The following is a 57671-nucleotide window of genomic DNA, read 5'->3' on the forward strand; positions in this document are numbered from 1 at the left end:
CAGCTTCAATTGAAAGGATATCAAGTTCTGAAAGTGTGCTAGGCAGCTATAAATTAGGTGATATCAAGAGATCCGAAATGGCTCTCGGGCATCCTATTGTAGTTGAGACTTTACGCTGAGATACTCGATCTTGGCCTCAGAACCCAAAGTGAGAGTATTTTCGTAAGAAAAAGAGCCAAATCTTGCGATTTGACTCTGGATTTAAATAGTAAACAGTACAAGTTTATGGTGATATCACAAATGTGACTGACCATTAAACTTCAATACTCTGTCCTTTTGCCTGAGAGATTAGCAAAGCATTTTGCGTTGCCCCTTCGGCGCCCATTAATGGATCTCTCCAGAGTCCTGTCAATTTACGGTCCTGCTTAAATGTAAGCTCCTGAAAGTACAACCTCTTCGGCAGGCAAATTTGCCTATCTCCCGTAAATATCATCCAGTAATTATTTAGTTAAGTTTTTAACGAGCTAACTTATATTATAATTTCAATTTCAAAATTATTCAAGGATTTAATAAAATAACCAATAATAATTTTGTATTTATTTAGTGAGTGAATCTGCTTTAACTATATTGCATCTCATATAAAGGGCAGATTCACTTGAACTGTAAATCTTCAAACCTTCCATGTTTCTCAAATTGATGCACTCGCAAGTTTTATGCTCCGACATTTTTAGTTAGCACTGTAGAGCTTTTTCAATTCTTGTTTTTACCTCTTGAGAGAGATCCTCTACTCGTACCAGGTAGGTTTCTCCAGATTTTCGTTCTTTGAGTTCAACTTGACCATTGGCCAAGGTTTTACTTCCCAAAGTTACCCTTATTGGATAACCCACTAAATCTGCATCCTTAAATTTCACGCCAGCACGTTCATCTCGATCATCCAGAATGACTTCGACTCTTAAATGTTTTAACTCTTGATAAAGTTTCTCAGCAGTTTCAACAACCAATGAATCTTTATTACTAGTCGGTACGATTATACAATGGTAGGGAGCAATTGGCATTGGCCAAATAATCCCATTATCATCGTGGTTTTGTTCAATGGCAGCGGCAATTGTTCTGCTTACCCCAACGCCGTAACAACCCATTACACAGCTTTTTTCGACTCCGTTCTCATCTAAAAAGTTCGCACCAAGTGCTTTGCTGTATTTAGTACCAAGTTTGAATACTTGACCGACTTCAATTCCTCTGGCCTCTTTAAGTGGAGCCCCACATTTAAGACAGGCTTCGCCCGGCTCGACCATTCTTAAATCAAGAACCTTGTCTATACGGATATCTTTACCGGGAACAACATCTACATAATGATGATCCGGTTTATTCGCTCCACAAGCAGCCCTCTTCATCAAGGGAACCTCTTGATCAGCTACTACCAAAAGTCCATCAGGTGCTCCAACTGGACCTACATACCCAGGTTCACACCCTAAAGTCTGCAGAACTAACTCAGATGAGGCAAGTTGAAGGGACACAAATCCGCCTAAAGTGTTATTCAGCTTTATTTCATTGAGTGTGCGATCCCCTCGTATTAAAACCAAAAAGATTTTATCATCTCCTTGATAGAGCAGCGACTTAATGGTAGCGCTCTTCGGAACTGCCAAAAACTCACTCAGGTTTTCAATGGTCTTTACTCCCGGTGTAGACACTAACTTACTCTTTCCTTCCGGAGATGAATCGTCAATCACCTGAGGGCGACACTCAGATTTTTCCATATTAGCTGCATAATCACACCCAGAACAATGAACGACGGCATTCTCTCCGGAATCAGCTAGAACCATAAATTCATGGGTTCCCCCTGTACCTCCAATGGCACCAGCATCTGCTTCAACAGGACGAAAGGTTAAACCACAGCGGGAAAAAATTCTACAATAAGCATCATACATTTTTTGATAGCTTTCATGGAGTCCAGCCTCGTCACGGTCAAAGGAATAGAGGTCTTTCATAACAAATTCACGGCCACGCATTAATCCGAAGCGAGGACGCCGCTCGTCCCGATATTTATTTTGTATTTGATAAAGAAGCATCGGGAGCTGTTTATAAGACCGAATTTCACCCCGAACTAGGTCTGTGATAATTTCTTCGTGAGTCGGACCTAGACAGAACTCACGGTTATGACGATCTTTTAGCCGAAATAACTCTGCACCATAAACATCCCAGCGACCACTTTCTTTCCATAATTCAGCCGGTTGCATAATTGGCATAAGAACTTCCTGTCCACCTTTGGCATCCATTTCCTCTCGAACAATAGCTTCGATCTTTTTTAAGACTTTTAAGCCTAAAGGCAAATAAGTGTAAAATCCGGAGGCCGACTTGCGAATTAAGCCTGCCCGGAGCATTAACTGATGGCTGATAACTTCTGCTTCAGCAGGTACTTCGCGAAGTGTAGGATTTAATAATTGGCTGACGAGCATTGTATCCATTCCCTTCTATAATCATCAATTTATTGTTTAAGTTAGCATTAATAGCTAATTCATTGTGTCTATTGTTTCTGGTGTTCCGTAACATACTCTTCAATTTCGTGAAGCAAGGCTGCCAGTAACTCATGTTCCGGAAGGCGAGCTACTATCTCCCCCTTGCGAAATAAGAGCCCCATGCCTTTTCCGCCGGCAATCCCGAAATCCGCTTCACGAGCCTCACCAGGCCCATTGACTGCGCACCCCATAACTGCTACCTTTAACGGCTTGTCCAGGGGGGGGAGTTGAGCTAGCCGTTCCTCGACTTGCTCTGCCAATCCGGCCAGATCAACTTGAGTTCGGCCACAGGTTGGGCAACTGATTAACTCGACACTACGTTGCCGTAAGCCCAAAACATGTAAGATTTCTAAAGCCACCGGGATTTCTCGTACGGGATCGCCGGTTAATGATACCCGAATGGTATCCCCTATCCCTTCGGCTAGAAGAGTACCAATTCCTATTGCCGATTTCACTACGCCGGAACTTACCGTCCCGGCTTCTGTGACACCTAAATGCAAAGGATACTCGGTAACTTCATGGATTTTTCGATAGGCTTCAAGCATTAAAGGAACAGAGGATGCTTTTAGAGAGACCTTAATTTTGTCATATCCCTCGTCTTCCAGAAGACGAATATGTCCCAAGGCACTTTCGACCATTCCCTCGGCAGTAGGCCCCCCGTACTTTTCCAGGAGTTCCTTTTCTAAGGAGCCGGCGTTAACTCCGATCCGAATAGGGATTTGCCGTTCTTTAACTGCCCTAACAACCTCTTGCACCTTCCAGCGGGCTCCAATATTCCCCGGATTCAACCTTAGGCCATGAACCCCTTGCTCAACTGCTTGAATAGCCAAACGGTAATCGAAATGTATGTCAGCAATTACAGGAAGTGGGCTATCAACTGCAATTATCTTTAAGGCCTCGCCCGCATCCTGATCTAGAACTGCCAGTCGCACAATCTCACACCCAGCTTTCGCTAAAGAATGAATCTGGGCAAGTGTGCTAACAGTGTCTCTGGTATCCGTATTAGTCATAGATTGTATAACGATCGGAGCCCCTCCGCCTACTTTTACAGATCCAACCTGCACAGCTTTGGTGCTTTTTCTGTGAATCATTAATTCCGTTCCCCCTGTAAATCAATCAAGCCAAGATCTAACCTGCTTTAACAAACAATCTCAAGACATCTTTATAAGTTACAGCCAGCATCAAACCCATAAGCAAGACAAAACCCACCAAATGAATCATATTTTCCTTTTCTGGATTAAGGGGTTTGCCTCTTAATCCTTCAATCAAAAGAAAAACCAGTCTGCTTCCATCAAGTGCCGGAATTGGGAAAAGGTTAATGAGACCAAGTTGAATACTCAAAACACCTGTTAAGCCTAATAAATTAGAGAAACCTTCTTTAGCACCTTCTCCAATAACCTGGGCTATCATGACCGGGCCACCCACGTCTGCAGGAATTTTTCCAGTGATCATTTGTACTAGGGTTACAACGATCAGCTTAGTGAAATCAACAGATCGTTCAATTCCGACTCTTGTTGCCTCCATAATAGAGGCGTGAACATAACTAACTTCAGGTGCGATCCCTATCATTCCGTACCCAGTCTGAGCATCCTTTTCGGTCTTTACGGAAACAGTATGCCGTTGCTGATCGGCACCTCTCTCAATAGTAAGGTTTATCACTTGATCTGGTTTAGAATGAATTACTTCAGTTAAACGTGTCCAGTCTGGAGTTGGGGCTTGATCGACAGCAATAATTCTATCCCCAGCAAGGAGCCCAGATGCTGCAGCCGGCTTATCTTTTAGTAATGAGCCAATCGAGTTAGTATTGCTCTGAGCCGGAATCCCCATGTAGGCAAAAACACTGACAAACATAATAATTGCCAATACAAAATTCATAATAGGACCGGCAGCTATTACCGCCATACGTTGCCATATGGGCTTGTTCATGAAACTTCTGGCATCTTTGTTTGAGGCAATTACAGCTTGACCATTATCATTGATTTCCGGATCCATACCATGCAGTTTGACAAACCCCCCAAGAGGAACAATCCGTAGAGAATAAAGTGTTTCTTTCCCCTGATAACCCACGATTTTCGGACCAAAACCAAAGCTAAACTCAATCACCTTAACTCCAATCCACTTTGCGACAATATAGTGTCCAAATTCGTGAATCATGACCATGCTTCCAAAGACAAAAACAATGGCTAGTGTCGTTAACACTTTAACCCCCCCCTTTATCGATATTCGCGGCTCCAGATCGGAACCTGGTTCGTAGTTCGTGGATTGAAAGGTTATGATCTTACTTCCACTGAATGATATTTATGTGCCAATCTTTAATTTAGAAATTGTGTTGTTAATCTTTTAGAATCTAGAAATTAATTCTTCGGCCCGTTGACGAGCCCAATTATCAGCATCGAGTATACTACCCAAATCCAGATTATCTAAAACACAATGTTCCGAGCAAACTTTTTTAACAATATCGATAATTGCCGAATATGAAACCTTCTTTTGGAGAAATGCCGAAACTACAACTTCATTAGCTGCATTCATTACAGCCGGAAGAGTTCCCCCTCGTCGTCCGACTTGATAGGCTAAAGCCAAGGCCGGAAACGCTTCAAAATCCGGCTCATGGAATGTCAAGGTTTTCCCCCGAAGATTGAGTCGCTCAAAGGGATTCTTCCATCGTGTTGGGTAACTTAAGGCATATTGTATTGGCAATCGCATATCCGGCCTGCCTAACTGAGCCAGTACGGAACCATCTTGATATTCTACCATAGAGTGGATTACACTCTGGGGATGAATGAGCACCTCAATTTCATCATACTCCATATTAAACAAATGATGGGCCTCAATAACTTCCAATCCTTTATTCATCATTGTTGAAGAATCTATTGTGATTTTTGCACCCATCTCCCAATTGGGATGGCAAAGAGCCTTCTCCAAAGTGACAGTTTCTAAGCTTTCTCTTGTCCAACCAAAGAAAGGCCCTCCTGAAGCTGTCAAAATAATCTTTTCAATAGTTTCAGTACTTTCTTCTAAACACTGAAATATAGCGGAATGTTCACTGTCCACAGGTAGAATTCTGCAGCCTTTTTTTTCAGCAGCTGACATTACTAAATCTCCGCCTGCCACAAGTGTCTCTTTATTGGCAAGTGCAATAGTTTTCCCTGCTGCAATTGCAGCTAGCGTAGGCTCCAAGCCTACTCTGCCTGATAGTGCAGTAACAACTATATCGACTTTCTCTGCAACAACAGAGTTAATTATCCCTTCCATTCCTTGAGCCACTTTGATCGGTAAATCTCTCAACCGACTACGCAGATCACTGGCAGCAGATTCATCCATCATTACTACAACTTCAGGTCGAAACAACCGAGCCTGTTCTTCCATAAGCCGTACATTTTTCTCTGCAGCCAAGGCGTAAATTTTAAGGCGTCCTTCCGCATGGTTGACAACATCTAATGTTTGGCGCCCTATCGACCCTGTTGATCCTAAGATTGTAAGTGTTTTCAAGACGAATCATCTCTTCCTGCTCATAAGCTTATTCTATTAATACCCGGTATCACGATAATTAATAGTCTTTCGGAGGTCCAAATACACCAACTCTCCGCACGGCTTCGTAACATATTACCAGAGCCGGCCCAATAATCAGACCAAACCCCCCTATCAATTGAAGCCCCACGTACATTGAAATAAGAGTTGGCAGAGGATGAATCCCAATTCCTTTAGACAATACTTTCGGCTCAAGTAACTGTCGTATAGTCATTATAACTATCCACATAACTAAAAGCTTTAGGCCCTCTCCAAAAGAACCCATGATAATTAGTCCTACAGCCCAAGGCACGAATAACATTCCTGTCCCAACTATTGGCACAATATCCAGAAGGCCAGCAATAACGCCAAGGGTGACTGCATAACGATTGCCCATAAGCAATAATCCAGCTATGGTTGCCAGTGAAGTTACCGATACCAAAATTGCCTGAGACCTTAAGTAACCCACAACAGCTGCTCCCAGATCTGAGCTGATTGCCTGGGCACTTACATGCCATCGTCGTGGAAACAAGTTGGATATAAATCGCTTTACTTCAGGATAGCTTGAACTTATCAGTAACGTGGCAACAACTGACACCACTAATACTATAAATACTCTAGGCAAAGCAGTTAAAAACGACAATAACAATGTACTGGCAGATTTTGCCCAAGCTTGTAGGGTTGAAGCCAGTGATTGAGTCGCGGTAAACAAAGTATCTTGTATCTGGGGATTTACTTCTACAAACCTTTCTGCCGTCTCCACTTGCTTGGATACCAAATCCACCAGGTAGCCATAATTAGGTAGACTGATGGCTAACTCAGATAACTCAGTATAGAGGCGGGCAACAATTAGAAAAACAAAAAGGCTTAAGCCAGCGATTGCCATAAGTAGCGAAAGCACCGCTGCATAGGGCCTTCCAATCCTTACGGCTTTCATTAACCTGACAAGAAGTGGTTCAAGTAAAAAAGCAATGATTAGAGCAATAATAAAGGGTAGAAAAGCACTAAACAACTCGCTAACAACTCCAACGAAAATCGGTAAGAAATCATGGAAAAAGTATGTAAAAAGTTTCAGGAGGATAAGCAGACTTGTTACTATTGCCAGCCTATTGATATTTGCCCATAGAGGGTGTTTTTGAATACTCATTACTTTCACCTCATGACAGCAATATTATTCCATAGTATACCAATGGTAAGGCAAATATAAGACTATCAAAACGATCTAAAATTCCCCCATGCCCTGGTATAAGGTTCCCAGAATCTTTAACTCCTGCACTGCGTTTCAAGGCTGATTCAAATAGATCTCCAATTTGAGCGCTAATTCCAATTATTACGCCTATGACTATATAGATATGCCAAGGTGCTCCTCCGATTATGTTCCAGCTGACAAGGGCTACAATGACACTGAAGGCCAAGCCTCCAATTGAACCTTCTATAGTTTTTTTTGGGCTTACATTAGGAGCTAAAAGATGTTTCCCAAATTGTCTCCCTATAAGATATGCACCAGTATCTGTAGCCCATACCAAAAAGATTGTAAGCATTGTCCACTCGATTCCTCGCGGAAGTTGCCGAAGCAAGTAGAGGTGAGACAGCATGACTACTGCATAAAGAACCGCTAATAAATTAAAATTTGCTTCAGTGAGCTGAGTCTTAGGATATGTTAAGGCAAGGCGTCCCAGGCAAATAAGAAACCAAAATATAAGGGCCGCCATTATCCATTCTTCCCTACCAATGAATAAACTAGTCAGCCATACAGCTGTGGCTGTAGAAGTTTGTATATACCAAGGGGCTACTCCCATCTGAACACCAATTTGTAAAAATTCTCGCAAGGCCAGAAATGTCAACACAGCTATCAGAAATGCTGTATAAGATCCCCCCAAATATATTAAACCCAGTAATATTGGCGCACCGATAATTGCACTCATGGTTCGTTTAAACATGTACTATCCTCAATCTGTATGTATTCCACCAAAGCGGCGATCCCGTTGTTGGTACGCTTTAATTGCATCAAGTAATGACTTTTCCCCGAAATCGGGCCAAAGCTCCTCGGTAACTACAATTTCAGTATACGCTAACTGCCAGAGCAAGAAATTGCTTAGCCTCATCTCTCCTGAAGTCCGAATCATTAAATCAGGATCAGGCAAGCCCTTTGTAAAAAGTGCATCACTCATGGATTTTTCGTTAATGTCTTCAATTTTCTGTTTCTGATTTAAGACTTCGTTACTTATTTTTTTAACAGCATCTATAATTTCTGATCGTCCACCATAGTTTAAGGCAATATTAAGTATAAGGCCCGAATTATTTTGAGTACGTTTAATTGAGTTTTCTAACTCCTTCTGCGCTTCCGAAGGCAGAGCTGAAATACCCCCTATAGCCCGAATAACTACATTATTATGATGAAGTTCTTGCAGTTCTTTTCTTAAGTATTCTGTAAGAAGAGTCATAAGAATACCGACTTCATCCTTTGGCCTACTCCAGTTTTCCGTAGAAAATGCATAGACTGTCAAAACCTTAATTCCTAAGTTGGAACAGGTCTTCACAATCTTCCGTAAAGCCTCGACTCCCGCCCGATGTCCCATTGACCGGGGAAGCCCACGCTTTTTAGCCCACCGCCCATTCCCATCCATGATTATGGCAACATGGCGAGGAAGACGTTCGAGGGCAATCTGGTCAATGGAATTCTCTTTGTTTTGTTTCCAAGCCTTGAGCCACATCATTTACACCCCTAACTCGTCGTTCGATATTCGTTGTTCGTGGTTTCATATTTTGAAGCAATACTCTTATACTACGTCCTAAACAAAAAGTTTTGTACCGCTTCTTAAGGCAGATTACTCCATTCAAGGTCTTTCGATCCACGAACTACGAACCTCAAATTACGACATTGACCCCCTTAAACTTAGGGGGTCAATGTCTGTCTGATCGAGAAATTCTCATGTGCTAATACGAAATCCAGATGGTCACAAAACTCTCTGATCCGAACAACTCGGTAGTTTCCCCACGATTCTATATTACCATGAGGACGTGTGATTTGGAAAGCGTAAGGTTTCGATAACCTCTCAATTTCGGGTTTGACCTCATTCCAATCTCGACCGAGCCAAGTCTGACTCATACTTCTACGATTTCACTTTCTTTTGTTTCCATGACACGGTCTATCTCTTTAATAATCTTATCGGTTATCTTCTGTACCTCATCTTGAGCACGTTTAACTTCATCTTCAGAAGCTTCATGATCCTTCTCTAACTTTTTCAACTGATCATTAACATCCCGACGCACATTCCGTACAGCAACCCGGGCTTCTTCTGCCTTCTTCTTAACGGTCTTTACCAATTCCGTTCTTCTCTCGGCAGTCAGTTGAGGTATCATAAGGCGTATAACATTTCCATCACTGGAGGGATTAAGGCCCAGGTCAGATTTCATAATTCCTTTTTCAATTGCCGGTAAAACTGTTCTGTCCCAAGGCTGAATCAGCAGCATTCTTGCTTCGGGAGTAGAAATATTAGCAAGTTGATTAATCGGCGTAGGAGCACCATAATATTCGACCATTACCTTATCCAAGACACTCGGGTTGGCCCGGCCTGCTCGTATTGTTGTGTATTCCCTGCGCAATGCATCAACCCCCTTGTGCATTCGCTCGTTAGCGTCTTTAATAACCTCAGAAATCATTGACTATCCCTCCCAACATATGTTCCAATCGATTCACCCATAAGAACTCGACGAATATTACCTTGTTTGGTAAGGTCAAAAACAATTACTGGTATATTATTATCCATGCATAGTGATGTAGCCGTGGAATCCATTACCCCAAGACCTCTACTGAGTACATCTAAATAGCTCAATTTCTCAAATCTTTGAGCATTTGGATTTGTCATCGGATCAGAATCATAAACTCCATCAACGCGTTTAGCCATTAGGATCACTTCAGCTTCAATCTCCGCCGCTCTTAAGGCTGCCGTAGTATCCGTTGAGAAGTAAGGGTTACCAGTCCCGGCTGCAAAAATCACAATCCGCCCTTTTTCCAGATGTCGGATGGCTCGCCGGCGAATATATGGTTCAGCGACTTGTCGCATTTCAATAGCAGATAGAACCCGGGTATCTGATCCTGCTTTTTCCAGAGCATCCTGTAAAGCCAAGGCATTCATCACTGTTGCCAGCATACCCATGTAATCAGCTTGAGAGCGATCCATTCCTTGTGCGCTACCCGTAATACCACGCCATAAGTTGCCTCCACCAACAACCAGGCTGACTTCAACCCCCATGTCTCGGATTTCAGCGACTTGCTCTGCTACGGAAACCAGCATATCATGTTGAAGGCCAAATCCTTGATTCCCTGCCAGCGCTTCCCCGCTTATCTTAAGGACAACTCGTTTATACCGTGGTTTTTCCATGGATTAACCTCCATTATTCTATTTAAGTTCTTTTATTTTCATTTTGGAATATTTCAAAAAGAGAACACCTGGGTGTTCTCTAGATTGCTGATTATGTCAATTATCGATTTAATTCTTTCATTACCTCAGCTGCGAAGTCATCTTGTCGCTTTTCGATACCTGCACCCAACTCGTAACGAGTGAAGCGACGAATGACAATACGTTCACCAATCTTAGCTGTCTTATCTAGAACCAGATCCTTAATGCTCTTATCTGGATCTTTGACAAAAGCTTGTTCTAATAAACATACTTCTTTATAGAACTTTTCAATTCGACCTTCTACCATTTTTTCAATGATTTTTTCCGGTTTACCTTCATTAAGAGCTTGAGCCTTCAAAATATCTCTTTCATGTTGGAGTACGTCAGCCGGAACTTCTTCCTTGTTTAGATATTGTGGGTTTGCAGCTGCAATATGCATGCCTATATCACGAACCAATGTCTTAAATTCGTCCCCACGAGCCACAAAATCCGTCTCACAGTTCACTTCTAACAGTACACCGATCCGTCCGCCACCATGAATATAGGCTTCAATTAATCCTTCTGCCGCAACACGTGCACCCTTCTTCGCTGCTGCAGCAAGTCCTTTTTCACGGAGATAATCACAAGCCTTCTCCAATTGACAACCACATTCTATCAGTGCCTTTTTACAATCCATCATGCCTGCACCGGTACGTTCTCTGAGTTCTTTAACTAGAGCTGCAGTTACTTCTGCCATTGTTTTAACCTCCTATTTTCGAAGCGCAAAACGCGAGATGCGAGGGACGATCATCGATTTTATCTCGACACTCGATGTTCAACGCCAACTATATTATATGTGTTTTCTACAAAGCCAAACGTTTTAAGTAGATGTTATATCAAATAAGTTGTAAGTAATATCAAACATGCGAGGTTCGAACTTCGAACTTCGAACCTCGCATTTCAATAATACTTGACTTACGCCTCAGCAGCTTCCCCAGCTTCTTCAGCTTCTTCTTCATTACCTTGTTGTCCTTCAATAATAGCATCAGCCATTTTAGCTGTTAACAGCTTGACTGCACGAATTGCATCATCATTTGCTGGAATAACAACATCAATCTCATCCGGGTCACAGTTGGTATCAACTATTGCTACAATAGGAATATTCAAACGGCGTGCTTCTGCGACAGCAATACGCTCTTTACGAGGATCTACAATAAACAGAGCATCCGGGAGTTTTTTCATGTTTTTGATACCACCCAAGAAGCGCTCCAATTTTTCCATCTCGTGACGCAGTGCTGAGACTTCCTTTTTCGTAAGCACTTCAAAAACGCCTTCTGCCTCCATACGCTCTAAAACACGCAAACGATCTACACGTTTTTGAATAGTTTGGAAGTTAGTCAACATTCCACCGAGCCACCGCTCATTAACAAAGTACATGCCACAACGAGCAGCTTCTTCTTTAACTGACTCTTGTGCTTGTTTCTTGGTACCTACAAACAACATGGTACCGCCTTCAGTGGCAAGATTCCGTACAAAGTTATAAGCCTCATCTACTTTTTTAACGGTCTTTTGCAAGTCAATAATGTAGATTCCATTGCGCTCAGTAAAAATATAACGTGCCATCTTCGGATTCCAGCGACGAGTTTGGTGTCCAAAGTGAACACCCGCTTCCAGTAATTGTTTCATTGAAATTACAGCCATTTTAAATACCTACTCTCTTTTTGTTTTGTCCACCGCAGGTTCATCTCAAAGTACCCCTTGCCTCCCGACAAGGAACTGATACTTTCATCCCACTGCGTGTGTCATTAAATCACACTGCTACTAGCTTAACATATTCCCTTTTTCATTGCAACGAAATATATTAATGTTTTGGTGTTGTCTAAGTTAGCAGGCAGCATGTCTGGAAAGATTTGACCGGATATCATATTTCTGAATAAAGATCTCCAAATCACTCATAAGTTCAGGAAAGGGGAAATAGAATTCGCTCACATAATATAAGTCCTGGCCTGTCCGTATCTGAGCGATTTCTTGACCTTTATCATCAAAATAAAAGGCAACTCGTCTAATATCTTGTGGCTCCAAAACACGTTCTCCAAGTAAGGATTGAAAGATAATTTGCCCCTTATCGATAATAACATGTTTACTCTTTCCAAATACGCACAAGGTTATAATACCGAGTACTGCAACAGCATAGATTCCAATCAGCACTCGAAGCTCTAAAGGAGGCAACTTACTAAAAGTGTGTATACCCCCAATAATCAAGGGATACAGAATAAGAAACACAAGGCCCTGTACAATAAGGGGCTTCAGTTGGTAAACATAATCATGTTGTTCCTCATCATGTTCTTCCATCGTAACACCTCCTAAAGAATACTGGCTGGTGTAGATTGCTGTGGAACTTTACTTCATGTGCTTAGTGTGTTTTTCCAATTCATCAAGTAAGTAATCGTTAAGAACGCGAATATAAGTTCCTTTCATCCCTAAAGATTTTGACTCGATGACCCCGGCAGACTCAAATTTTCTCAGAGCGTTAACAATTACGGAACGAGTGATTCCTACACGATCAGCAATTTTGCTGGCGACCAAAAGACCTTCTCCGCCTCCTAATTCGGCAAAGATATGCTCAACAGCTTCTAGTTCAGAATACGACAAGGTTCCTACTGCGATTTGGACAGCAGCTTTTTTACGCGCCTCTTCTTCAGCACGTTCTGCCTTCACTCGTAAAATCTCCATACCGACGACAGTTGCTCCATATTCAGCAAGCACTAAATCATCTTCATTAAACTCCACATCATACTTAGCAAGTACTAGAGTCCCAACTCGCTCTCCTCCACCTAAAATAGGTACAGTGGTGGTCAATTTGTTGGTGAAACCGCAGGATTCGGTGCTATTAAAAATACAGCCATTAGCAACTTGAGTAGTATTTGTCGTTGTTCCGGTAACCTTCATCAAACCTTCATTGTAGCTTTCCGGAAATCGCTCGCTATGAACAACAATGTCTTCCATAATTCCACAAGCAAAACCATCCATAAAGCTGTAACCTAGAATCTTTCCACGTCGTCCCACAATGTAACAGTTCGCTGTAACAGCCTGCCTTAATACTTTGGCCATCTCTTCAAAATCTACAGGATTACCGGCTGCCCTCTGAATTAATTTATTTATAGTTCTTGTTTTTTCTAATAATGTTGTTTCCATGTTTAATATCCCCCTTTAAACTTTAAGTCTTAGTTCAATCATTATTACAAAATATACCGCGCTAGATCTTGGTTTTTAATGACATCGCCTAAGCGATGTTCCACATACTCCTTGTTGATAGTTACCGTATAATCTTCAGGGAGTTCAGAAGCCTCAAAAGATAATTCTTCCAGAACTTTTTCGACAATCGTATGGAGTCGTCGAGCCCCAATATTTTCTGTGGTTGAATTAACTTTGTAGGCAACTTCTGCTAATTCATCAATAGCATTCTCTGTAAAATCAACGTTTATCCCTTCAGTTCTCAATAAAGCACTGTATTGCTTAATAAGTGATGATTGAGGCTCTGTAAGAATTCGTTTGAAATCTGCTACACTTAAGGATTCAAGTTCAACCCGGATCGGAAATCTCCCTTGCAGCTCAGGAATTAAATCTGAAGGCTTACTTACATGAAAGGCCCCTGCAGCAATAAACAAGATGTGGTCTGTCTTAACCGGACCATATTTTGAGACAACTGTCGATCCTTCAACGATTGGGAGAATGTCACGTTGAACTCCACCTCTAGAAACATCTGCTCCACTTGTACCTTCACGTCCGGCAATTTTATCGATCTCATCTAAGAACACAATTCCTTCTTGTTCAGTTCTACGAATTGCTTCCTGCACAGCTTCATCTTGATCAATTAAATTTTGGGCTTCTTCCTGAATCAAAATCTTTCGCGCTTCGCGAACGTTAACTTTTCTTTTCTTATGACGCTTGGGGAGCATCCCGGACATCATATCCTGGATATTGAGCCCCATCTCCATCATGTTATTGTTACCTAACATATCCGATAGAGGCGTACTTTCCTCAACCGTAATATCAATAACTTTCTCTTCAAGCTCTCCACGCAGTAAATGTTCTTTAACAAGCTTCCGTTCTTTTTCAATTTCAGGAGTCACTTGAGGTTCCTTTTCCTGGTTCGATGCCTGACCAAATAACATTTGAAAGGGGTTGCTCGATGTACTCTCGGAGCGTTTTTCCGGAACAAGTAATTCGAGCAAGCGTTTTTCGGCATTGACCGCTGCCTGAGCCAGTACTTGTTCCATTCGCTCGGCCTTGACCATGCGTAAGGATATTTCAACTAAATCTCTGATGATTGATTCAACATCCCGGCCCACATAGCCAACTTCGGTAAATTTTGTTGCCTCAATTTTTATAAAGGGGGCTCTGACGAGCTTAGCTAACCGTCTGGCTATCTCTGTTTTACCAACGCCTGTTGGGCCAATCATCAAAATGTTTTTGGGTATAACTTCTTCTTGCAAATCTTCCGGCAAACAAGAGCGTCGGTAACGATTCCGCAAAGCAACTGCAACAGCTCGTTTTGCTGCATTCTGTCCGATTATATACTGATCCAATTCTAAGACAATTTGACGCGGAGTCAAGTGTTCCATAGTCACACCCCCTATAACTCTTCGACGATTATTTGATCATTGGTATAAACACATATTGACGCAGCTACTAGCATTGCTTCTTTTACAATAACGGATGTTGGTAGATCCGAATGTTTAGCTAAGGCACGCGCCGCTGCCAGCGCATAGTTTCCACCTGACCCAATAGCTGCGATTCCATCATCTGGTTCAATCACTTCACCTGAACCGGATACAATTAAAAGATTTTGTGAATCGGCAACAAGTAATAAGGCTTCAAGATTCCTCAGCATTTTATCCATTCGCCATTCCTTCGCTAACTCTACAGCTGATCGCTGAAGGTTTCCATGATACTCTTCGAGTTTTTGTTCAAACTTATCAAAAAGAGTAAACGCATCCGCAACGGATCCGGCAAACCCTGCAATGACTTTCCCATGAAATAAGCGACGAACTTTGCGGGCCGTATGTTTCATAATGGTCGCTTGCCCCATAGTTACTTGACCGTCACCCGCTATAGCTACTTGTTCCCCTTTCTTCACAGCGACAATAGTTGTTGCATGAAACATAATCAACCCCCCCTTAAATCAAGTTTACTAGGGCAATTTCAGCATGTCAAGTTGAATTGTAGGTAATTTACATTTTTTTGAGAAAACTTATCATTTCTCGTTGTTTATAGAGAGTTTTGCTCGAGGATGAGCTTGACTAAAAACCTCTTTAAGCCGTTCCCGAGTTAGATGAGTATATATTTGAGTGGAAGAAAGCTTCTTATGCCCTAATAGCTCCTGTACACTTCTTAAATCCGCTCCTCCATCCAACAAGTGAGTAGCAAAAGAATGACGCAACATATGAGGGTGAACATGTTGTTCAAGGCTAATTTTAGCAACCAGTTTATCTAAGATCCTACGAACCGATCTCTCCGAGAGCCGAGTTCCTTTATAATTCAGCAACAGTGCTTTATTATTATTTGCTCGCATCTCCAGATAGGTTTTTATAGCTTGAATAGCGTAGTTTGTAACCGGTACCACCCGCTCCTTATTCCCCTTGCCAAGCACTCGTATCAGGCCGCTGTCTAAATCCAAACTGTCTAGATCAAGGCTAATCAACTCACTCACCCTAAGCCCCGAACCGTAAAGGAGCTCAAGAATCACTTTATCTCGACAGCCTAAAAGATCCGACTCATCCGGAGCCCCAAGCAGCCCTCCAATCTGATCTGTATATAGGAAATGCGGGAGTTTTCGTCCGAGCTTCGGACTTGCCACCCGCCGTACCGGATTATCTTCTAGGATGCCCTTGTAGCACAAAAATTTAAAGAATGAACGCAGAGCTGCCAGTTTTCGAGCCATGCTCTTTCTTGCTAAACCATGTTCTGACAGGATACCAAGAAAACTACGAACAGTATAGATATCGATCTGATCCACGGTGAGTGCTTCAGGTTCTTGTCCCAGGTCAGATGCCGCAAAATTGAAGAACTGGTTTAAATCGGTTTGATAAGCAACAATAGTATGCTCTGAACGATTTTGAGAGTTTTGGTAGCCTATAAACAAACTTAACGCTTGATCGATAAGCATCTCTACCTCCCTATATCCACTTTAACGCAAAATTCCTCTATGGCAGCCAAGGCCCTTTCGGCAATCTTGGTATTCTTTTCCCGCTTATCTCTTATCCTCTGAGGCAAAGGCGGGAGTAAGCCGAAATTTATGTTCATCGGTTGAAAACTTTGACTCGGGGATCCTTCTAAATGTCGAGCTAATCCCCCTATAGCCGTTTCAGGCGGGAAAACTAAGGTCTCCAACCCATTTAGCCTCCTCCACACATTAAGTCCTGCCAGTAGCCCACTGGCTGCAGATTCGACATATCCTTCGACTCCTGTCATTTGACCGGCAAAGAAGAGCTCTGGGTTAAGACGTAAGGTAAAGTCAGCCTTTAGAACTTTCGGAGCATTCAAGAATGTATTACGGTGCATTACTCCATAACGTACAAACTCGGCCTTTTCTAAGCCTGGAATTAAAGCAAATACTCGCTTTTGTTCTCCCCATTTTAGATGAGTTTGAAACCCTACCAAATTAAATAAAGTTCCCGCCTGATTTTCTTTACGAAGTTGCACTACAGCATATGATCTTTTTCCGGTTCTCTTATCGACTAAACCCACTGGCTTTAAGGGGCCAAATGTAAGTGTCTGTGGTCCACGCTTGGCCATCACTTCAATAGGCAGACAACCTTCAAAAACTTTGCCTTGTTCAAAACCCTTAACTTCCGACATCTCTGCCTCAACTAAGGCCTGATAAAAGGACTCATACTCCTCCTTACTCATTGGACAATTCAAGTAATCTGCTTCTCCTTTATCATACCGGGAAGCCCAAAAAGCTTTCTCTAGATCAATAGATTCCAAGGTAACTATTGGAGCAGCCGCATCATAGAACGATAATGCATCCTCACCGGTTGTCCTTAATATATCCTCTGCTAAATCATCTGAGGTTAATGGACCGCTAGCAACTATTGTAATTCCTGTTAACGGTAGTTTATGCACTTCTCTACGATGAATACTCACATTGGGATGTTGTTCTAATCTTTTTGTAACTTCACTTGAAAACAGTTCCCGATCGACAGCTAAGGCGCCGCCAGCGGGAACCGCATTATGATCTGCCGCACTCATGATCAAGGATCCTAAACGGCGCATTTCTTCTTTCAATAAACCAACGGCATTCTCAATAGCAGCTCCTCTTAGTGAATTGCTGCAAACAAGCTCAGCAAATCCATCTGTTTGATGAGCAGGTGGCATTTTAGTCGGACGCATTTCAAACAACTCGACCTGAACACCGCGCTCGGCAAGCTGCCAAGCAGCCTCTGAACCTGCTAGACCTGCTCCAATAACAGTTATTGACTTTTGCATTTAATTTATTCGCTCCTAAAGTTTAATTAGATTCACTTTCCTCAATTACTTTTGTGTGTCGACATTCCGGATTTGTACAAACGTGCTTCTTTTGTCGTTTTGTTGATTTGATAACCATCAGTTGCTGACACTCTGGACAAGGGTCAGGAGCCGGCATTTCCCAAGAAACAAAGTCACATTCCGGATAACCGAGGCACCCGTAAAACTTACGTCCCTTCTTGGAACGGCGAACCACGAGAGGTTTGGAACAAGAGGGACAATTGGCTCCGACCTCTTCAAACAGAGGTTTAGTATTTCGGCAGTCAGGAAAGCCTGGGCAAGCTAAGAATTTACCATAACGCCCCATTTTTATGACCATATTGCGGCCACAGCTTTCACAGATTTCTTCTGAGACCTGATCCTCTATCTTTACCTTGCCAATTTTCTCATCAGCTTCGGCCAAGGTTATCGAAAAGGGAACATAATAATCTTGAACTACAGCCTTCCAAGGGGCTTTGCCTTCTTCAATAAGATCAAGTCGCTCTTCTAAGTTCGCTGTAAACTCCAGATTTAGGATATCTGGAAAATGCTCTTTGAGTAAAGTTATGACGATATCACCTAGTTCTGTAAGCAACAGCTGTTTTTCCTCTTTAAGAACATAACCCCTTGTTTGAATGGTCTCAATGGTTGGGGCATAGGTACTTGGTCTTCCGATCCCCTCTTCCTCCATCTTTCGAACAAGAGATGCCTCCGTGTATCGTGGAGGTGGTTCGGTAAAATGCTGTTTCTCTTGGAGTTTAATGACCTGCAACTTTTCTCCTGGCGTAACTGAAAGGGTCAAAGCGCTTTGTTCGTCCTCAGTCGATTCAGCATCATCATTGCCTTCTTCATAGATCGCTAAAAAACCCGGGAATCGAACACTGGAGGCATTTGCTCTAAATAAATAATTATCCACTTGGGATTCCACAGTCAAGGTATCAATAATGGCCACACTCATCTGACTGGCGATAAAGCGCTCCCAGATTAAACGATACAATCTCAATTGATCACGGGACAAAATACCCTTTAAGAAATCAGGAGTTCGCAAAGGGAGGGTCGGTCTGATTGCCTCATGGGCTTCTTGAGACCTCCCTTTATTAGCAAACTGACGTGGTTCCGGCGGATAATACTCAGTACCGTAGTTAGCCAGAACCCATTCCTTAGCCTCCTCCTGAGCAACTTCTGCAATCTTAACTGAGTCTGTACGCATGTATGTAATTAAACCGACGGTACCTTCTTTGCCGAGATCAAGCCCCTCATACAACTGTTGAGCCAACATCATGGTGCGCTTTGGTGAAAACCCTAATTTCCGATGAGCTTCCTGCTGCAAACTACTTGTAGTAAAGGGTGGCGCAGGAAGTCTCTTTTTCTCTTTAGTACGCACATCAGAAACTTCAAACACTTTTCCAGCTAAATCTGCTAACACAGTATCCATTTCTGTTCTGCTGGAAATAGTTATTTTCTTGCCGGATTTCTTCATAAGTTTAGCGAAGAATTTTCCTCCGGCAGATTGAAGGTTCGCATTTAAACTCCAATACTCTTCCGATACAAATGCTTGTATTTCTTCTTCTCGGTCATCAATTAAACGGACTGCGACAGATTGAACCCGTCCGGCACTCAGTCCTTTCTTAATCTTCCGCCAGAGTAATGGACTTAGTTGATATCCCACCAAACGGTCTAATACCCTTCTCGCTTGTTGAGCATCCACTCGATCCTGGTCAATTTGACGGGAATGTTTGATCGCAGATTGAATAGCTTGTTTAGTAATTTCGTGGAATTCAATCCGATTTTTATCCTCTTTGTTAAGTCCCAACAAATGGGATAAATGCCAGGCTATTGCTTCTCCTTCTCGATCCGGGTCAGAGGCTAAAAAAACCTTGTCCGCTCCTTTAGCAGCGGCACGTAATTCCTTAATCAGATCTCCTCGTCCGCGGATGGCAATGTATTTTGGTTCAAAATCATTTTCTAAATCCACACCTAATTGACTTTTTGGCAAGTCTCGTAAATGTCCCATTGAAGCTTTAACTGTATACCTGCTTCCTAGAAATTTGCTGATGGACTTTGCCTTAGCGGGAGACTCCACTATTACAAGCGTTTTTGACATTATTTCACCTCTATAACATAAAGAAAACTCTTTGGAGTTTCGAATCCCGATACACCGAGAATCGAACTTGAATGTTTTCTTTCAGAAAACAGTAATAACCTAATTGCTTTCTTATATACACTTATATCCAGAATAGTTTATTCTCAGTACTTAAGAATAAAAATCATAAAACTAAGCCCTATCTTAACGCCTTTTTCGTAGTATGTCTAGCGTTCTCGAGCTAATACATAATGTTGTCCCGGTAATTGAGTCACTTTTCCCCCTAATTGAAGTTCTAATAAAGCCAAAGAGATTGCCGATACCGTGAGGCTAGAATTCATTGTAAGTTGGTCAATATGTATTGGCACATCACTTAATTGACTTAAGAGAGACTCATGGTCTAATTCCTCTTTTGCAAGACCAGAGCCCTCTTTTCTTGTGCCTGAAGGCTCTCTAAGCAACGAACTATATCCTACATGGTTTGACCATGCAGGCAGTTCGTTGCAAATGTCATCAATACCTTCAACAATTTTTGCTCCTTGGCGAAGCAAATGATGAGACCCCCGACTTACCTCGCTAAAAATCGGTCCCGGAACCGCAAATACTTCTCGCCCTTGTTCTAGGGCAAAATCAACTGTTATTAAGGCACCGCTTCTTTCCGCTGCCTCTACAACCACAACTCCTCGGGAAGAACCGCTAATTAAGCGATTACGGGCGGGGAAATGTACAGCATTAGGTGGTGAGCCCGGTACAAATTCACTGATTAATGCACCATTTTTCAGTATTTCTTCAGCAAGCCCTTTATTTTCTTGAGGATATATTTTGTCAAGGCCACAACCGAGGAAGGCCCAGGTTACTCCATCTGCTTGCAGGCTCCCTTGGTGGGCAGCGGTATCAATCCCTCGTGCCAGGCCGCTGATAACAATGATTCCTTTGGTAGCAGCATCCCGAGCAAGCATCTTGGCAACTGCTTTTCCATAAGGAGTCGCCTTTCGAGAGCCTACAATGGCCAGTCCATCCCCATCCCCTTTTAATTGCCCACGATAATACAATAAAGGAGGCGCATCCGATAACTCAGCTAACAAAGGAGGGTATTCTTTCTCATCTGGCGTTATTATCTTAATTCCCTGTCTTATCAGCGCATCCCCTACCTTTTGAGGATCAATTGATTGTCTGGCTTTTAGTAATTCCTTAATCCACTTTTCCTGATTAGATATATGAAGATATTCCTGCGTGGAAGCTTCCCAAGCTTTGACTGCACTGCCAAAGCAGGCAATAAGCTGACGTAAGTGCTGGCTTCCCAGACCCTTAACTGTTCGAAATGACGCCCTAACTATTTTTTCTCGTTCCATCCCCATACCCGCGCCTCCTCCCTTAGCCTCCTCTTCGGGACAATAGGCTACTTCTCCTGCGCAGAATATTGTTGCATTTTCAGCTTTTATGCAAAATAGCGTAAGATCTAGGGGAAATCATTGGTTTTAGCCATAATTAAACTTTATCCTCAATTTTTTTCAACGTTTTTGCAAGTGATCTACCGTTAGGGGTTGAAACGAACCCTATTAATTAAACCATTCCCTATGCTTCCTTTGCTCGCCGGGAAGTTCTTTTTCGAGGCGTCAATGTGGATTTTGGTTTGTTTATAATTTTATCTTGTGAATTGTCTGCATCTCTTTCCTCAAGGCCATCACCATCGTTAACTGGATTAATTAAATTTATTGTTTCATTGGGTTTTATTGGCTGTGATTGGCTTTTTTCGTTTTCGGTTAAAGCAATGCTAGCTTTGAGAGCTTCCATTAAATCGACAACTTTTCCACCTTTGCTAGGGGTTTCTACTTGATAAGTTTCTCCAGTGACCTTGCTTTCTATTAAGCTAACCATTTGCTCATGTAATTCGTCATGATATTTGTCGGGGTCAAAGGGGCGAGCCAGATTCTCTATCAATTGCCTAGCCATAGTTAGTTCTGCTTCAGTTGGAACCACACGATCCCAAACTACATCCATGTGACGAATTTCTTGCGGGTAATACATGGTTTCCATCACCAGGCCGTTTTCAAATACACGCAAACAAGCTAGATGTTGTTTAGAGCGCATTGTTACTCTCGCTAAGGCGACTTTTCCACTCTCCTCCATGGATTGACACAGCAACCGATAAGCTTTCAAAGCAGTTTCTTCGGGGGAAAGATAATATGATTTTTGATAATATATAGGATCAATCTCCGGAAGATTAATAAAATCAAGAATATCAATGGATCTGCTCATAGGTTGTTCTAAAGAAGTAAGCTCCTCCTCGTCTAACACAACATATCGATCTTTTTCATATTCAAATCCCTTAACTAAATCGTCTGACCCAACCTCTAAATCACAAACGGGACATTTTTTGATTTGACGAATGCGGTTTTTACACTCTTTATGCAGATAATTAAACTTAAAATCTCGTGCTTCCGTGGCAGCATGCATTTTCACTGGGACATTAACTAAGCCAAAACTAATGGAGCCTTTCCATAATGTATGCATTTGACATTCCTCCCTGTTTTATTGTGATCTGCAAAGGAGTTAATAATGCATGTGTTTGATTGACCTGGCAGGTGATTAACTGGTAATATTAAGATTAATTTAAAGTTCTAGGAGGACTATGCATATGTTTACTTCTCTAGCAACATTTATTCTCAGCTGGGAAAAGGAATCGGAATCTACCCAAAAACTATTAGACAGTTTAACTGACAAATCCCTTGGACAATCTATAACAGTTAATGATCGCACTTTAGGTCGCATTGCTTGGCATATTGTGACAACAATTCCTGAGATGCTCGCAAAGACCGGTCTGGAATTTGAGGGTATTCAAGAAGATGCCCCCGTGCCAAAGGATGCAAAAACAATTGCTCAAACGTACACTGACGTTAATAAGACAATGCTTGCTGAAATAAAAAGACATTGGAATGATCAAACTCTTTCAGAAAAACGAGATATGTATGGAGAATCCTGGACGATCGGTACCACATTAAGTGTCCTTATTAATCACCAAATCCATCATCGTGGGCAGATGACTGTCCTTATGCGTCAGGCAGGAATTAAAGTTCCCGGGATTATGGGGCCGTCCCGTGAAGAGTGGTCTCAATTCGGTATGGAGCCTCCTTCGGTATAAATAGCCGAAAAATCTTTGCTCTTATTATTAAGGCCCAAGCAAATTGAAGTTTGCCTGGGCCTTAAAATACAAGCTCTTTATACACTAAATTATCCTTTATAACCTTGCCTTGATCCGCTTAAAGCCAAAAACAACCGTACTGGCCAAGACTGCAAAATCCTCAGTTGGCAAAACAGTTGGTGCAGACGCATCAAAAAGGATGTTTCCTGAGGCAGGAAATTCCTCATCTGCTCTCCAAAGGATCAACGCTATCGGAACGCGGGGAAATACCTTATATGTAATTCCTACGTCTCCCAATCCATTGGCTTGTCCTCCTAAGTGCTTCGCTACTGCAAGGAGGCTCTCCGGGGCAGACCCAAAAATTCTTACCAGTGGGTCTATAGCCCTTCCGGTAAATGGTTTAATATAAATAGCTCCTCCGGGTAATTCCTTGTAAGAAATAAATGAACCTACTTCGAAGGGTTCGCTAAGATTAGAAACGTAGTGCAGAATTAATATTTGAGTTGCTATCGGAAGTTCTCCGTCTGAAACCTGTATTGGCTTAAAAGTACCCCTCGGATAGTCTAATTCAAAATGCTGGCCTAAAAAATCTATCAGTAAAGAGTTGTCTTTTATTGGATAGCCTGAACAGCGGGACATTTCTTCCAGAGAACAAGACTGAAACTTATCTAGGGCTACCTCATGAGCTGCAGAGTAATTCATTCAATCTCCTCCTACTCGTTCTTCTTCAAACCAAGATATCTTTTTCTTTTCTTTTGATTGTAGTGACTAATCAGCGAAAGCTGAACATCTCTCTATAGATACTAAGGCGTCCTGTCAAATACATTTTTCTGATTTCTATTGTGCCGTGTATACCTTTTGTAATAAGAGTGCATCATCCTCCAAATTGGGGCTTTCGCAGATCGCCAACCCATCCACACCAAAGCTATGACAGGCTTTAATAAGTTCCTCATACCGGCAATCAGATTCCCTTAGGGGAAGGTGGCGTTTTTCACCCTTTAATCCATATTCAATCCCGGAAATGTGAAAATGAACATTCTTCACCCACCGATCCCCTAGACTCTCGGCGGTTACATCCAAGATCTCACAAAATTCGTCATAGGAATTGTACCGGCCATTTGTCCGGGCATGAAGATGTCCAAAGTCAATACAAGGTAAAACTCCAGGTACTTCTTGAGCGATCAAAATAGTTTCTTGCAGATCCCCAAATTGTGTCCCTTTTCCAGTAGTTTCTGGACGAAGGATGACCTCATTACCCTCTGCATCAAGGATTTCTCGCACGAGAGATAGTTCACGAACTACTCGCACTAAGACTATCTCAGATGAATTATCGTGATTGAAAGCTGGATGGAATACTACACTACGCACACCTAAAATTTTTGCGATTCTTGCAGTTTGTAAAATACGATCCCGACTTGCCGAAATTTTCTGAGGTTCGCGAGAGTTCAGATTAATATAGTAAGGAGCATGACAACTTAAAGCAATATTGTTTTCTTTGGCAATCATACCAACTTTTCTTGCTTTCTCTTCCCCCATTCGTACTCCCTGGACAAACTCTAATTCTAAGGCGTCGAGATTTAACTCTCGTATGCGACGCACCCCTCCTTCACTGGAACGATCTTTAGAAGAGAGCGGGACACCTGCTGTTCCAAATAATAATGGCAAAAAGGTTCACTCCATTGCTGTTTTTTCTAAACATTATATCCTTTTTCTTCTAAAAAGCCAATGAACCTTAAGAAGAGTACCTAGTGTTCAAACCCAATATTTTTAAATTTTAAGCCCTAATTATTGCTCAATTTCCAATAATAGTTGATAGGTTACCTACATAGTGTTTTGAAATATTGTTATACTAATAGTACTTTCATCATAAATGTTGAAAGAAACTGACCCCACTTTGAAAGGAGGATTCCCTTATGTCAAGACATCGTAGCAGTATTATGTCTAATGCCTTAAAAGAACAGATTTCTCAAGAGTTAGGTTTTGCGGGAACCCTTCACCAAGAAGGATTTGGCGGTGTTTCTTCAAGGGATTGTGGCAATATGGTGAAGATGGCTATTGAAATGGCAGAACGTAATCTGCCCGGAAAAAATATGACGTAATATTTTAGAGCCGAGCAATTAATATGCTCGGCTCTAACTCTGAATCTGGACTAATGAAAATCTACTTCTATGTTACGTGCTGCCGGGTGAGCATCTTTTAAAAAACTCAGTTTTAATACTCCGTTTTTATAACTGGCATGAGCACCATCAGTTTTAACCATAGCGGGAAGTGTTAACAACCTTGAAAATTTCCCAAAATGCCTTTCCGAATGTCGAGAAATACTTTCTTTATCGCCATCAAAAGTCGATTTTCTAACCTCTCCTTGAATTGTTAATCGATTTTCATCTAACGTAATATTAAGATCCTCCGGTTTTTCGATTCCAGGAATTTCTGCAACTACAATTACTTTATGTTGGGTTTCTTCAACATCTATACGATACAAACCTTCTGTAAATAGTTCCTTTCCTTGCTTCAAAAATCGATCCATCTCATTCCAAAAAGGATCCGACAAACGGAATGGTTCGTTGGGAATCAACGATGACATATTACTCACCTCTTGTTTTTAGCTTAGGATACACTTTTTTAACCCTGTTTATTCTTGCCAGGTATAGAGAGATTTATGATAAACGAACTAATTGTTAATTATTAAAAGGGCGAAGCAATCGACTTAAAAAAGCAGTTTGCAACACCCCCTTCTATTAGCTTTAACCGATGACTTTCCCGGAAATATTAGCTGGTCCAATAATTGTTATTGTCCCTTGAGAAGTTTGAAGGTTACGAGCAAATAATTGATAGACATGATGCCCTGCAGCAACATCTGTTAGGACAGCTTGAAATGTGCTTAAATTCTCCAGAGGTGTATCGGATCCATCTTCTATTGATTCCTGATTGATTGAGGCAACGACTAAGCCATCTTGAAGAATGGTAAGAGCAATAATCGGTTGATCTGGTTCCAGGGGGGTGACATTAGTGACAGTCCAACCAATCGTTGTCAGCAGTTCGATAAAATTTGTTGATTGAGGAACAAATAGTCCAAACTGTAAAATTAGTTGCTCAAAATCATTGAGTACGATAGCAGAAGTATAAGCTTCATTGGTTAGAATACTTCTGTTGTAATTTAAGAGGGCCATTTCTATAATCCTCCCTAAATATATTTATAGAGAAATTTTTTGTTGCCTTTTCCTCTACCTAATGTCAATATATGTAATCCAGATAAGGTTGGACACTATTGTCTAATATTTTCAGGAATTCCTGCTTATTTTAGTATCTCGCCATATAAGCAAATAACAACAAAACATAAAGATATCTATCCAAGAAATAAGTTTCTAAGAATAGATACCTTTTGATCATCGTTTAACGCCTAATTTCATGGCAAATATTTGGGCTAGTTCAGGATCAAACTGTGTCCCCGAATTTTTAAGTATCTCTTGTAAGGCTGCTTCCTCACTCAAAGCTATTCGGTAGGGGCGTTCACTTACCATTGCATCATAGCTGTCGGCCAGAGCAATGATTCTTGATACTTTAGGAATTTCTTCACCTTTTAACCCTTTCGGATAACCCTTGCCATCCCATCGTTCATGATGAGCCAAAATACCTTCGGCTAATTCTAACATTTCATAGGATGTACTCAATATTCTATAACCGATATCAGGATGCCTCTTAATTTGTTCCCACTCATTCTTGGTAAGCTTTTCGGGTTTATTGAGGATATGTTCTTCAATGGCGATTTTCCCTATATCATGCAATAAGCCTATAACTTTTAGACCACTTACTTCGATTTCAGGTAAGCCTATTGCTTTTCCAATATCTTGACATATTTGACTTACTCTTTTTGAGTGTTGTTCCTCCCGAGGGTTCTTTTCATGTAAGGTATTAATGATGGTATTAATCGTATTTCCTCTTATGCCTTCATTTTCAACAATTTTATTTTTGTACATCGAATCTTCAGCACTCTTAAGAACTTTAATTATACTCTCATCCGATTTTGTTTTTGTATCCCATCCAAATGAAATACTGACACGTATTGAGTTTACTTGTACATTGGCATATTTTTCTCTAATTCTGGTTACAACTCTTTCCGCGCCTTCCATCGTTGTTTTTGGCAAAAGGATAACAAATTCGTCTCCGCCCCAGCGGGCGACAATATCATCTGCTCTGCATGCCTTCTGAATAGCCTTAGCTGCTTTTACTAGAAGTTCATCCCCTTTATCATGTCCAAATGCATCATTTAAAATCTTAAGTCCATTCACATCCCCTACAATTATTGAAATTGGAATGTTACGCTCTGTATCCAAACGTTTAATTTCTTCTTCATAGAATCTTCTATTATAAAGACCAGTCAAAGAATCATGATAGCTCAAATAGCGGTTTTCATCTTCCTTTTTCTTGCGATCTGTGATATCTCTCACGATACTAAGAAGAACTCTTTTCTCTCCTAAGTAGGTACCTTGCGAACTTACTTCAACATTAATCGGAGTTCCATCTTTTAAGTAATGAATTGCGTCAAAAATAATTCCCTCGCTATCCGCCAAAGACATTTGATCAACAATATTTGAGGTATCAACACGCCTTAAATCAAATATTGTTAAGTTCAGGAGTTCAGAATATGTATAGCCATAGATCCTAACCGCGGCATCATTAGCTTCGAGAATATTTCCTTCCTTATCGATAAACAGCATTGCATCATTAGCCTTTTCGGCTAAAACCTGGTACTTTTTAACCCTTTCATTTAACTGCTTCCACTCTGTAGTATCAATACCTAATCCTGCAAAATATTGTTTGCCATTTATAATTACAGTACTTGCTGTAAAGTACATAGGAATTTTTGTACCATCCTTTGTTTGTAAGTTGGCTTCAGCGGTTCCAAAGCCATTCTTAGAAACCATTCTGATTCCTTTTAAAACAGCACTCTTGCTCTTCTCGTCTCCTTCGTACCAATCTAATAAACTCTTATGAGCTAACTCTGCAGAAGTATACCCCGTCATCTCCTCATGCTTCTTATTCCATCGAATTAGCCTTTGATTATCATCGTAAAGAAAAATCATTCCTTGAGCACTGTCAAATAAGGCATCGGTGAAAACTCTTTCTTGATTCAACTCATTTTCAGCTCTTATCTTCTCAATTATCTCCTCTTCAAGCATTGCATTGATATCCTGCAGTTGGTTTGTTCGCTCAATCACCTTGTTTTCAAGGTCTTCATTTAATAGCCTAATTTCCAGTTCAGCCCTTTGCCGTTTAGCGATTTCTTCTTCAAGCATTGCATTAATCTCTTCAAGTTCGGCATTTGTTTCTTCCAATACAGCATTTGTTTCTTCCAGCATAGCATTGCTGTCTTGCAACTCTATATTAAGCTCTTCGAGCCGTGTAGTTCTTCTTTTTACTTTTAGTTCAAGTTCCCTATTCAACTCTTTCATTTCTAATTCCGTATTAATTTTCCTGGCGATTTCATTCTCTAAGGAAATTCCTTTGATAGCGTATTTGGATAGCATTTGAGCATTTAAGTAAAGATAATTACAAATCTTTACAAACTGGGATTTGCTCATACGCTTTACTTGCCGATATTCTTTTGCATAAATAGCCCGCTTAATTCCTATCAAATCCGCATAATTATTTAGGTTTATATCACACTCGTCATCAACGATTTGACCGATTAGCCAGTTAGCAATGTGTTTACCACCAACAATGATACTTGCTCCTCCATCAAGCAGTCCTCCGCTTAAACAATGCTTGATATTCGGCCCTTCTTCATTAGGACTTCCAATGATCGAATCCGAGATAAGGCAATTTCTAAGACCTATTTCAGTATTTCTTATTTCGTTACATAAACCACAAAAGCCGCTTGGTTCGGTAATTGGTGTTCCATCAGGCTCCGTTATGAGTGAAGCTACACCCATCGCTTCCGAAAAAAGATCCTGCAGTCTCTGAATTTCAGATAGATCAAAGAACTCAGTGAATTTGTATTCCATGGTTTTCATCTATTTCACCAACCTTGCAAATAAAATGTCGACTAGCGTTTGACCAATCGCCTTCCGCCTGGGCTCAGGATCTTTGGTCATTCCTCTCAGAAATCATTAAAAAATTAACCATTTTCTTTAAAATTATACTTTCTAATAAACACTTTTATTTTGTAATATTATTATTTAATTAGTTCAACAAATCTGTCTTTTTTCCTCTTATCTTAGACAACATATTTCTACAATAATTCTTTTGTATACTTTAAAATTTCGACAATTGTACACTAATATTGTAAATTAAAATAACAAACGATTGTTACTATGCACGAACATAAAGAGGACGCTGCGAAAACTCACACAACGTCCTCTTTGATCTTTCTAATTTATCCATAACAATTTCTAATGACTATTACATTCGTTTATCCAAAGAACGCAATTGTATTGACTCTGCTAAATGCTCTGGAAGAATCTCTCTCATGCCAGCTAGGTCAGCAATCGTACGTGCAACTTTTAAAATCCGGTCATGTGCGCGACCACTAAGATGTTGAGCATCAAAAATCCTCTGCAAAAGTGACTCACCCATCAAAGTTAGTTGAGTATGATCTTTAGTCTCTTTGGCTGTCATTTCTGCATTGGTTTTTACCGATCCGAGGCGACTCCATTGAAGCTGGCGGGCTGCCATTACTCGCTCCCTGACCACTTGAGAAGATACTTTGTTATTGCTATTTCTCAACTCCGAAAAACTAAGTCTGGGAACTTCGATATGGATGTCAAATCGATCTAAAAGCGGTCCTGAAATTCTACCTCTATAGTTTTGTATTTGAAAAGGCGTACACTGGCAGACTTTCCCCTGATCGCCATAATAGCCACACGGACAGGGATTCATGCTGGCTATAACACTTACATGAGCTGGATAGGTAATACTTCCTGATTGCCGAGTAATCGTTAATTCCCGATCCTCCAAAGGTTGCCGGAGGCACTCTAAAACTTCACGTGAGAATTCCGGCAGTTCATCTAAAAACAATACGCCATGATTTGCCAAGCTGAGCTCACCCGGGCGTAACTTACGTCCTCCTCCAATCATACCAGCTTTAGTAACTGTATGATGAGGATTCCTAAATGGTCGTTTTCGCACTAGAGAACCATTAGTATTTAACAACCCACAAACACTGTAAAGCTGTGTAACCTCAATACTCTCTTGCTCATTTAATTGGGGAAGTATCCCTGCGTAAGCTTTTGCCAATAGAGTCTTGCCTGATCCCGGTGGTCCAATGAGAATTGTATTATGACCACCCGCCGCAGCTATCTCCAAAGCACGTTTAACATGTTGTTGTCCATGAATATCAGACCAGTCTATTTGTTTGTCGGTATATCCTTCAGTTTGATTCAGCTGACCAACTGGTTTATCCTCAAAGTTGATCTTGTTTTCAAGAGCCATAACTATTTTCGATAGTGTAGAAGAGCAATGTGTTTCGATAGCACTTACCAGGCGTGCTTCAGCTAAATTATCGGGGGGAATTATTAGTGCTAACCCTTCTGAATTCCTCTCCTCATCAGATTCTAATTGGGAATGCTCTTGATTGAGAGTAATGGCCATAGTCAAAACACCGGGTACAGGACGGAGAGTTCCTTCTAAGGATAATTCACCGGAAAAAACATAATGATTTACTGAAGGACATAAGCACTGTTGGGTTGCAGCTAGAATACCAATCGCTATCGGGAGATCGAGTCCCGAGCCTTCTTTTCGTAAATCGGCAGGAGCCAAATTGACGGTTACCCGCTGAAATGGAAATTGATAGCCTGAGTTACGGATAGCAGACCGAACTCGATCTCTAGCCTCTCTAACAGCTGTATTTGGTAGACCAACAATGTCAAAACATGGAAGACCATTCGCTACGTCAACTTCAACACGTATTAAATGCGCTTGTAAACCAAGGACTGTCATCCCATAAACCGCAGCAAACATACTGTTCTCCTCCTTGTATAAATAAATTCGTGATTATTCTGTTTTTTCCTTCAATATTCAGTTATAGTAACAAGCAATAACTTTCTAGCAATATAATTCCAAATACTATATAGAAAAGGCTCTCTCATAATGAGAGTCCTCAGACATTCATTATAAGACAGCCTTAGTGTTTATGAATAATATTTGTTGTACAATGATAGACCCTAATTTGAAGGCAAAAACAAACCTCATTCAAAGCATGTCCCAGAATCGTCAACCTTGACGATTCTGGGACATGCTTAATTTCCTTTAAATGGCAACCCCTCGGATCTGTCTTTTTCGTGAATGTCCTAGAACATCATTATGAGACTGCCTCTTTTAACCGAAACATTTAATCATAACCGGGGAAGAGAAATCCAAAAGGCAGTCCCTCTTCCCATGTCACTTTCCACTCGGACGTTGCCTCCATGGGCTTCAACGATTTGACGAACGATAGCCAGACCTAACCCCATACCTCCGTCCTTTCGAGTCCTAGCTTTATTGACTCTAAAGAAACGATCGAAAATGTAGGGCAAAGCTTCTTTGGGAATTCCTTCTCCTTCATCTTGGACTACCAAACGCATTTCATTTTGCTCTTCCAACATAAAAACTCTAACCGTTTTTCCGCTGGGGGTATGACTCAATGCATTATCTAAAAGATTGATAAAAACTTGTAAGATACGATCCTGATCTGCATACAGTTCTCCAAATCCTTTTGAAACTTCTAGTTTCACACCCAATTCTTGTGCTCTGCCTTGAAAACGATGATCCAGTTCTAACATAAAGTTTTCCATGTTTATTGCCGTCGGCTGCATAACCTGTCCCCGTTCGAGCCAGTTAATTTCTTGTAACTCCTGGACTAAACGAGCCAATCGTTTAGCTTCTTCAAGAACGAGGTCAATATATTCTTCACTTTGATCTTTTGGTATCACTTCGTCTTGGATCGCTTCCAAATAACCTTGAATTAAATGCAGCGGTGTCCTTAGTTCATGTGTAACGCTAGCTAAAAACTCCCGCCGGTTTTTTTCTGCCCTTAGGGAAGCTGTAACATCTCTAAGCACTGCAACATGCCCTCGAATTCCTTCATTTTCGGACATCGGAGCCATAACAATTTGCAGCACTTGAATTCCTATAGTAACTACTTCAAAATTTTCAGACTGATTTTCACGCACTGCCATAGCTTGAAGAATGGTTACGATCTGAGTTTTGCGTTCCTGAACTACTATCTCATTTTCTTGCCATAAAGCCTTAGCGGAATCATTCGCATATAATATTGAGCCATCTATACTCAACATTACGACAGCATCACTGATGCTTTCCACGATTCCCTGAAGTAAGTTTTTCTCTTGAGAAAGCCAAGCCATATGATTTTTCAGGCTCTCTCCCATCCAATTCAAGGCCTCAGCTAACTCCCCTATTTCATCTTTACTCGTCACACCTTGAATAGGCAAGAAATCTCCTTTAGCCATTCTAGACGCTCCTCGCTGCATTAAACCGAGGGGACGTGTAACATGCTGAGCAAAAATCAAACTAACCACTGTAGCCAGGAAAACCGCTATTAAAGATGCATAGAGAATTAAGCGTCTAAAAGTTGCAATGCTCTCTTGAATGGGGATTGGAGAACTCCCTAAGAGTACAACTCCTTTGACGGGGTTTAGGCCTACAGGGGTGGCAGCCAGCAACATAGCCTGGGCACCACCATTAATAGGCAAGGCCTTGATCGAGATTGTTTGACCTGACAGCACCTGAGCTAGGTAGTCCTCGGTAAAAAAATCCGACGGGCGCAAATCCCTAGACAACCCATTCAGAGATCCACCCAACAAACTCCTAGGATACCATTCTATTGTGTTCTGTGAACCTTTCTGGGAAATTGATCCTGCCAATACGATAATATTTCCTTGAGGGTCAAGGAGAACCAATTGAGTCCCGGATGTTAGCTTAAGAGATTCTAACAAATTAAGCCGGCCACTCCAGTTTGGGACGGAAGCCAGCTGTGCTGATATTTCTACAGCTTCCGAGCGCAAGGAATTTAACTTCTGCTGAAGATAAAAATCTCCAAATAACCAAGTGAGGGTAAACCCTAATCCACCTAAGACAGCTAAAATTAATAGCGTCATAGCAAACCATAGTTTTATGGAAATCGACCATGAATGATGCCTTCTCATAATCATCATTTAGTGAACCTGATCAGGATCAAATTTATATCCCACACCCCATACAGTCACTATCATCCCTTTAACACTCGGATGGTTAAGTTTCTCTCTAAGTTTTTTAACATGTGTATCAACAGTTCGGGCATCCCCATAAAAATCATATCCCCAGACTGTCTCCATAAGCTGCTCTCGTGAAAAAACCCGTCCTCTGTTCTTGGCCAAGAAATATAGCAAGTCAAATTCTAAGGGGGTCAAATTAACAACCTCCTCACCAATGCATACACGATGCCTCTCTTTATCGATGCAAAGTAAACCTGCCGTTATCTCCGAAGACACAGGCTGGAGTTGTCCTCTAGATCGTCGTAAGAGAGCTTTGACTCTGGCCACTAATTCCTTAGTACTAAATGGCTTTACAAGATAATCATCCGCCCCAAGTTCAAGACCAAGAACTCTGTCAAATTCTTCTCCTCTCGCTGTCAACATAATAATAGGAAGTCCAGAGCTTTCACGAACCTCACGACAAACACGCCATCCGTCTATATCAGGCATCATAAGGTCTACGATCAAAAGTGAATAATGACCTGCCCGAAATTTTTCCAGCGCAATCCGGCCGTCCTCCGCTTCGTCGACGGCAAAACCTTCGCGCTCAAGATATAACCTAACTAAGCTTCTGATTTTTTCTTCATCATCTACGATTAAAATCGGATCCAATTTGCTACTCCCCTTTGGTTTAACCGATTGTAGTTCATTACCCTACTTGAATCAAGTTTAACATGTATCCGTGAATTTTGTGTGATAAAACTATGTATTATATCGATTTAATCCAATTTATCTCTGGCTTGTCTCCAATCCAACGAATAGCAATCACATCGAATCTTATAGATGGCCAGTTAGGGTAGCCTTGCTGAAGCAGATAGTAAGATGCTACAGTTTGTATGCGTTGAACTTTTCCTGGAGTAATACTCTCTTCACCCCACCCTCGAAACGACGATCGGCGGGTTCGAACTTCTATAAATACTAGTACTTCTCCATCACGGGCAATTATATCCATCTCCCCTTTTGGACATCGATAATTTCGAGCAAGTATACTTAAGCCAGATTCGATCACGAAACGAGATGCAAACTCTTCGCCGGATTTTCCTAGAGATTGTTTACTTTCCACCAAGAAAAGCTCCTTTCCCAACTCCAATCGCTCATTTGATCCAGCACTTGGTAGTTTCTCTTGAAAATATCAGATAGGTCATTTTACTAATTGGCACATTTGATATTTCCCTTAAAGCCGTCAAGTTAGCCGTAACGTTTAAAACCTAACCCCTTGCAAAAGAGATTCTCAGTAAAAACTGAGAATCTCTTCAATGATTAGCATAAATCTTTTGAAATTAGAATAGGCTTTGAGCTGCAGCAATTGCCATTTTTGCAAGAGGAGTAGGGTAAAGACCGATGGCAATTGTTATCAGCATAGTGAAGACCATCGTAAACTTCATCGCTCCATGCACTGGAACCTCGGGCAAGCCGTCCCCTTCCGCAAGGAACATAACTTTGACAACCGAGAGATAATAGTATACAGAGATCATGCTCATAACGAAGCCGATATAAGCAATGGCTACATTCCCTTGATCCATGGCAGCTGAGAAGAGGTAGAATTTCCCTACGAAGCCGGCAAGAGGTGGAATTCCCGCTAAGGATAGCAGGGAGGCTGTCATGACAACGGTTGCCAAGGGAGAACGATGCCAGAAACCAGACAAATCCTTGATCTCACTGCTGCCTTGTTTCTCAGCCACAAGAGTTGCTACTGCAAAGGCACCCATATTGGCGAAGACATAAATCATCGCATAAAAGATAACACCTTTGATTCCTGAGATTCCGCCGGCAATAATACCAACCATCAGATAACCAGCCTGGGCAATACTGGAAAAGGCTAATAAGCGTTTGATGTTGGTTTGAGGAATAGCAATTAAGTTACCAACAATCATTGTAATTGCAGCCAGAACGAATAACAGTGTTTGTCCAGTAGCCGAAAAAGTTTGACTGTTCATCGTTAGAAGGTAAACACGAATCAGTACTGCAAAGGCCGCTGCTTTTGAAGCAATAGCCAAGAAAGCTGTAACTGGTGTCGGGGCACCTTCGTAAATATCCGGTGACCACAGGTGGAAAGGCACAAGAGAGATCTTAAAGCCCAAACCTGCCAATATGAAAACCGTAGCCAAGAGAGAAGCAGGCGTTAGGTTTCCACTAAGCTTACTGGCAATCTCCAACAGTTCAGTTGATCCCGTTAAGCCGTAAATGAGACTGATCCCGTAGAGCAGTATTGCTGATGAAGTGGCGCCGAGAATGAGGTACTTGACACCAGCTTCAGAGGAGCGTGCATCCTCTGCCAAATAAGCTACAAGGATATAGAAGGAAATCGTCATTAGCTCTAAACCTACATACATGGTTATCAGTTCGCCTGCTCCGGCCATGAGCATCATGCCTAAAGTCGCCATTAAAAGCAAGGAATAGAACTCTCCCCGATGTTTGGGCAATTTCTGCACATACCCCCCTGAAGAGAGTACCACAAGCAGTGCCGCAGCTAAGAAAAGGATTTTGAAGTAGACCGCGAACTGATCGTGCATATAAAGCCCGCCTAAGAACGCTGCTTCCGGTCCATAGAAGAAGTCATACAGGGTATAGCCAAGTACCCCCATTAAGGAGAAAACAGTGAGAGGCATCATGCCTTTACGGGCACCGGCAGGAATCAGCAGTCCAATGGCCAACAAACTCAAGGATAGCACGGCCAGCGCAATTTCAGGCGTAAGCACTGTAGTAATATTGAACATTAGAACAACCCTCCAATCTTCGCCTGACTCACCGTCTCAAGTACCTTGGCAAGGCCTGAAGAGGTAACTCCGCTATCGATCATACCCAGCAGAACATTCGGGAATATTCCTGCAAAGAAGATCACGAACCCGAATATCACTAGTGGTACTAGTTCCGGGCCTCGAATGTCTGTTAAATGATCCCATTCCGCACGGCGCGGCCCAAAGAGTACGTTAGCAATCGTCCGTAAGATGTATACGGCGGTGAAGATAATCCCGGCAATGCCCAGGATTGCGTGTACGGGTAGAACGTTAATAACTCCCATGAATATTGTAAACTCTGTGATGAAATTTACAGTTCCCGGTAATCCCAGGGAGGCCATACCGGCAATCATGAACCCAATTGCTAAGCGTGGCATCTGATGAGCCAGTCCACCCAGATCGGCAATATTACGAGTATGGGTCTTCTCGTAAATAAACCCTATCATGGAAAAGAACAGTGCTGCCATAACACCATGGGCAAACATCATGCCCACTGCTCCTGTTGCTGCTGTGGGGTTCAAGGCTGCAACAGCGATGATAACATATCCCATATGACTCACGGATGAATATCCGACAACATACTTGAGATCCTTTTGGGCTAAAGCGATGAAGGCCGCATACAGCACGCTGATTACCGCTAAGGTTGCAATATAAGGTGCCCAAAAGCTTGCTCCAACAGGAAGGACATAAATCCCTAAACGGATTAAACCATAGCCTCCGATTTTCTTCAGAACCCCTGCGTGAATCATACTAACAGCAGTAGGTGCTCCGGCATAACCGTCAGGTGACCAGGAGTGGAAAGGAAACATGGAGATTAGTGAGCCAAAACCAACAATCATTAAAGCAAAGGCAACCTTTTGAAAGGCCGGACTGTAGAGATCTTGCCTAGCTGACAGTTGGTCAAACATAAAGGTTGGATTACCGTTAGCCCCAGCTGCCAAGTAAAGAGCCACCATTCCCACAAGCAGGAAGGCAGATCCAATTAACAAGTAAATGGTTAACTTCATGGCAGCGTATTCCTTAGTAACCCGCTTCGTACTTCCCCAAATGATAACCATGATATAAATTGGAATAACCACAATTTCATAGAAAAGGAAGAAGATAAACAGGTCGCGGGCAATGAAAGTTCCCATTACTCCGGCAATAAGAATGAGCAACAGCACGAAAAATTCTTTAACACGCTTATCGATATTCCAAGAAGCGTAGATGGAAGCGAAACCAATGAGGTTGGTTAAAAGAAGCATAGGCAAGCTTAAACCGTCAACCCCTAAGGCCAAGTTCACACCCAGATCCGGAACCCAGGGAATGGTTAGAGTGTACTGCATTCCACCCGGCTCCCATTGATAGTTTAAGAAGGCGTAAAGAGAGAGCACTAAAGATACTAACATTCCCATGGCCGCTATAATTTTGATCGTTTTTGTTTCTTCCTTGGGCAGGAAAACAATCAACAGCATTGCAGCTAATGGTGCGAGCAGAGTGAAGGGCAGAAGCATCGACATTGAACTCACTGTTGGTAGAGCAGTCATTATTTCACACCTCCTAGCGTCGCTAAGGGGTTAAGCGCCGACAGTTGACCTTCCCCAAAGGCGAAGACCATGAATATGATCACTACTGCAAAGAAGAACACCATAGCGTAGGTTTGTAGTTGTCCTGTATTTGTTCGACGAAGGACTCTACCACTGCCGCGAGTAATTAGAGCAAGTCCATTGACAACTCCATCAACGATATAGATATCAAACCAGTACAAGATCTTAGCCAGACCATCCATGATGTGATGAATCAACCAAAGATATAACTCATCGACATAATATTTGTTTTTGAGCAGCTTATAGATTCCAGAGTATTGAGCAGCCACCTTCTCAGCCGAAATGGCTTTTTTGATATAGGTTGCGTAGGCCAAACCAATACCTAGAAGTCCAGCAACAACAGAAATTCCAGCTAAGCCCCAAGCAATCGGTTCATGATGGAATGTTCCATAGTGGATATAGGAAGCAAAGTTATGCTCCGGTAAAGCCACAAATCCACCGAAAACACTGAAGAAAGCAAGAATCATCAAAGGAATTGTCATACTCCAAGGCGATTCGTGAGGATGGTTTTCCTTCTTCTCCGGCCCCATAAACACCACAAAGAACAGTCTGCTCATATAAAAGGCGGTTAAGAAAGCAGTGAACAGACCTACTCCATAGATAATCGGATGACCATTATGCAGGGCATGAGCTAAAATTTCATCCTTGGACCAGAATCCTGCAAAAGGTGGGACTCCAGAAATAGCTAAAACCCCTATAAAAAAGGTCGTTCCAGTGATAGGCATCTTTTTCCAAAGTCCGCCCATTTCCCAAATATCCTGCTTATGGTGCATAGCGTAAATAACGGAACCGGCACCTAAGAACATTAAGGCCTTAAAGAAGGCATGGGTCATCAGGTGAAACATAGATGCTGTCAGCGAACCGACTCCCAAGGCAAACATCATATAGCCAAGTTGACTTAAGGTTGAATAGGCCAATATACGTTTAATATCATCTTGAGCAATTGCAATTGATGCGGCAAAAATTGCTGTGAAAGCTCCCAAGCCTGCTATAAACTGCAAGGCCATGGGGTCTGCATGATCAAAGAGGAAAAACATTCGCGCTACTAAATAGACTCCAGCAACAACCATGGTTGCAGCATGAATCAAAGCACTTACCGGTGTCGGGCCTTCCATGGCATCAGGAAGCCAGACATGAAGGGGAAACTGTCCGGACTTCCCAACCGGACCCATAAAGACGAGAAAAGCCATGACAGTTACATACCCGGCTGTTCCAATGACTGCAACATCTTGGATATTTGTGTTCATCGCTACCGAAAGTGCAACAAAATCAAGGGTGCCAAACTTTACATAGAGGAAAAGCATCCCCAAAAGCAAACCGAAATCTCCAACCCGGGTTGTAATGAAGGCTTTTTTTGCGGCTTCCCGTGCGGAAACTTTAAAGAACCAAAAACCTATCAGCAAGTAGGAACAGAGTCCCACTAGTTCCCAGAAAATAAAGAGCTGCAAGAGATTGGTGGCCAGCACCATTCCCAGCATAGAGGATGCAAACAAGGATTGGTATGCATAGTAACGTGAAAAGCCTTCATCTCCATGCATATACCCTAGTGAATAGATCTGAACCATAGATGCTACCAAGGTTACAACAAACAACATCATGGCGCTTAGAGGATCGACGATAGTTCCAAAATCGATCTGTAAACCCACAATATTTAGCCAATTCACATTTACGATCGCAGGATGTTCCACAATTTTCTCACCCGACTGAATCACACCTAGGCCAATAGCAACGGCCAGGCTCAATGAGGAGAGAATAGCGAGAATCGATATTGTGGAAGATAGTCTTTTGGATCGTTTCGTGACAAAGGCGATGATTAGGAACGACAAGAAGGGCAAAAAAGGAATTAACCACGCCCACTGAAAGAGATCATGCATTTCCTTGAACACCTACCTTCTCCATAGTCTCTCTTACCACTTCAACCAGTTTAAATCGTCTACGTCAGTCGATTGCCGGTTGCGATAAATAGTAATAATCAATGCCAATCCTACGGCAACTTCAGCAGCTGCAACGACAATTACAAAAAGTGCCGCTACGTGTCCTGTCAGCAAATAGTTAACACCAATCTTTTCGTTCCAAATAAATCGATTGAAGGCAATAAAATTGATATTAACGGCATTTAGCATTAGCTCAATGGACATGAGAACAGCAATAATATTTCTCTTGGCAAATACTCCGTACAGTCCGATACAAAAGAGCATAGCCCCAACCAAGAGGTAGGTCGAAAGCCCAACACTAAAATTTCCTATCATTTGCTCTCGTTCACTCCCTTCGCCAAGATCACAGCACCCACTAAAGCTACTGTAAGCAGTACGGCTGCTGCTTCAAAAGGAATCATATACCGAGTGAGCAAGAGGAGTGAAAAGTCCTCAGCTGATCCGCCGCTGGTCCAGGGTGCAGCCAAAACTCTCCAATCCGCATTTGTAAAAACTACTAACCCAATGACAACAAAGAGCAAGCCAGAAACCAACGCTCCTGCAAACCAACTCTTGTTTTCAGTATTGCTCTCACAAATATCTCCACGCAAGGTCAACATCACTGCGAAGATGACCATAAGCGATACTGCTGCTGTGTAGATCAACAACTGAACAGCTGCCAGGAAATCTGCATTCATCAAGATATAAAGCACAGCCACTCCGGAAAAAGATAGAGCTAGATAAAGCGCGCTGTGCACAATGTTCTTGGAGGTGACAACCATCCAAGCCGCTGCAATCGATAGGATTGCAAAGATAAAGAAAACGATAGTGCCCATGCTCACTCCACCTTTCCTTTTCGTTCGGCGCGCTTAATCATATCCCATTGCATGTCTTCCGGCTCATATATTGCGTTTTCAAATTCTTGAGTCACTTTTAAAGCCTTAGTCGGACAAACTTCAGCACACATACCACAGAACAAGCAACGACCTACGTCCATATGATAGGTCTTAAGAACTTTTTTATTGGCTTCATTCTTCTCGCTGGTCAATTTGATAACTGAGTTAGGGCAAGCCATAGCGCACATATTGCAGGAAATGCACTTATCCTTTTCAAGCCCCATGGAACTACGCACCCGAATCGGAAGATTAGGCTTTTCCTCCGGGTAGAACTCAGTGATATTCGGACCGACCATGCGTTTGAAGGTGATGCCTAAACCTTGTAGTAAACCTTTACCAAACACTGTGTCACCCTCCCATCACGAATCGATAGATGTAAATCCCCAGACCCGTTAACAAAATGTTTACTATTGAAAGCGGTAACAAAACCTTCCAAGCTAAATGCATCAAATGGTCAATACGAATTCTTGGGAAGGTCCAGCGAACCCACATCATGATGAAAATCATAACTCCAACTTTCATAAAGAACCAAACATAACCAGGTAAGAAACCAGGACCTTGCCAGCCGCCTAAAAAGACTGTCGCAGCAAGTGCTGACATGGCTGTCATGTTTCCGTATTCACCGAGGAAGAATAATCCCCAACGAAGTCCTGTGTACTCTGTAAACGGTCCGGCAACTACCTCCTGATCCGCTTCTACCAGGTCAAAGGGTGCTCTATTGAGCTCCGCCAAGCCAGCTATCATAAAAATAACAAAGGCTATGGGTTGAAGGACAATAAAAGGTATTGTGTCTTGGGCTTCTACGATAACCCCTAAATTAAAGGACTGAGTAATCATGACAACCCCTAGTAAAGAGAAGAGTAAAGGGATTTCATAACTGATCATTTGAGCTACTGCCCTCATACCCCCTAATAAGGAGTATTTGTTGTTGGAACCCCAACCGGCCATTAAGAAACATAGGGTTGAAATGGAGGAGATAGCTACAAAATAGAAAATTCCTAAGTCAATATCTATTGGCGCCATTCCTCTTCCATAAGGTATAACTGCCAAGGTCATCATCGGGAGGCAGAAGATAATCATCGGCGCAATCTTAAAGATAAACTTATCGGCACCTGCCGGGGTAACATCTTCTTTACCCATGAGTTTTAATGCATCAGCTATAGTCTGAAACCATCCCCGCGGACCGAGACGATTGGGCCCTGGCCTTTGTGAAGTCCAGCCTGCTACTTTACGTTCAAGTAAGATCAAAATTAAAGCAGCTAAGACAACAATAATAACCACAATGATAAAATTAATGACATTCATGGTTAAATTAGCCCAAACTGAGTGGGGATCCGCAAAAAGACCACGGATGAACTCCGCAATAATCAAAAACAGATTATTTAGAGTCTCCATCAGGTATTTTAGAGTCTCCATCTTATTCTCCCCTCATCGCAATTTACTACTTATCAACTTCACCCAATACAGCATCCAGGGTGGCAAAAATAGCGACAACATCTTGAATTTTCCATCCTTTAGCTACTATCGGAAGCATCTGTAAGTTAATGAATGTAGCGGGTCTGATACGAAGTCGTGAAGGTTTGGTCGTTCCATCACTGACGATATAGAATCCTAGTTCCCCTTTAGGGTTTTCTACACGATGATATACTTCCCCAACAGGAGGTTTGATAACCTTAGGAACCTTGGCCATGATTGGACCGCCTGGAATATCACGCACTGCTTGCTTAATAATTTTTATACTTTCCACTATCTCATCCATCCGAATTATGGTACGATCATAACTATCGCACCCTGTTCGAACCGGAACCTTAAAGTCAAACCGATCATAGATACTGTAAGGTTCTGCTTTTCGAACATCAAAATCTACACCCGAGGCTCGTAATACCGGACCGGTAATTGAAAGGTTTTCAGCCATTTCCTTGGTCAAGATACCAACATTCTTTAAGCGCCCCATGGCAATTTCATTTCCGAAAAAGATGCCATAGTATTCTTCCAGCATCTCTGGGGTGTCATCTAGGAAGGATTGTAAGGCAGGCCAAAATTCTTCCGGTGGCTCTGCACTCATTCCTCCGATTCTCATAATATTGACAGTCAAGCGACTTCCGGCAGTCATTTCGTACATATCGCAAATTCGTTCACGATCTCGGAAAGCATAAGACCATGCTGACCACCCCGCCATATCGAGTGCTGTACTGGCTATACAGACTTGATGGCTGGCGATTCTGGCAAGTTCACCAAAAATTATCCGCAGATATTCTGCTCGTTCCGGAATTTCAACCCCCATGAGCTTTTCAACAGCTTGTACGTAAGCCCAGTTATTATGTGGAGAGGCCAAGTAATCCAAGCGATCCGTATATGGAATAAACTGAGAGTAGGTACGACTTTCAGCTAGTTTTTCCATTCCCCGATGCAAATACCCAAGTTTAGGATCAATATGAGTTACGGTTTCTCCTTCTAAATGGACCACCATGCGGAACAAACCGTGCATACTCGGGTGCTGGGGGCCCATGTTTAATACAAGTTCTTGTGTTTTATCAATAGACATGACCTTACCCCCTATTCCCCTTCTATTCGTGTACGCACTATATTTCGAACCTCAATTGGTTCAGTCACGTAGTCTTTACGCAATGGATATCCTTCGAAATCATCCCACATATAAATTCGTTTCAAATTGGGATGACCTTTGAACTTTATGCCAAACATGTCATAAGCTTCTCGTTCCAGATAATTGGCACCCTCCCAAACATGAGTTGCAGAATCAATCACCGGATTTTCACGATCCACTATCGCCTTTACGCGTAAAAGCTGTGGGCCATGGAGACTTGATAACTGGTAGACAACTTCAAAATGATCACCACAGTCAACTCCACATAAGTCGTGCAGAAAATCACATGGAACAAAGGGGAATTCTTTAGCCCCCCTTAATACTTCAATGATATAGGGCGCTTGGACTTTTAACACAAGTACCCCAAGACTTTCTTCGACCACACCATTAACCCGGGCGGCAAGTTCGTCTACATATCGGCTTAATTTTTTATTTTCCATGTCTCATTAACCTCACCTTAGCGGGATTTGAAACTTTATATTGCAGTTGCAAAAGCCCATAAATTAAGGATTCTGGCCTCGGAGGGCACCCGGGAATGTAAACATCTACCGGTAAAAACTTATCAACGCCTGCCAACATAGAGTAGGAATCTACAAAAGGTCCCCCTGCATTTGCACAGCTTCCCATAGCAATGACCCATTTTGGCTCAGGCATCTGATCATAGATTCGTCTTAATAGTGGAGCCATCTTTCGGGTACAGGTTCCCGCTACAATCATGAGATCCGCTTGACGTGGTGAAGCACGGAAAACCTCATAGCCAAAGCGTGAAATGTCATACCGAGGTCCACCAGTTGCCATCATTTCAATAGCACAGCAAGCCAAGCCCAAAGTAACCGGCCAGAAGGAATGGCCTCTTGCCCAGTTCAAGGCCTTGTCAATAGTTGTAACTAATACGTTTTTTTCCATTAATGTTTCTTCTTCACGAAGACGTTTCTCAGAGACTACATCCACTCTAGAGCACCTTCCTTCCATGCATACCAGAAACCAACTAAGAGGATAACAATAAAGATGAACATTTCTACAAAGGCAAATGTCCCCAGTTTTTGGAATGTTAAGGCCCAAGGATATAAGAAAATCGTTTCTACACTAAAAGCTGCAAAAACTAAGGCGTACATAAAATAATTGCTCTTAAACCCGAGCCACGTTTTTCCGATGGTCTCGTTACCACATTCGTAAGTCGTTAACTTTTCTTTATGTGGTTTATTAGGTGCCAACAGTTTCGGCATAATCATCATAATTATCGAAACTGCAATCGCACCTACTAGAAACACACCTACTCCAGCGAAGTTATTATCAGGCATTTACTTCCCTCCCTTCATAAAAATTTCCGATTGCATGCTTCTATTAGCTAAGGATATTGTGCCACAACCATGGAATTAGGTCAATTTAACAGTATTTTCTTTTCTTTCATTAATTTCTTTAATTTCTTTTGTTTCTTTACTTTCTTTTCCCTTTTTTTAGTTTCTTTTCTTAACTTTCCTAACTTTCTTTTCTTAGCTAATAGAAGTTTCCTGCTTCACCGGAGCAAAGCTTTTGCGGTGAAGCGGACAGGGCCCCAAGCGCTTTAGAACCTGCATGTGGTCACTGGTGCCATATCCTTTGTTTTTTGAAAAGGAGTATTCTGGATAGAGAGAATGGAGTTGAACCATTAACCGATCACGCGTCACTTTCGCTAAGATTGAAGCCGCGGCAATTGAAGCACTTATGCGGTCTCCACCTATGAGCGGAAGCTGGGGAATTTGCACGTCTGTAAGGTTCAATGCATCTATTAGTAAATGATGAGGGCGAATTGTTAAACCTTCGATGGCGCGTTTCATCGCTAATTTTGTTGCCTGTAATATGTTTAAAGCGTCAATCTCAGCTGGTTCAGCGCTTCCGACAGCATAATCAATCGCCTGTTTTTGAATTTGAATAAAGAGCTTTTCACGTTTACTTTCTGTTAGCATTTTGGAGTCATTCAGTCCGGGTAGTTCAAACTTTGCCGGAAGTATACAAGCTCCGGCAACAACCGGGCCGGCGAGGGGCCCACGGCCAGCCTCATCCACACCTGCTAACAACAAATAACCCTGCTTCCATAGTTTTTTCTCTTCAACGAGCAATTGCTGTATACGAGCTTGTTCTAGTTCTTGAACTTGCTGGAACTTAAGTAGTTTTTCAGCAAGCTTTCGAACCCCTTGACGCGGGTCGTTCTTACAAGCACATATCATACGAGGGGAAGGATCCTTATAGAGTGCTTCTTGAACTTCCCGAATATTCATTTGGGATAACGGTTCCACACTTTTCTCCTCTTCTCTCCCTAAAAATTCAGTTCGACATGCAGAGACATTTCCCTTTATTTAGGTATCAGTCTTCAATATACACATAATAATCTGAATATTTTGCAATAGTACTAATTCAGATGATCCATGGTTATTGATCCCAGTTGTCCCATACGTAGATCTCTTAAAAAAATTTGAGCAGCCTTAAGAGTGTCGATACGCCCACCATGGATCAAGCATCCGCGTTTTCGTCCTATACTTTCTAACGTAACCTCCGGTTCTGAGATTTTGTACCGTGCCAATGAATCAGGGGAATATTGATTAAACCACTCAATAACCCAACTTGATAATTCCTCAATATCAAACACATCATCTTTTATTGCTCCAAGGGCGGCCAGCTTTCGGCCCACCTCCAGATCGTCAAATTTTGGCCATAGCATTCCCGGTGTGTCTAACAGCTCTACTCGTTCGTGAATTCTTACCCATTGGTTTCCTCTTGTAACACCGGGTTTATTACCTACTTTTGCTTGAGCTCCACCAGTCAGCTGATTAATTAAAGATGACTTTCCGATATTAGGAATACCGACAATCATTACTCGTATCATCTGTTGACGAATACCCTTTTCAGCTTGTCTTGCCTGCTTAGCAAGAACCATCCGCTCTAATTCCGGTACAATCTGTTTGATACCAACCCCTGAGGTTGCACTCACAGCATAAACTGGGCCTGATTCTTTTAAGTACTTAACCCATTTCGATGTCCAATTAGGATCTGCTAAATCAGCTTTATTCAATAACAAGAGTCTTGCCTTACTACCAAGCAATTTATGCAGCATCGGGTTACGACTACTTACCGGTATTCGAGCGTCAGCTAGTTCTAAAACAACATCCACCCACTTTAGCTGTTCTGTCAAAAGCCGTCTCGTTTTAGCCATATGTCCTGGAAACCATTGAATACTCATTTAAATCCTCTTCATTCCTCTACAAACTTTATAGTCTATTTAATTTAAATCGCTTTAGATATAAATCTAAAACGATTTAATGGATAGTATACTAACCAGGCCTTACCCAAAAGATATTCTTTAGGAAGGAGGCCCCATTCTCTTGAATCTTCACTCTCCCGACGATTATCTCCCAAGACAAAGACTTTACCCTCCGGCACTACCTCTGGGCCATAGGGTGGATAATCCCCTGGCTTAACATATGGCTCAGGAATATCATCCCCATTTACAAAAACTTTATTATCTCGTAGTTCTACCGTTTCGCCTTCTGCAGCAATAACTCTTTTGACAAAGGTTCTCTTTATATCCTTAGGAAAAGCAAAGACAACAACATCTCCACGAGTTGGTGCCCAAAAACGATATGACAAACGATTGACTAGGATATGATCCCCCGGGGCCATACCCGGTTCCATGGAAGGAGATGGAATTAAATATGGTTGAAATACCCACAAACGAAGTCCCCCACCGATTAAAATTAGTACGCCGATAATTCCTAGCAGCCATTTTGCCTTTGATCTTTTATTTTCCATTTTAACGCTCCCCTCTTGAACTACTCTTTAGTATTAACAAGATTCTTCGGAGCATACACAATGAAAGATAAAAATCGTTTATAAAATGTTCTCGGGCGGATACTATAAACTATATGTAATGGGAATTATACTCCTGATTTAGTATCAGAGACTTTGCTGGCGCCAAAAACACTGTCTTTGCACGAATTAACCATCTTGCAACTTTTAGGCGCAGGCGGCCGTTATAGTCCACTTATGCTTAGACCAAGACACTGTCTTCACACGGGTTAATCCTTCTTGCAGTATATAGGGCAAGTTTATACTTTCTGATAGTAAAAAAAAAGAGCCAGATTGCTCCAGCTCATTTTTTCCCTAGCCGATACGACGGTCGCGAATCCGAGCCGCCTTACCTGAAAGACCACGTAGATAGTTAAGCTTAGCCCGGCGAACAATACCTCGACGAGCCACCTCGATTTTTTCCAAGCGAGGTGAATGTAAAGGGAAAGTTCGTTCTACCCCGACTCCAGCGAAGACACGTCGAACTGTAAAGGTTTCACGAATGCCGCCATTCTTCATTGCAATGACAACCCCTTCGAAAACTTGGATACGTTCACGAGTTCCCTCAACAATACGGACATGTACACGAACTGTATCACCCGGCCGGAAGTTAGGAAGATCCTTTTTCATTTGTTCTTCTTCAATCATGCGAATATAATCCATTAAAAAACCCCCCTTCCTTGCCTAGATGTTCATACACTGATTTTCAGCCAGCGGACCATCTATTATCAGACCTATTTATTTTATCACAACCAATTATGATATGCAATAAATTTCGATTCGATAGTGTTGTTTTTAATGCCCGCGTAAACGATCTAAGATAATTGAAACTGCAGAACGTACAGATAAGTGATTGTAATCTGTCGGTCCATAAATCGGCTCCAAGATACGATCCATCTTTTCAACATCCTCTTTAAGCAGTCCCCAACCCGTTCCAAATAATAGCAGAATGGGAGTCCCATTATTCTCTATGTCCTCTCGAAGCTCAGAATAAGCAATGGTATTGGCATATTTTCGTGCATCCGTTGCAACCTTTATGGGCCCGACTCCATGTTCTGCTTCGATCTCTTCATAGACTTGATCCAGATCGACTGCAATTTTCACTCGAGAGAATGCTTCCTGACGATCGGGATTATACTCTGCCCCATATCCCTCTTGCCAAAAACCCATAATCCGCTTAGCTAAAGCACGCTGAGCTTCTGCAGGATGAACTACATAATATCGTTTTATACCATAAGTCGTTGAGCATCTGGCTATATCATGTAAATCTAAATTAGTAATTGAGGTAGCAACTGTCTCCATGTTTTTATTGTAGACAGGATAATGAACTAAAGCCAAGTAGACATCTGACATATATTAAAAATCACTCCTAACGAACTACTAAAACAGAGACAAACTCTCGTCTATTTGTTCCTATTTGAAGATCGCCTCTGTCGTTTTGGTGGAGGGGAAAGGTGCTGCCATTTCCTACGCCATCTGGCAAATTCCTCGTGTTCCAGGGTAAGTTCCTCTAATAATGAATAATCATCCAGGCCAAACTCCAGGTTCTTGATTAGATCTGGGCGTCTTAAAAATGTTCGCCTGAGCGACTCTTTTCTCCTCCAGCGCTTTATCTGGGCATGATGGCCAGATAACAAAACCTCCGGCACCATACGTCCTTCAAAGTCCGCCGGACGAGTATACTGAGGGTATTCCAACAACCCTATACTGTGCGAATCCTCCTCAGCAGATACCTCTTCTCCTAGAACACCAGGAATGAGCCTCACTACGGCATCAATCATTACCATGGCAGCTAGCTCTCCTCCTGTTAAAACATAGTCCCCTAAGGACACTTCCTCATCCGCCAACTCGCGAATGCGTTCATCAAATCCTTCGTAATGCCCACACATAAATACAAGCTCTTGATGAGTAGACCACTCTTCAGCTTTCTTTTGATGAAACACATGTCCCTGAGGAGACATAAGGATTAACTTCCGATCATGACTAACCTGAGGCAAATCTCTTATAGCTGCAAAAATCGGTTCAGGCTTTAAGAGCATTCCTGCTCCCCCTCCATAGGGAATATCATCAACATTTTTATGCTTACTAACTGCATAATCACGAAAGTTAACCAAGTTAATCTCTACTAAACCAGCTTCTTGCGCTCGTTTTAGAATACTTTCATTTAAAGGAACAAACATTTCTGGAAATAGGGTTAAAATTGTTATTTTAATCATATGTAGATATCCTCCAGCAAAGTCATGGCTCAATATGTCGTTTGCAATTCTTGCGATTCGGACTCCTTAATCTCGAAGCCCGGGTGGAAGAATAACATCCATGCGCCGTCCAGAGACGTCAACATTCTTTACAACACTTTTAAGAGCCGGAATGCATAGTTCTTCTTTAACCCCTTTAACGATATAAACGTCGTTTGCTCCAGTTTCCAAAACTTGGCTGATAGTTCCCAGTAATACATCTTCTTCATAAACCTGCATTCCCTCAAGCTCAAAATAATACCATCCCTCTTTAAGAGGTAGCACTTCTGAGCGATCAATCCGAACTTCACACCCTCGGTATTTTTCCGCTTGATCCGCAGTAGCTATTCCCTCAACCGCCAGCAATACAAATTCCATTTGTAAACGGGCTTCGATAACTTTAAAGCGTTGATTGGTCGTCCCACTCCGCAAAATAACTTCCTGCAGTTTAAGAAATCGTTTAGCGTTATTAGTCAACGGATAGACCCTTAACTCCCCGCTAATTCCATGCGGACGCAACACTTCTCCAATCAGTACTTCATCCATAATCCCAGCCCCTTTCAGGTTATAGATAGGTTTAAAACGTTGAGAAGGGCAAAAGCCCTTCTCAACGTTATTGATCAATGTCCATATGAACTCGGCGCCCATCTTTAACGGCGGCCGCTTTAACCAGCGTACGAATAGCGTTTGCGATCTTCCCTTGTTTCCCAATCACTTTCCCCATATCATCAGGTGCGACTGTGAGCTGTAAATGCACACTCTTTTCAGTCTCCGTTTGAACAACGAGAACTTGGTCTGTCTGATCCACTAACGCTTTCGCGAGGATTTCTACAAGTTCCTTCACAGGAACCACCCCCCAAACTCTACACTTAGTTCTTGGACTCGTGGAATTTGGTTAAGATACCAGCTTGACTCAGCAAAGACTTTGCAGTATTTGAAGGCTGAGCTCCAGTTGATAACCATTTCATAGCCTTTTCCTCATCAATGTTCAGAACTACAGGACTTTTTGTTGGATCGTAATATCCAATTTGTTCAATGAAACGACCATCACGGGGAGCTTTAGCATCAGCAATTACCATACGGTAGAAAGGATTCTTTTTAGCACCCATGCGGCACAGACGAATTTTTGTAGCCATGTTTTCACCTCCTCCAGTTCGAGGTTCGTAGTTCGAAGTTCGAGGTTCGAATGTTTGTCATTCTAGATCTCACATCGCCCATTTACCCCTAGATTAGCTAACTAGACTTTAAGACAGAGTATTTAACTCGATTAAAGTAAGTTTATTATATAAACAACGCTAGAATATAGCGTGTGTCCATCGAATTCGAGGTCCGAAGCCCCCCCCCTTACACCGTCGGGAACGGAAATTTCGGTTTCTTACCCTTCTTGCCCTTTTTTCCGCCTCCAAGCATACCCATGCCGCCACCTGAAAATTGCTTCATCATCTTTTGCATTTGTTCAAACTGCTTTAAGAGACGTCCTACGTCTTGAACTGAGGTTCCGCTTCCTTTAGCGATTCGTTTTTTACGTGAATCTTTTATAATTGCTGGCTTCCGGCGTTCTTCTGTCGTCATCGACCGGATAATAGCTTCAATATGTGCAGTGTCTTTTTCATCTATATTAACATCTTTTAACTGTTTCCCTACTCCGGGAATCATTTCTAAGATTGAGGAAAGAGGGCCCATTTTTTTCATCTGCTGCATCTGATCAAGAAAATCGTCAAGAGTAAATTCCTGTTTGCGCAGCTTTTGTTCCATTTCTTTGGCCTTTTTCTCATCAAAAGATTCCTGAGCCTTCTCAATTAAAGTAAGAACGTCACCCATTCCCAGAATTCTGGAAGCCATACGATCAGGATGGAAAGCTTCAAGGGCATCCATCTTTTCCCCGAGGCCAATAAATTTAATGGTGCACCCAGTCACTGCTTTGATCGAAAGAGCTGCGCCCCCGCGAGTATCTCCATCTAACTTTGTGAGAATTACACCATCAAGCCCGAGGTCTCCGTGGAAGGACTCAGCTACATTAACCGCATCTTGTCCTGTCATAGCATCTACAACCAGCAAGATTTCGTGAGGTTTGACAGACCCTTTAATATCCCGCAGCTCGCCCATCAATTCTTCGTTAATGTGCAAACGTCCGGCTGTATCAATTATGACCACATCTTGTCCATTCTGATTGGCATAGGTAATACTCGCTTTAGCAATATCTCTCGGATTTTCCTCTCCCATAGAAAAAACCGGCACATTCAGTTGAGCTCCTAGAACCTGCAACTGTTTGATCGCGGCTGGACGGTAGATATCGCATGCAACAAGCAGAGGATGTTTCCCTTGTTTCTTAAGCATGTTGGCCAACTTAGCTGCGTGAGTAGTTTTTCCCGCTCCTTGAAGACCAACCAACATAATCACTGTAGGAGGCTTTGAGGCAATCAAGATTTTACCGGATGCCCCTCCCATAAGGTCGATCATTTCTTCATGTACAACTTTAATAACATGTTGTGCCGGTGAAAGAGATTCTAGGACTTCTTGACCAATTGATCGTTCCTTTACTTTGGCAACAAAGTCCTTAACAACTTTAAAGTTAACATCCGCCTCCAATAAAGCAACACGAACTTCACGCATAGCCTCGTTGACATCTGCTTCCTTTAACTTGCCCTTTCCTTTAAGCCTCTTAAATGTTTCTTGGAGTTTTTCGCTTAGTCCTTGAAACATGCCTGTCCTCGCTTTCGATTTGATCCACTTACAAATATCTCTACATAGCCTGTGTTTAATTACAAGGCTTTGTCTTTTAGCTTCTGATATTAGATCGCTGAGATCTTGACAAAAACATCTTCAATCATCATCCGGATTTTAAGATGTCGCTCATAGGCTTCCTGACAGGAAAAATCCTGTTCTTTTAGTTCTTCCAAAACGCTCTGAACTTCAAGCAGCTTCTCCCGTTCAGTCCAAAACCTCTGGACGAGCCCTAGTTTATCCTCGTATTCTGTGAGGATCCTTTCAGTACGTTTGAGCAAATCATGTATAGCCTGACGGCTTATATTTTCAACTTCAGCAATCTCAGTCAACGAAAGATCTTGCTGATAGTGAAGGTCCCAGACATTTCTTTGCTTATCTGTTAGCAGCGGGCCATAAAAATCAACTAAGAGAGCCCTTTTGGCGAGTTTCTCCATGGCAACCCCCTGTAAAGCGTTTTTACTTTACAACGGAATATTAGACTAAATTCTTTTCTTTGTCAAGTGTTATTACTTAACATTCAATTCAAGCTCAATTCGCTTTGCTCTCATCTCTGCTTCTTGACAAATTTTGCTTAAATCCAAGGTTAATAGTTTACGCTCTTCCATCAGTAACTTTCCATCTACCATCACCGTTCGGACATCACCGGCATGGGCCGAATAAACCAAGTGGGCGGGAATCGAAAAACGCGGATAAAAATGAGCTTGATCCATATCGATTGTGATCAAATCCGCCTTAAATCCCGGAGCTAATACTCCGACATTTTCAAATCCTAAAGTTTGCGCACCACCAACTGTTGCCATTTCCAGAACCTCATAAGCGGGAAGTGCAGTTGGATTAACCTTAAGTTTTTGTTGGAAGGATGCTGAGCGCATTTCTCCAAATAGATCAAGATTGTTATTACTTGATGCACCGTCCGTTCCAAGGCCTACGACAACTCCCTGGGATCGCAGTTCAGTAATAGGTGCTGTTCCACTGCTCAACTTCATATTACTTTCCGCATTATGGGCTACGCAGACGTTTTGGCGATGAAGTATTTCAATATCCTGTTGAGTTAAATGCACACAATGGGCGGCCACGACGTGCCCACCAAATAGCCCAAGTTCATCTAGCCATTGGACGGGGGTTTTCCCATATTGTTCTTTCAGTATATTAACTTCATCTTGAGTCTCCGCTACATGAATATGAATCCCTACATTTAATCCGTCGGCTTCCGCTTTAACTTTCTTCAGATACTCTGCAGAGCAAGTATAAGGGGCATGAGGACCAAACATGATGCTGACTCTGCCATTACCTGCTCCGTGATATTGGCGAACCAGTCCGATATTCTCTTGTAAGGCATTATCCCCGTTGGGCCCATTACCGATTAGTCCTCGAGAGAGAACAGCACGAGTTCCCGCCTGAAGGACTGCCTCAGCAACCCGCTCCATTGAAGCATACATATCCAGCATCGTCGTAGTTCCGGAGCGGATCATTTCACAAAGCGCCAATAAAGTACCCCAGTAAATATCCTCATCCGTCAATTTATCCTCGAAAGGCCACACCTTCTCATTTAACCAAGGCATTAGCGGCAAGTCATCTGCATAGCCCCTGAGAAGCGTCATCGCAGCATGAGTATGAGTGTTAATCAAGCCGGGCATAACCACGTCATTTGGTAGTTCCAAAATCCGATCAGGTACAAACCCCTCTGGAGACGAGCCTTTCTCACCTACTGAAACAATTAGATCATCTTCTATACAAATCTCTCCCTGAGGAAAGAACGCATCCGCTCCGGTCATGGGTAAAATCATAGCACGAATTAGAATTTTAGACATTGTCTTCCGTCTCCTTACAGCCATCATCAAGAGTTTAAAGATTAACGGCGTAGACTATGGGATTACTCCCATTAATTTAAGATCGAACCATTAATTTAAGGAGATTAACCGAATACGGCGCTGTTACAATTCCCTTTTCGGTAATTATTCCTGTAATGTATTTTGCTGGAGTAACATCGAAGGCCGGATTAAAGACTTTCACTTCTTCAGGTGCTACCGCTACTCCAAAACACTCTCTAACTTCATTTGCCGGCCGTTCTTCAATGGGTATTTCCTGACCATTGGCTACTTTCAAATCTATCGTAGATGTTGGTGCTGCCACATAAAAAGGTATTCCATGGGCATTTGCCAAAACAGCTACAGAATAAGTCCCAATTTTATTTGCTGTGTCCCCGTTAGCAGCAATTCGGTCAGCACCAACAATAACAAGATCAACTTTCCCCTGTTGCATCAAATAACCTGCCATGTTATCCGTAATAAGTGTTACCGGGATTTTTTCTTGCAGAAGTTCTAACGCAGTTAAACGCGCTCCTTGTAAAAGAGGTCGTGTTTCGTCTGCATAAACATGAACCATTTTACCCGCAAAATGAGCACTTCTGATAACCCCCAGAGCAGTTCCATACTCTACGGTAGCCAAAGCTCCAGCATTACAATGAGTGAGGATATTTGCTTTATCAGGTACAATCTCATTACCGACTTCCCCTATCAGTCGATTCATCCGACGATCATCTTCAGCTATTCGATTAGCTTCTTCAGTAAGAACTCGACGCACATCTTCTAAGTCATCCATATCCCAACATTCACGCAATCTATCTTCCATTCGCCTTAGTGCCCAAAATAAGTTAACAGCCGTTGGACGAGTTTCCGCCAATCTGGACTGTACCTTTTCCATAAAGCTCGGCAAACCATCTCTATCTCCTTGGTACTCTAACGCTCCTAATACAAAACCATAAGCAACAGCAGCTCCAATTGCCGGCGCACCACGTACTTCCATATTTTCAACAGCTTCAGCTACACCCTCATAAGACACTGCATCCCGATAAAGGATTTCTACTGGAAGCTTGCTTTGATCTAATATGCGCAAAGCATTCCCTAGCCATTCAATCGATTTCAACGTCCCACCACCTCTCTAAAATTTACCGACTTCGGCATTTGCCGAGGCACATAGACATTTCTGACTAGGTGTCAATAACTCAAAGGTTGCTTGAATGAGCTGTGCAACATCTATCTCTAATTTCTTAATACTCTCCATTACCTCAGAATGGCTTAACGGATGATCAGCAATCCCTGCTGCTTCATTGGTAACCATTCCAATGGAGGCGTAACACATCCCAAGTTCCCGAGCTAAAACAACTTCAGGAACACTTGTCATTCCGACAAGGTCAGCTCCAAGATATTGAAACATCCTAATTTCGGCTGGAGTCTCAAACCGGGGGCCTTCTGTACAAACATAACATGCTCCGTTCTTAACCACAAGTCCCAGATGTTCTGAAGCATTAATAATTATTTGCCGAACAGCGGCGCAATAGGGGTCGGTCATATCCACATGGAGAACACCGTCTGGCCCTCCTTCGTAGAAGGTCTGGGGCCGACTCTTTGTGAAATCTAGAAACTGATCCAGTAAAACCAAATCGCCCAAACGATAATTTGAGGACAGGGAACCTACTGCAGCAGTTGCTATTATTTTACGTACTCCGAGCTCTCGCAGAGCCCAAATATTACCTCTATAATTCACAAGATGTGGAGGAGTTGCATGATTTTGCCCGTGACGACTCATAAAAACTAAATCATGATCAGTATCTTTCCCAATAGTAGCTTCTACAGTTCCATAGGGAGTTTTAACAGAGATAATTCGTTGTTCGCTCAATGCAAAGTGGTCAAGCCCTGTTCCACCAATAAGAGCAAAATCTATCAGAATCTCTCCCCCTCGTCATTTTTTCCAAAAAGTGCCGCGGCAAAATCCTCAGGATCAAAGGGACGCAAATCTTCCATACCTTCCCCAATTCCTATCCATTTCACAGGTATTCGAGTTTCCCCTTGAATTCCTAACACTACTCCCCCTTTCGCAGTGCCATCTAACTTAGTTAAGACTATTCCCGTAACACCAGCCACTTCCTGAAAAAGCTTTGCTTGCTGCAAAGCATTTTGTCCTGTCGTGGCATCTAATACCAATAATACCTCATGCGGAGCCCCAGGAATTTCTCGTTCCATAACCCGTTTAACCTTCCGCAACTCTTCCATCAAGTTCACTTTATTATGAAGACGCCCGGCAGTATCCACAATCACAACATCAACACTCCGCGACTTAGCTGCTTGTACAGCGTCATAGGCAACTGCCGCGGGATCAGCACCTTCACGTTGCTTAATTATTTCAACTCCGGCTCTCTCACCCCAAACCTCCAGTTGATCAATGGCAGCCGCCCGAAAAGTATCCCCAGCAGCCAACAAAACACGCTTTCCATCCTGTTTCAACCAATTAGCAAGCTTACCAATTGTGGTAGTTTTGCCCACCCCATTGACCCCAACAACAAGAATAATACTTGGCCCTTGCTTAGCGAAAGTAATGCTTGATTTCTCTCCCAGTAATTCTGAAATTAATTCTTGAAGCACCGCAGTCAGCTCATTGGGATCTGAAATTTTACGTTGTTTAACTTCCTTACGCAACCGTTCAACCAATTCGAAAGAAGTGTTAACACCCACATCTGAGCGAATTAACACCTCTTCCAGTTCTTCATATAACTCTTCATCGATTTTCTTACGCCCCGTGAAAACCTCTTCAACCTTTTCCACGAAATTCTGCCTTGTTTTAGTAAGACCTTCTTTAAGCTTTGCAAAAAAACCTGCCATGGTTTGATCCTCCCTAATCGTGGTTGGTAGTTCGATAATTCGAACGGCATTATTAAGGCGTAACTTGCGCCTTTACCAGTTATTATTCCTCGTATTTATATTCTCATTATAAGCATTGTAATACAAGCACTATATTTCAATAAGTTACCTATTATTCGAATTAAACCTAATATGTACATGAACATGTATCAAGACCTGATGCCGGAAGGCGCACATGATATGTGCCTTCTCCCCAGCAACGTCCCCCCGTTCCTAGACCCAAGACGCAGTGTCACACGAGCGCGACGTCTTTACGTAAGCAGCTACTTCCGCCGAGCTACCTCCAGACTTAAACATGCACCAAGACCCAAGCCGGAAGGCGCACATGATATGTGCCTTCGCCCGAGCAAACGTCCCCCCGTTCCTAGACCCAGGACGCAGTGTCACACGAGCGCGACGTCTTTACGTAAGCAGCTAAGCAAACTTCCGTTCAAGCGACCCCAGACACGGGGCAGTGCACAGGACGTGCACTGCCGCCAATGCGCCATGGACGGCGCTTTTGGCACGATAGTCTCCGGTGGAGATTATCGCCGTAGGCGGGTTCTTCAAAACAATACCTATCGCCGAAGGATGAACCCCGCTCCCCAAAGACAAGAGCTTGAACGGTTAGTTTGCTTTGCGTCGTAAGCACCGAGCGCTGTGTCACACAAGTCCGGCTATGCGCTCTCCGGCCTCTCTCCTCGTCCATCAAGCTTAACAGAAAGTAACTTCGAAACCCCGGATTCTTCCATGGTTATCCCGTATAAGACATCAGCCGATTCCATAGTTCCTTTACGGTGTGATACAACAATAAATTGAGTTGAATGTGATAGCCGGTGAATATATTGGGCAAATCGCTGAACATTAGCATCATCCAGTGAAGCTTCAATCTCATCTAGAATACAAAAAGGACTGGGTTTTACTCTTAGAAGAGCAAATAGAATTGCGATTGCAGTTAAGGCCCTCTCTCCCCCCGATAACAGGGACAGAAGCTGTGGCTTTTTACCTGGAGGCTGAGCGATAATCTCAACACCTGTTTCCAGGATAAGTTCCGGATCTACTAATTGAAGTTCGGCATGACCGCCGTCGAAGAGTTCCTTAAACACCTCTTGGAAGGCCTCATTTACAGCCTTAAAGCTTTCAGTAAAGCGTTCGCTCATGGTTTT

At 42.3% G+C, this 57671-nt stretch carries 58 protein-coding genes and 1 riboswitch (1 of these 59 running past the window's edge); of the genes, 2 read left to right on the forward strand and 56 right to left on the reverse strand.

Annotated elements, in window-relative coordinates:
- Positions 1-258: 258 nt before the first annotated feature.
- A riboswitch (glycine riboswitch) is annotated at positions 259-351 on the reverse strand.
- 320 nt (positions 352-671) lie between these two features.
- The 20 genes from BLS16_RS00005 to ku form a co-directional block, all read right to left on the reverse strand.
- Positions 672-2396, reverse strand: coding sequence for a proline--tRNA ligase (locus tag BLS16_RS00005; RefSeq protein WP_092328368.1), 1725 nt, complete (start codon positions 2394-2396; stop codon positions 672-674).
- Between the two features lie 68 nt (positions 2397-2464).
- Positions 2465-3547 carry a flavodoxin-dependent (E)-4-hydroxy-3-methylbut-2-enyl-diphosphate synthase gene (ispG, locus tag BLS16_RS00010; RefSeq protein WP_176786017.1) on the reverse strand — a complete coding sequence of 361 codons (1083 nt, stop codon included), beginning with the start codon at positions 3545-3547 and terminating at the stop codon, positions 2465-2467.
- Positions 3548-3584: 37 nt separating this feature from the next.
- Entirely contained in the window at positions 3585-4655 is a 1071-nt protein-coding gene (gene rseP, locus BLS16_RS00015) for an RIP metalloprotease RseP (RefSeq protein ID WP_092328370.1), read from the reverse strand.
- A 141-nt stretch (positions 4656-4796) separates the two neighbouring features.
- Positions 4797-5945, reverse strand: coding sequence for a 1-deoxy-D-xylulose-5-phosphate reductoisomerase (locus BLS16_RS00020; protein WP_092328373.1), 1149 nt, complete (start codon positions 5943-5945; stop codon positions 4797-4799).
- 58 nt (positions 5946-6003) lie between these two features.
- Complete coding sequence (gene ytvI / locus BLS16_RS00025; protein ID WP_092328375.1) at positions 6004-7110, reverse strand: sporulation integral membrane protein YtvI; 1107 nt, start codon at positions 7108-7110, stop codon at positions 6004-6006.
- 10 nt (positions 7111-7120) lie between these two features.
- Positions 7121-7903 (reverse strand): phosphatidate cytidylyltransferase, encoded by a 783-nt coding sequence (locus BLS16_RS00030; protein ID WP_092328378.1) that lies wholly within the window; start codon positions 7901-7903, stop codon positions 7121-7123.
- A 9-nt stretch (positions 7904-7912) separates the two neighbouring features.
- Positions 7913-8677, reverse strand: a complete 765-nt coding sequence (gene uppS, locus BLS16_RS00035; protein WP_176786035.1) for an undecaprenyl pyrophosphate synthase — start codon at positions 8675-8677, stop codon at positions 7913-7915.
- A gap of 391 nt (positions 8678-9068) precedes the next feature.
- Positions 9069-9626 (reverse strand): ribosome recycling factor, encoded by a 558-nt coding sequence (frr, locus tag BLS16_RS00045; RefSeq protein ID WP_092328385.1) that lies wholly within the window; start codon positions 9624-9626, stop codon positions 9069-9071.
- Positions 9623-10348, reverse strand: coding sequence for a UMP kinase (pyrH, locus tag BLS16_RS00050; RefSeq protein ID WP_092328388.1), 726 nt, complete (start codon positions 10346-10348; stop codon positions 9623-9625). The genes frr and pyrH overlap by 4 nt, the downstream gene beginning before the upstream one ends.
- A gap of 100 nt (positions 10349-10448) precedes the next feature.
- The gene (gene tsf, locus BLS16_RS00055; protein ID WP_092328390.1) at positions 10449-11102 is read right to left on the reverse strand and encodes a translation elongation factor Ts; all 654 of its coding nucleotides are present in this window, start codon (positions 11100-11102) and stop codon (positions 10449-10451) included.
- A gap of 218 nt (positions 11103-11320) precedes the next feature.
- Positions 11321-12046: a 30S ribosomal protein S2 gene (rpsB, locus tag BLS16_RS00060; RefSeq protein ID WP_014904437.1), complete on the reverse strand. Its 726-nt coding sequence runs from the start codon at positions 12044-12046 to the stop codon at positions 11321-11323.
- 183 nt (positions 12047-12229) lie between these two features.
- A complete protein-coding gene (locus BLS16_RS00065) occupies positions 12230-12697 on the reverse strand; it encodes a hypothetical protein (protein WP_092328393.1) in 468 nt (155 codons plus the stop codon).
- A 48-nt stretch (positions 12698-12745) separates the two neighbouring features.
- Positions 12746-13540, reverse strand: coding sequence for a GTP-sensing pleiotropic transcriptional regulator CodY (gene codY, locus BLS16_RS00070; RefSeq protein WP_092328395.1), 795 nt, complete (start codon positions 13538-13540; stop codon positions 12746-12748).
- A gap of 44 nt (positions 13541-13584) precedes the next feature.
- Positions 13585-14970 (reverse strand): ATP-dependent protease ATPase subunit HslU, encoded by a 1386-nt coding sequence (hslU, locus tag BLS16_RS00075; RefSeq protein ID WP_092328398.1) that lies wholly within the window; start codon positions 14968-14970, stop codon positions 13585-13587.
- 11 nt (positions 14971-14981) lie between these two features.
- Positions 14982-15512: an ATP-dependent protease subunit HslV gene (gene hslV / locus BLS16_RS00080; protein ID WP_014904441.1), complete on the reverse strand. Its 531-nt coding sequence runs from the start codon at positions 15510-15512 to the stop codon at positions 14982-14984.
- Positions 15513-15602: 90 nt separating this feature from the next.
- Entirely contained in the window at positions 15603-16514 is a 912-nt protein-coding gene (xerC, locus tag BLS16_RS00085; protein ID WP_092328401.1) for a tyrosine recombinase XerC, read from the reverse strand.
- A gap of 2 nt (positions 16515-16516) precedes the next feature.
- Positions 16517-17836, reverse strand: a complete 1320-nt coding sequence (gene trmFO / locus BLS16_RS00090; protein WP_092328403.1) for a methylenetetrahydrofolate--tRNA-(uracil(54)-C(5))-methyltransferase (FADH(2)-oxidizing) TrmFO — start codon at positions 17834-17836, stop codon at positions 16517-16519.
- Positions 17837-17858: 22 nt separating this feature from the next.
- Positions 17859-19958, reverse strand: a complete 2100-nt coding sequence (topA, locus tag BLS16_RS00095; protein ID WP_092328406.1) for a type I DNA topoisomerase — start codon at positions 19956-19958, stop codon at positions 17859-17861.
- A gap of 206 nt (positions 19959-20164) precedes the next feature.
- Positions 20165-21295, reverse strand: coding sequence for a DNA-processing protein DprA (dprA, locus tag BLS16_RS00100; RefSeq protein ID WP_092328408.1), 1131 nt, complete (start codon positions 21293-21295; stop codon positions 20165-20167).
- Positions 21296-21512: 217 nt separating this feature from the next.
- On the reverse strand, positions 21513-22451 hold the full coding sequence (gene ku, locus BLS16_RS00105) for a non-homologous end joining protein Ku (protein ID WP_092328411.1): 939 nt from the start codon (positions 22449-22451) through the stop codon (positions 21513-21515).
- Between the two features lie 124 nt (positions 22452-22575).
- On the opposite strand from ku, the gene BLS16_RS00110 reads away from it, so the two are divergent.
- A complete protein-coding gene (locus BLS16_RS00110) occupies positions 22576-23079 on the forward strand; it encodes a DinB family protein (protein ID WP_092328413.1) in 504 nt (167 codons plus the stop codon).
- 96 nt (positions 23080-23175) lie between these two features.
- Here the strand turns inward: BLS16_RS00110 and BLS16_RS00115 are convergent, their stop codons facing one another.
- Positions 23176-23781: a DUF3786 domain-containing protein gene (locus BLS16_RS00115; protein ID WP_092328416.1), complete on the reverse strand. Its 606-nt coding sequence runs from the start codon at positions 23779-23781 to the stop codon at positions 23176-23178.
- Between the two features lie 135 nt (positions 23782-23916).
- Entirely contained in the window at positions 23917-24744 is an 828-nt protein-coding gene (locus BLS16_RS00120) for a TIM barrel protein (RefSeq protein WP_092328419.1), read from the reverse strand.
- A gap of 248 nt (positions 24745-24992) precedes the next feature.
- Here BLS16_RS00120 and BLS16_RS00125 point away from each other — a divergent pair, with 248 nt between their 5' ends.
- Complete coding sequence (locus BLS16_RS00125) at positions 24993-25178, forward strand: alpha/beta-type small acid-soluble spore protein (protein WP_092328421.1); 186 nt, start codon at positions 24993-24995, stop codon at positions 25176-25178.
- A 50-nt stretch (positions 25179-25228) separates the two neighbouring features.
- Here the strand turns inward: BLS16_RS00125 and BLS16_RS00130 are convergent, their stop codons facing one another.
- From BLS16_RS00130 to smc, 34 genes are all read right to left on the reverse strand, one after another.
- A complete protein-coding gene (locus BLS16_RS00130; RefSeq protein WP_092328424.1) occupies positions 25229-25663 on the reverse strand; it encodes an Hsp20/alpha crystallin family protein in 435 nt (144 codons plus the stop codon).
- A 160-nt stretch (positions 25664-25823) separates the two neighbouring features.
- Positions 25824-26249 carry a hypothetical protein gene (locus tag BLS16_RS00135; protein ID WP_092328426.1) on the reverse strand — a complete coding sequence of 142 codons (426 nt, stop codon included), beginning with the start codon at positions 26247-26249 and terminating at the stop codon, positions 25824-25826.
- A gap of 216 nt (positions 26250-26465) precedes the next feature.
- Positions 26466-29093, reverse strand: coding sequence for a PocR ligand-binding domain-containing protein (locus BLS16_RS00140; RefSeq protein ID WP_092328429.1), 2628 nt, complete (start codon positions 29091-29093; stop codon positions 26466-26468).
- Between the two features lie 388 nt (positions 29094-29481).
- On the reverse strand, positions 29482-31038 hold the full coding sequence (locus tag BLS16_RS00145) for a YifB family Mg chelatase-like AAA ATPase (protein WP_092328431.1): 1557 nt from the start codon (positions 31036-31038) through the stop codon (positions 29482-29484).
- Positions 31039-31412: 374 nt separating this feature from the next.
- Complete coding sequence (locus BLS16_RS00150) at positions 31413-33230, reverse strand: HAMP domain-containing sensor histidine kinase (RefSeq protein WP_092328434.1); 1818 nt, start codon at positions 33228-33230, stop codon at positions 31413-31415.
- Complete coding sequence (locus BLS16_RS00155; RefSeq protein ID WP_092328436.1) at positions 33231-33920, reverse strand: response regulator transcription factor; 690 nt, start codon at positions 33918-33920, stop codon at positions 33231-33233.
- 97 nt (positions 33921-34017) lie between these two features.
- Positions 34018-34371 (reverse strand): YraN family protein, encoded by a 354-nt coding sequence (locus BLS16_RS00160; RefSeq protein ID WP_176786018.1) that lies wholly within the window; start codon positions 34369-34371, stop codon positions 34018-34020.
- A gap of 217 nt (positions 34372-34588) precedes the next feature.
- Positions 34589-36025 carry an NADH-quinone oxidoreductase subunit N gene (locus tag BLS16_RS00165; RefSeq protein ID WP_092328442.1) on the reverse strand — a complete coding sequence of 479 codons (1437 nt, stop codon included), beginning with the start codon at positions 36023-36025 and terminating at the stop codon, positions 34589-34591.
- The gene (locus tag BLS16_RS00170) at positions 36025-37572 is read right to left on the reverse strand and encodes a complex I subunit 4 family protein (RefSeq protein WP_092328444.1); all 1548 of its coding nucleotides are present in this window, start codon (positions 37570-37572) and stop codon (positions 36025-36027) included. Before BLS16_RS00170 ends, BLS16_RS00165 begins: the two co-directional genes overlap by 1 nt.
- Positions 37572-39518 (reverse strand): NADH-quinone oxidoreductase subunit L, encoded by a 1947-nt coding sequence (gene nuoL / locus BLS16_RS00175; protein WP_092328447.1) that lies wholly within the window; start codon positions 39516-39518, stop codon positions 37572-37574. Before nuoL ends, BLS16_RS00170 begins: the two co-directional genes overlap by 1 nt.
- Before the next feature lie 21 nt (positions 39519-39539).
- Positions 39540-39881 (reverse strand): NADH-quinone oxidoreductase subunit NuoK, encoded by a 342-nt coding sequence (gene nuoK, locus BLS16_RS00180; RefSeq protein WP_014904462.1) that lies wholly within the window; start codon positions 39879-39881, stop codon positions 39540-39542.
- Complete coding sequence (locus BLS16_RS00185) at positions 39878-40381, reverse strand: NADH-quinone oxidoreductase subunit J family protein (RefSeq protein WP_014904463.1); 504 nt, start codon at positions 40379-40381, stop codon at positions 39878-39880. Before BLS16_RS00185 ends, nuoK begins: the two co-directional genes overlap by 4 nt.
- Before the next feature lie 2 nt (positions 40382-40383).
- The gene (locus BLS16_RS00190) at positions 40384-40785 is read right to left on the reverse strand and encodes a NuoI/complex I 23 kDa subunit family protein (protein ID WP_034598634.1); all 402 of its coding nucleotides are present in this window, start codon (positions 40783-40785) and stop codon (positions 40384-40386) included.
- 4 nt (positions 40786-40789) lie between these two features.
- Positions 40790-41836, reverse strand: a complete 1047-nt coding sequence (gene nuoH / locus BLS16_RS00195; RefSeq protein ID WP_427846361.1) for an NADH-quinone oxidoreductase subunit NuoH — start codon at positions 41834-41836, stop codon at positions 40790-40792.
- A gap of 46 nt (positions 41837-41882) precedes the next feature.
- Positions 41883-42986, reverse strand: a complete 1104-nt coding sequence (locus tag BLS16_RS00200) for an NADH-quinone oxidoreductase subunit D (protein ID WP_034598633.1) — start codon at positions 42984-42986, stop codon at positions 41883-41885.
- An 11-nt stretch (positions 42987-42997) separates the two neighbouring features.
- Positions 42998-43486 carry an NADH-quinone oxidoreductase subunit C gene (locus BLS16_RS00205; protein ID WP_092328452.1) on the reverse strand — a complete coding sequence of 163 codons (489 nt, stop codon included), beginning with the start codon at positions 43484-43486 and terminating at the stop codon, positions 42998-43000.
- Entirely contained in the window at positions 43476-43997 is a 522-nt protein-coding gene (locus BLS16_RS00210; RefSeq protein ID WP_014904468.1) for an NADH-quinone oxidoreductase subunit B, read from the reverse strand. The genes BLS16_RS00205 and BLS16_RS00210 overlap by 11 nt, the downstream gene beginning before the upstream one ends.
- Positions 43988-44347 carry an NADH-quinone oxidoreductase subunit A gene (locus BLS16_RS00215; RefSeq protein ID WP_014904469.1) on the reverse strand — a complete coding sequence of 120 codons (360 nt, stop codon included), beginning with the start codon at positions 44345-44347 and terminating at the stop codon, positions 43988-43990. The genes BLS16_RS00210 and BLS16_RS00215 overlap by 10 nt, the downstream gene beginning before the upstream one ends.
- A 192-nt stretch (positions 44348-44539) precedes the next feature.
- Positions 44540-45322, reverse strand: a complete 783-nt coding sequence (locus BLS16_RS00220; RefSeq protein ID WP_176786019.1) for a ribonuclease HII — start codon at positions 45320-45322, stop codon at positions 44540-44542.
- A 113-nt stretch (positions 45323-45435) separates the two neighbouring features.
- Positions 45436-46263 (reverse strand): ribosome biogenesis GTPase YlqF, encoded by an 828-nt coding sequence (gene ylqF, locus BLS16_RS00225; protein ID WP_092328455.1) that lies wholly within the window; start codon positions 46261-46263, stop codon positions 45436-45438.
- Positions 46264-46307: 44 nt separating this feature from the next.
- Positions 46308-46832 carry a signal peptidase I gene (lepB, locus tag BLS16_RS00230; RefSeq protein WP_092328457.1) on the reverse strand — a complete coding sequence of 175 codons (525 nt, stop codon included), beginning with the start codon at positions 46830-46832 and terminating at the stop codon, positions 46308-46310.
- Between the two features lie 351 nt (positions 46833-47183).
- On the reverse strand, positions 47184-47531 hold the full coding sequence (gene rplS, locus BLS16_RS00235; protein WP_014904473.1) for a 50S ribosomal protein L19: 348 nt from the start codon (positions 47529-47531) through the stop codon (positions 47184-47186).
- A gap of 132 nt (positions 47532-47663) precedes the next feature.
- Positions 47664-48221 (reverse strand): RNA methyltransferase, encoded by a 558-nt coding sequence (locus tag BLS16_RS00240; protein WP_092328460.1) that lies wholly within the window; start codon positions 48219-48221, stop codon positions 47664-47666.
- Between the two features lie 50 nt (positions 48222-48271).
- Positions 48272-49084 carry a tRNA (guanosine(37)-N1)-methyltransferase TrmD gene (gene trmD / locus BLS16_RS00245; protein ID WP_092328462.1) on the reverse strand — a complete coding sequence of 271 codons (813 nt, stop codon included), beginning with the start codon at positions 49082-49084 and terminating at the stop codon, positions 48272-48274.
- 66 nt (positions 49085-49150) lie between these two features.
- The gene (rimM, locus tag BLS16_RS00250) at positions 49151-49648 is read right to left on the reverse strand and encodes a ribosome maturation factor RimM (protein ID WP_092328465.1); all 498 of its coding nucleotides are present in this window, start codon (positions 49646-49648) and stop codon (positions 49151-49153) included.
- A 67-nt stretch (positions 49649-49715) separates the two neighbouring features.
- Positions 49716-49946, reverse strand: coding sequence for a KH domain-containing protein (locus tag BLS16_RS00255; protein ID WP_014904477.1), 231 nt, complete (start codon positions 49944-49946; stop codon positions 49716-49718).
- A gap of 25 nt (positions 49947-49971) precedes the next feature.
- Positions 49972-50238, reverse strand: coding sequence for a 30S ribosomal protein S16 (rpsP, locus tag BLS16_RS00260; RefSeq protein ID WP_014904478.1), 267 nt, complete (start codon positions 50236-50238; stop codon positions 49972-49974).
- Between the two features lie 208 nt (positions 50239-50446).
- Positions 50447-51805: a signal recognition particle protein gene (gene ffh / locus BLS16_RS00265; protein ID WP_092328467.1), complete on the reverse strand. Its 1359-nt coding sequence runs from the start codon at positions 51803-51805 to the stop codon at positions 50447-50449.
- 89 nt (positions 51806-51894) lie between these two features.
- Positions 51895-52263 (reverse strand): putative DNA-binding protein, encoded by a 369-nt coding sequence (locus tag BLS16_RS00270; RefSeq protein ID WP_014904480.1) that lies wholly within the window; start codon positions 52261-52263, stop codon positions 51895-51897.
- 72 nt (positions 52264-52335) lie between these two features.
- Complete coding sequence (locus tag BLS16_RS00275; protein ID WP_092328470.1) at positions 52336-53640, reverse strand: amidohydrolase; 1305 nt, start codon at positions 53638-53640, stop codon at positions 52336-52338.
- Between the two features lie 76 nt (positions 53641-53716).
- Positions 53717-54754, reverse strand: coding sequence for an S-methyl-5-thioribose-1-phosphate isomerase (gene mtnA / locus BLS16_RS00280; RefSeq protein WP_092328472.1), 1038 nt, complete (start codon positions 54752-54754; stop codon positions 53717-53719).
- Positions 54755-54769: 15 nt separating this feature from the next.
- On the reverse strand, positions 54770-55552 hold the full coding sequence (gene mtnP / locus BLS16_RS00285; RefSeq protein ID WP_092328475.1) for an S-methyl-5'-thioadenosine phosphorylase: 783 nt from the start codon (positions 55550-55552) through the stop codon (positions 54770-54772).
- Complete coding sequence (gene ftsY, locus BLS16_RS00290; protein ID WP_014904484.1) at positions 55552-56487, reverse strand: signal recognition particle-docking protein FtsY; 936 nt, start codon at positions 56485-56487, stop codon at positions 55552-55554. Before ftsY ends, mtnP begins: the two co-directional genes overlap by 1 nt.
- 695 nt (positions 56488-57182) lie before the next feature.
- Positions 57183-57671, reverse strand: partial view of a chromosome segregation protein SMC gene (gene smc, locus BLS16_RS00295; protein ID WP_092328477.1) — the end only. Its footprint extends 3108 nt past the window's final position; the window shows 489 of its 3597 coding nt (coding positions 3109-3597); its start codon lies beyond the right edge, outside the window — the gene reads right to left on this strand; its stop codon occupies positions 57183-57185.

Source organism: Desulfosporosinus hippei DSM 8344 (assembly GCF_900100785.1).
GTDB lineage: Bacteria > Bacillota > Desulfitobacteriia > Desulfitobacteriales > Desulfitobacteriaceae > Desulfosporosinus > Desulfosporosinus hippei.

What these genes read in the sequence shown, in the direction of transcription:
- BLS16_RS00005 (WP_092328368.1), bottom strand. Translation starts at nt 2,396, where the DNA reads ATGCTCGTCAGCCAATTATTAAATCCTACACTTCGCGAAGTACCTGCT.
- ispG (WP_176786017.1), bottom strand. Translation starts at nt 3,547, where the DNA reads ATGATTCACAGAAAAAGCACCAAAGCTGTGCAGGTTGGATCTGTAAAA.
- ytvI (WP_092328375.1), bottom strand. Translation starts at nt 7,110, where the DNA reads ATGAGTATTCAAAAACACCCTCTATGGGCAAATATCAATAGGCTGGCA.
- BLS16_RS00030 (WP_092328378.1), bottom strand. Translation starts at nt 7,903, where the DNA reads ATGTTTAAACGAACCATGAGTGCAATTATCGGTGCGCCAATATTACTG.
- uppS (WP_176786035.1), bottom strand. Translation starts at nt 8,677, where the DNA reads ATGTGGCTCAAGGCTTGGAAACAAAACAAAGAGAATTCCATTGACCAG.
- frr (WP_092328385.1), bottom strand. Translation starts at nt 9,626, where the DNA reads ATGATTTCTGAGGTTATTAAAGACGCTAACGAGCGAATGCACAAGGGG.
- pyrH (WP_092328388.1), bottom strand. Translation starts at nt 10,348, where the DNA reads ATGGAAAAACCACGGTATAAACGAGTTGTCCTTAAGATAAGCGGGGAA.
- tsf (WP_092328390.1), bottom strand. Translation starts at nt 11,102, where the DNA reads ATGGCAGAAGTAACTGCAGCTCTAGTTAAAGAACTCAGAGAACGTACC.
- rpsB (WP_014904437.1), bottom strand. Translation starts at nt 12,046, where the DNA reads ATGGCTGTAATTTCAATGAAACAATTACTGGAAGCGGGTGTTCACTTT.
- BLS16_RS00065 (WP_092328393.1), bottom strand. Translation starts at nt 12,697, where the DNA reads ATGGAAGAACATGATGAGGAACAACATGATTATGTTTACCAACTGAAG.
- codY (WP_092328395.1), bottom strand. Translation starts at nt 13,540, where the DNA reads ATGGAAACAACATTATTAGAAAAAACAAGAACTATAAATAAATTAATT.
- hslU (WP_092328398.1), bottom strand. Translation starts at nt 14,970, where the DNA reads ATGGAACACTTGACTCCGCGTCAAATTGTCTTAGAATTGGATCAGTAT.
- hslV (WP_014904441.1), bottom strand. Translation starts at nt 15,512, where the DNA reads ATGTTTCATGCAACAACTATTGTCGCTGTGAAGAAAGGGGAACAAGTA.
- xerC (WP_092328401.1), bottom strand. Translation starts at nt 16,514, where the DNA reads ATGCTTATCGATCAAGCGTTAAGTTTGTTTATAGGCTACCAAAACTCT.
- trmFO (WP_092328403.1), bottom strand. Translation starts at nt 17,836, where the DNA reads ATGCAAAAGTCAATAACTGTTATTGGAGCAGGTCTAGCAGGTTCAGAG.
- topA (WP_092328406.1), bottom strand. Translation starts at nt 19,958, where the DNA reads ATGTCAAAAACGCTTGTAATAGTGGAGTCTCCCGCTAAGGCAAAGTCC.
- dprA (WP_092328408.1), bottom strand. Translation starts at nt 21,295, where the DNA reads ATGGGGATGGAACGAGAAAAAATAGTTAGGGCGTCATTTCGAACAGTT.
- ku (WP_092328411.1), bottom strand. Translation starts at nt 22,451, where the DNA reads ATGCATACATTATGGAAAGGCTCCATTAGTTTTGGCTTAGTTAATGTC.
- BLS16_RS00110 (WP_092328413.1), top strand. Translation starts at nt 22,576, where the DNA reads ATGTTTACTTCTCTAGCAACATTTATTCTCAGCTGGGAAAAGGAATCG.
- BLS16_RS00115 (WP_092328416.1), bottom strand. Translation starts at nt 23,781, where the DNA reads ATGAATTACTCTGCAGCTCATGAGGTAGCCCTAGATAAGTTTCAGTCT.
- BLS16_RS00125 (WP_092328421.1), top strand. Translation starts at nt 24,993, where the DNA reads ATGTCAAGACATCGTAGCAGTATTATGTCTAATGCCTTAAAAGAACAG.
- BLS16_RS00130 (WP_092328424.1), bottom strand. Translation starts at nt 25,663, where the DNA reads ATGTCATCGTTGATTCCCAACGAACCATTCCGTTTGTCGGATCCTTTT.
- BLS16_RS00135 (WP_092328426.1), bottom strand. Translation starts at nt 26,249, where the DNA reads ATGGCCCTCTTAAATTACAACAGAAGTATTCTAACCAATGAAGCTTAT.
- BLS16_RS00140 (WP_092328429.1), bottom strand. Translation starts at nt 29,093, where the DNA reads ATGAAAACCATGGAATACAAATTCACTGAGTTCTTTGATCTATCTGAA.
- BLS16_RS00145 (WP_092328431.1), bottom strand. Translation starts at nt 31,038, where the DNA reads ATGTTTGCTGCGGTTTATGGGATGACAGTCCTTGGTTTACAAGCGCAT.
- BLS16_RS00150 (WP_092328434.1), bottom strand. Translation starts at nt 33,230, where the DNA reads ATGATGATTATGAGAAGGCATCATTCATGGTCGATTTCCATAAAACTA.
- BLS16_RS00165 (WP_092328442.1), bottom strand. Translation starts at nt 36,025, where the DNA reads ATGTTCAATATTACTACAGTGCTTACGCCTGAAATTGCGCTGGCCGTG.
- BLS16_RS00170 (WP_092328444.1), bottom strand. Translation starts at nt 37,572, where the DNA reads ATGACTGCTCTACCAACAGTGAGTTCAATGTCGATGCTTCTGCCCTTC.
- nuoK (WP_014904462.1), bottom strand. Translation starts at nt 39,881, where the DNA reads ATGATAGGAAATTTTAGTGTTGGGCTTTCGACCTACCTCTTGGTTGGG.
- BLS16_RS00185 (WP_014904463.1), bottom strand. Translation starts at nt 40,381, where the DNA reads ATGGGCACTATCGTTTTCTTTATCTTTGCAATCCTATCGATTGCAGCG.
- nuoH (WP_427846361.1), bottom strand. Translation starts at nt 41,836, where the DNA reads ATGGAGACTCTAAATAATCTGTTTTTGATTATTGCGGAGTTCATCCGT.
- BLS16_RS00200 (WP_034598633.1), bottom strand. Translation starts at nt 42,986, where the DNA reads ATGTCTATTGATAAAACACAAGAACTTGTATTAAACATGGGCCCCCAG.
- BLS16_RS00205 (WP_092328452.1), bottom strand. Translation starts at nt 43,486, where the DNA reads ATGGAAAATAAAAAATTAAGCCGATATGTAGACGAACTTGCCGCCCGG.
- BLS16_RS00215 (WP_014904469.1), bottom strand. Translation starts at nt 44,347, where the DNA reads ATGCCTGATAATAACTTCGCTGGAGTAGGTGTGTTTCTAGTAGGTGCG.
- ylqF (WP_092328455.1), bottom strand. Translation starts at nt 46,263, where the DNA reads ATGAGTATTCAATGGTTTCCAGGACATATGGCTAAAACGAGACGGCTT.
- lepB (WP_092328457.1), bottom strand. Translation starts at nt 46,832, where the DNA reads ATGGAAAATAAAAGATCAAAGGCAAAATGGCTGCTAGGAATTATCGGC.
- rplS (WP_014904473.1), bottom strand. Translation starts at nt 47,531, where the DNA reads ATGGATTATATTCGCATGATTGAAGAAGAACAAATGAAAAAGGATCTT.
- BLS16_RS00240 (WP_092328460.1), bottom strand. Translation starts at nt 48,221, where the DNA reads ATGTCAGATGTCTACTTGGCTTTAGTTCATTATCCTGTCTACAATAAA.
- trmD (WP_092328462.1), bottom strand. Translation starts at nt 49,084, where the DNA reads ATGATTAAAATAACAATTTTAACCCTATTTCCAGAAATGTTTGTTCCT.
- rimM (WP_092328465.1), bottom strand. Translation starts at nt 49,648, where the DNA reads ATGGATGAAGTACTGATTGGAGAAGTGTTGCGTCCGCATGGAATTAGC.
- rpsP (WP_014904478.1), bottom strand. Translation starts at nt 50,238, where the DNA reads ATGGCTACAAAAATTCGTCTGTGCCGCATGGGTGCTAAAAAGAATCCT.
- ffh (WP_092328467.1), bottom strand. Translation starts at nt 51,805, where the DNA reads ATGTTTCAAGGACTAAGCGAAAAACTCCAAGAAACATTTAAGAGGCTT.
- BLS16_RS00270 (WP_014904480.1), bottom strand. Translation starts at nt 52,263, where the DNA reads ATGGAGAAACTCGCCAAAAGGGCTCTCTTAGTTGATTTTTATGGCCCG.
- BLS16_RS00275 (WP_092328470.1), bottom strand. Translation starts at nt 53,640, where the DNA reads ATGTCTAAAATTCTAATTCGTGCTATGATTTTACCCATGACCGGAGCG.
- ftsY (WP_014904484.1), bottom strand. Translation starts at nt 56,487, where the DNA reads ATGGCAGGTTTTTTTGCAAAGCTTAAAGAAGGTCTTACTAAAACAAGG.